The sequence below is a fragment of the Candidatus Desulfosporosinus nitrosoreducens genome (assembly GCF_030954495.1).
GTDB lineage: Bacteria > Bacillota > Desulfitobacteriia > Desulfitobacteriales > Desulfitobacteriaceae > Desulfosporosinus > Desulfosporosinus nitrosoreducens.
This window is the reverse complement of the sequence record NZ_JAVHUW010000024.1, coordinates 1-57,671: the sequence shown is the minus strand read 5'-3', so window position 1 is coordinate 57,671 and position 57,671 is coordinate 1. Positions and strand designations below refer to the sequence as shown.

Here is a 57,671-nt window from a genome sequence, read left to right as displayed (position 1 = left end):
GGCTGATAACCAATATAGGCGCTCATGCTCTCTGCCGTACCTAAGCCCGGCCGCTCGCCGATAAGGATGACGGCAACCTCCGGTTTCAGTTCTTCGCCAATTACATCCATCACAGCGACACGGCCACTGCGCACAAATATAGTGGTTCCAAGCTTGACCCCCATGCCTTCAAGCCCTTGGATCAAAGCGGGAAGTAAATTGGGGATGTTGGCTTCCAGCGCTTTGCTGGAGAGGCCATCAGAAACAATAATCTGAACCGTAGCACCCCTAGGACATTCCCGGCGAAGAACTTCCAGGCTTTTAACATCCAGCTTCCTGCCTAAATCCGGCCGGGTTAAAAATTCATCTTTAGATTGGCAAAGACTCTGAACAGTGACCATATGGTACTTAGCCGGAAAATCGTCTGCAACTTCTCCCATGACAGAGTCCTGAGCTACCGCATGATCTGCCCGAAAGCGAAGCAGTGTATCCGTTAAAGGCCGAGGCCCGCAGCGCCAGACCCCAATACGCGCTGGTGTAGAGAGTTTCATACTTTCATAAAATGAAGCATTGTTAGGATCAGGAACTTGTAAATAGCGCTGTAAATCAACTTGGGCTAAATCCGTCGGCTGATGCTCTTCAAAGTCCGGATTGCTTCCTTGAGGAGCAGTGTTTAAAGAATGTCGTTTCTCTTGAGCTAATTCTTGAAGCAGCTCCTCGACAATTAAGCGAATATTGTCTTCCAAACTCATAGCTTCTCCCTCCTCACTTCGTGAAAATTGAAGCATCTCCGGCACGGGCTGTCAACTTGCCCTGGGAAAGGATTCCTATAGACTCTGCCCAAGCTTCAAAATCAGGCAGTGGGCGGAGGTTGAATAACTCTCTGAGTGTGGCAATGTCATGATAACTGGTCGTTTGATAGTTCAACATGACATCATCCCCCATGGGAATGCCCATAAAATAAGTACAACCGGCGGCGGTTAGCAGCGTTGCCAGATTTTCTATGTCATTCTGATCCGCTTTCATGTGATTGGTATAACAAGCGTCAACGCCCATGGGCAAGCCCATTAATTTTCCCATAAAGTGATCTTCCAAACCTGCCCGGGTTACTTGACGCGTATCATAAAGGTATTCCGGGCCAATAAACCCAACTACGGTATTCACTAAAAAAGGATGAAAATGTCGGGCAAAGCCATAGCAACGTGCCTCCAGAGTCACCTGGTCGGCACCGTGGTGAGCCTCAGACGAAAGCTCCGAACCCTGTCCTGTTTCAAAGTACATTATGTTGGGACCTGTTGCTTGGCCTTCTTTCAATCCAAGGGCATAGGCTTCATCGAGCAGCTCAAGATCAATCCCGAAAGCCTTATTCCCCAGTTCAGAACCGGCTATGGATTGGAACAGTAAATGAACGGGCGCCCCCTTGCGCAGAGCTTTTATCTGGGTGGAGATGTGTGCTAAAACACATATTTGGGTGGGAATATTCCACTCCTGAACAAACTGATAGAGACTTTCCAGACTGCGTATCGTAGCCGGCAAAGAATCGTCAACAGGATTAAGCCCTATCACGGCATCCCCAACACCGTAAGATAGTCCTTCACATACACTTGCTAAAATGCCTTCAACGCCATCTGTCGGATGATTGGGTTGAAGTCGGGAGGCTAAACAGCCATCATGGCCGATTGTCGTATTACAATGCGCAAGGTTGTTGATTTTTCGAGCTCCGAGCAACAAGTCCAGATTACTCATCAATTTAGCAGCGGCGGCAACCATTTCCGAGCTCAGGCCGCGGCTGATTCGCTTCAGGTCGGAACCTTTCGTTTCAGTTTGCAAAATAAATTCCCGCAATTCGGCAACGCTCCAATTCTTGATGGAGCGATAAACCGGCTCATTGATTTCAGAATCGATAATCCGTGAAACTTCGTCAATCTCTAAAGGTATGACCGGGTTTGTTCTTAGATCCTCTAAAGTTAGCTCCGACAAAACCCTTTTGGCTGCGATTCGCTCCGCAGCGTCAGCTGCTGCAATCCCGGCAAGGACATCTCCTGATTTAATCTCATTCGCTTTAGCCAAAACTTCTTTGATGTCTCGGAAAGCAAACGTCTGACCAAAAAGGCGTGTCTTGAGATTCATAAATTCACATCCCTTCTCTAATACAATTCGAATGAATAAATTAAATAGAACCCTTCATCTTTCACGGCTAACCGGAGGAGATGAAGGGCCTTATTGCCCGCTATTACTTTGTAAACAACCTAACGCGAATTTTTAAATCCTGGTTATAACTATATTGATGAACTATTTCGGCATAAATTTGATTATTCCTTTAATTTAAAATTATTTTTGCGAGAGTTTGTTATAAAGAAACCTGGCTGCCAACTTTAACAGTATCGGCATCAAGATCCCCTAAATCATCAAATGCTGATTTTGGTCCTCTAAACCAATGGCGTACGCTGAGTAAATACCAAGGGATAAGTAAAACCCAGACGATTAACAAAACCACACCCGTGAAATTAAAATTACTGACGGTTATCGGGAAGGACACAGGCAGCATAAAAAGGATTCCGCCAAAAACTGTCCAGAGGATTGCCGTCCAGCCAATAATTGGGCTCCAGGCCCCGAGAGTCCAGGGGCCGCTTGTAAAGCGTTCCTTATGGATATTTTTCAGGAATACCGGAGTGACGTAAGCAATATAGAGCCCAATAACAGCAATAGACGTCACGGCTGAATAAACTACTGTGCTGAATAAAGCGGGCAAGGCGAGGATAAAGGCGGAAGAAATAGATAAATATAAAGCGTTTAAGGGAACATGACGATCGCTTAGTTTGTACCAGCGTTTAGAATAAGGCATGCCGCCATCCCGGGCAAAGGCAAAAATCATCCTGGAATTAGAGGTTATTGAAGCCGTGCCACAGAAAAACTGAGCTACTATAGCAATTAAAAACATTAATGTTCCGAGGGTCCCTCCCAGGCGTGTAGTCAGAATATAAAGTACGGCATTTGTAGAACCGAGAGTATCCTGGAGATCGGGCATGGCAACTAAAAAGCCAATAATGAGCAGGTAACCGGCTATCGCCGATACCACCACAGACATCAAAATTCCACGGGGTGCGCTAAGTTCCGAACCCTCGGTCTCTTCCGAAACGTGAGCGGAAGCGTCATAACCGGTAAAGGTATAGGAAGCTACCAATAGCCCCAGCAAAAAGCCATACCAATAAGGAAAACCGGTAGCAGTAAATTGAGTATTGTACATAAAGCTTAATGGATTTGCGTGATGCGGGGCAAAGAATAATAAAACCCCCACAATAAGTATAACTCCGCAGATATGCCACCAGGCGCTAATATTATTCAGGGCGGACACTAAATTAATTCCTCTGGAATTGATAAAAGCCTGAGCTATCAGAATGACGGCGTAAATTATTAAAGTGGCAACGGAACCTGCCTGGCCTTCAGCAGGGATGACAGGAACATATTGATTTAACAAAGCATCCACAAACATGGCCAAGCCATAATCAATTCCCGCAGTCACGGCAATTTGTCCTATAAGATTAAACCAGGCCGTGAACCAGCCCCAGCCCGCTCCTCCTAATTTGGAAGCCCAATAATAAAGTCCGCCCGCAGTAGGGTAAGCCGAAGCAATCTCCGCCATGGAAGCAGCTACGGCAATTGCAAAAATACTCACGATTGGCCAGCCATAAGTAAGCGCTGAGGGCCCGGCTACGCTAAGGCCAAAACCGAATAAAGTCAAAGTTCCTGCCAATACTGAAATAATTGTAAATGAAATGGCAAAATTGGTAAAACCACTCATGGAACGAGCCAATTCTTGTTTATAGCCCAGTTCTTTCAGGCGGGCAGCGTCTCGCTTCATGATCTCCTCACGTGACGATTTAGTGGCCAAATAACTCACTCCTTAGTCCGTAATTTATGAATTCAGCAAAAAGTAATGCTCTTTTTCTACAAAATAACCAATAACGCAAAGTAACTAATGTAAATCTGCTTCACTCCTCTCTTTTTAAATCTTTAATAAAACAAATCACCCCCCGCTTAACTCTGATAATTTTTAGTATTTTAAAATTGAACAGCGCTGTAAATTTGTAAGCATACCTGTTGTTTCCCCAAAAACGCAAGCCCTTTATCCCAACCGGTTAATCCCGTTTGAGATAAAGGGCGCTCTTGCCATTATTACTTTGTAAATAATACTTCACCATTAACCTAAAAATTCCTGCTTATTTATCCGAATATTATGTCTATTGATATTATTCAGTCAATACTGCTTGCTCTTCTGTCCGCTTGCGGGCAGATTCCTTCCTTGCCAAATCAATAAGGCCCTACATTCAAACCGGTATACCCGGTTCAATGTAGGGCCTCTATGCCCAAGTTCCCTTCATCGTGAAGAAATATTGTTTAGATGCTCAAATATTAGTAGTAGTATATACTATAATTCACGACATTACAATAGTTTTCTTATAAGCCTTCATTGACAATTTTAGCCGCAAGCTTTACGACGGAGATGCGCTGATTCATGGCTTCGCGAATCAACAATTGATGAGCTTCATAGACATTTACCCCTTCTCGTGCAGAGAGAATCGCTCGTGCCCGGGCAATGAGCTTTTGACTCTGCAATTCATGCTGGGTATTTTGCAATTTGAGACGCACGTCCTGCATTTCACGCCAGCGGGCATAAGCAATTTGAACGGCAGGCAGCAAAGTATGCTCAGCGATGGGCTTGACCAAATAACCATAGACACTGACTTTTTCCGCTCTTTTGATAAACTTGGGCTGACTGTAAGCAGTGAGCAGCAATACAGGTATATTCATACTGTGTAAAGCCATAGCCGTATCGAGGCCATCCAGCCCCGGCATCATAACATCGAGAATCGCTAAATCAGGAGTCATGGATTTGGCAAGTTCAATGGCCTGCAAACCGGTGCTGGCCTCGCCGCAAACCACATGTCCCGCCCCCTGGAGCATTTCTTTGAGATCAAGGCGGATTAAGGCTTCATCATCGGCTATTAAAATGGAAAGACAGCTCATGATGATCTCCCCAAATAAACGCTTGGAAAACATACGGTGACGCGGGTCATCCCTTCAACACGCTCCATACTGTACTTCCCTCCTAATTGTCCTTGAACCAGAGATTCTACGATTTGCAAACCTAAGCGCCGACGGCTTTGCTTTAAGGAAACGCGGGGTTCTGGTCCGTTGTCTTGGACAGAAAGATAAACCCAGTCATCGGCTTGACTAATTGTCAGCGCCAGCAAGCCTTGGGGAGAAAATTGAACGCCATGCTTCAAACTATTGGTGAGTAGTTCATTAATTACTAGAGCCAACGGTACCGCCTGAGAGCTCGGCAACAGTATGGCAGGCCCTTCAATTCGGGTTGCCACGTTTTGTTCCGGCAGCGTGGCGGCATCCAGCAAGCCTTTTAATATTCTTTGGCAGAGTTCTTTTAAATCAATGGAATCGGTATCCTGATAAGCAAAAACATCGTGTACCGCGGCAATAGAACTGATACGATTAATACTTGCGGAAAACTCAGCTTTAACAATCTCCAGATCTGAACGCCGCATTTGAAGGCGAAGCAAGGCGGCAACCGTCTGGAGATTATTTTTAACCCGATGGTGAATTTCTCGAATAATAGTACTTTGGGCGTGAAGTTCCTGCTCTTTTTTTCGCAGGTCGGTAATATCGCGAAAGGAAATTACACACCCGCTCAATTCCCCGAAAGTAACTAAAGGATAAGCCTGAAAGTAAAAACTCTTATTTAAAATCCGGAATTCAACCGGCTTTTTAAGGGAACTTAAAAGTTCCCCGCAGGAAGAGCACTGAAGCATAGTAAGCGGAAAATCATGGCCAAAAGCTTCAAAACCCTGATAATCCTTGTAGACTTGAGCCGCTCTTTTATTGGCATATGTAATCTTGCAGTATTTATTTAAAATAAAGATCCCGTTTTCAACCCAGTCTTCAAATTGGGAACCCGTAGCTGAAAGCTGCATCAAAGTGTTGCTTAAGCGTTCAGCCGTTTGAGTTAAAAACTCTACTTGTTCCTCTTGGCGCAATTCCTCGGAAATATCCCGTTCCATGATCAACGTGCCGATGATATCATCCGTTAGATTGCGAATGGCGACAACGGTCTGGGCTATGGGCACTCCTTCCTGGCTGACTCCGCGAACATTACGGCTGGTTATACCTGTGCGAAATGTTCGGTAAACAGCGGGTTCACTTGTGGCAAAGGCTAATTCGCCGACAACGCTGCGTTCATAAAGAGAGCGGCCTTTAGGGCGGGCCCAGGCCAGTACTACACCATCGGCTCCGTCTTTTAACATAGCGTCAATAAAAACATCCGTTCCGGTCAGTTCGGCCATGTAGGGGATTTGCGAAGCCAATGTTTCCAGGATCTGAACATCCGCTTCGGTTAAATTCGTGTACCCGGAGCATAACCTTTTAATGATTTCACCGCTCATTCAACCCCTCCAAGCGCTGACGCAAAGGCTCAATCCCTTCTCCGGTGATAATCGATATAGGATAAAAAGGCTCTTTAATTCCTGCGTAAGTCAAATAAGACATTGCCTGCTCCAGACTGGATTTAGGTAAGTCTGTCTTGGTAATCACACCGATGACCGGTTTATTAAACACCTTGGAAAACTTTGGCGGATAAAACGTTCTCTGTTTCGTGGCATCTTGAAGAGCCCATATTTCCGTTACTTGATGACTGGCGTCAATCAATACATGATAATAGCGGGGGATCTCCAGATATTCTCCCGGACAATCAATAAAGGTTTGGGAAAAATTAAGCATTTGCGTTTTTCGATAGTTGACCGCTTCGTTCATAAGCATTTGTTTTAAGGAAGTCTTCCCCGCTCCAACGCCGCCGATAAGCAAGATTCTCCCCATCAGCTTCTGGTCACTTCGGTCGCTGAAAATCCAAGAATAGTCACAAGGGTATTAACGGCAGCATGCAGAGCCGCTTCAACACTGGCGACATCCCCGGTAATAACTAAGGAGCCGGTAAAACGATCTAAAAAACCCACTTCAATATCCCCAGCTTTACTTGCGGCATCGGCCGCAATAATAGCGGCCTCGCTGGGAGTAATCGTCATAATCCCAATCGCACCTGCCGCTGAGATCCCCAAACGTTCGTGAATGTCACCCTGAGGATTGGGAATAATGTGGGCCATCGTGACCTGTTTTCCAGGAACGTATTCTTGAATCACACGTTGCTTTTCTGCCAAGTGAATCACCATTCCTTATCTTAATCCGGTTACTTCATGTCATTTCGTCGAAAATTCACAAAGTCCTGCTCATTTGTACCCTTGATCCTTGAAGTAATTTCTTTCAATGACAAGATTGGCTAAATCGATCCCCATAATTTCACGGTCTTTCTCGCTTTGACCGGCAGCTTGCCCGATGTACTGCTTGTTAGCCAAAACCGCAAAATCCTTTTTGGTATTGAGAAGATTTCGTCCAAAAGCGGTATTGGCATAGGTGCTTTCATCTATTCCCATCAGGTAAGCTAACGTAGGCAAGGTATCAATTTGTCCCCCGGTGAGCGTAAAGTGCTGCCCTGTCATTCCTTTGTGAAAAATGATCAAAGGGATACGCTTACTGTCATCCAGCCACCATTTTTCTTGAGGCTGGACCTGCTTAACTTCGTCATTATAATATTTGTGGACGCCTGTGTGATCACCGTAAATAACCACAACGGAATTGTTCAACACTCCGTTCTGATCAAGAGTATTAAAAAAATAGCCGAGTTGTTCGTCCGTATAGTGAATGCTTTGAAAGTAGCCGCCCAGTTTTGATTGGTTCATTTCTTCACTTAAGTTGAGTTTACGATATTGCAGCGGTAAGTCGAAAGGGTTATGGCTCGTCAAGGTGACGATAAAATTATAGAAAGGCTGCTTTGCTTTTTCTTCCTGTTCGATCATCGGCCCGATTTGTTTCAAATAACTCCCATCACTGATCCCCAGGCCAATTTTCTCATCCTGGTTAAAATGGGTAACATCAATTGTCTGTTGAAAGCCTATGGCTTTCAAGGCAGGCATCCAATTCCAATAGGCCCCTTTATCGGGATGAATGGCCATTGTCGTATACTTTTTCTCCGCCAACATTTTTGGCAGGGAATTATAGGTGTTGTTGGGAAACCGGAAAAAAGTAGCGCCTGTTCGGATGGGATAAACGGAGGTGTTCGTCATGAGATCGGCATCCGAGCTCGTACCATTATTAACTTGTTCGTAGAAATTAGAAAAATAGAGACTGTTGGCTAAAAGTTTGTTGATGTTGGGCGTAATCACTTGACCGTTGATTTTCTGGTTAAGTACAAAATTCTCCAGCGATTCCACTTGGATTACAATTAGATTCTGGCCCTTAAATAGCCCGGCAAACTGATTGGGCGGCAGATTTTCTTGTTTTTGCTGAAACCACTCTTTTATTTCCGCACTTTGCTCCGGGCTGACCTTCTTAACCTGTTGGTTTTCATAATAATTGTAAAGATCAAAGACATGATATCCTAAAGGGGAAAGATTAGACATCGTCTGATTGGGGGACCAGGAAACTCTGAATAGCATTTGTTCGCCTTTTCCGTGGAGATCAAGCCGGACGTGTTGATAATAAATATAAGATATTGCAAGCACTACAGTCATTAAAAAGATAGCTGGGCTGCGGAAAGCTTGGCGGGAATAAGATTTCCCAATCAGCCCCAGGATTAAAAACACTGTCAGGTCAGAGATCATTAATAAATCAATGGGGCGCAACATGGAAATAATACTGCTTGACAAATTATCCAAATTTGTGGTTTGGCTTAAAACATAGGGAGAGATAAAACTGTTAAAGCCGCGATAATACATTAAATCGGCGATCAGCAGCAGAGTTATCAAAAGATTGCAGAGCAGCAGAAACCAGAAGCGCCTGCGTCCTTGACATAAGAAGCCCAGGCTGACGGGAACCAGAATCATAGCAGCATAAACCAGGAGCGGCGGGGGTGAGCTAAAACTGAAGAAGGCCTTGGTAAAGTCGAAGGTTGCGGCATTGTCATTATTGACAAGCCCCAGGAACAAAATAAATTTCCCTAAAAGCGTCAGAGTTGTTAAGACGGATAAAAGGATGTTTTCTTTAAGCCAAATTAATCCGGCTTTCCAGTGAGTCCATGGTTTGGGGGCTAAATAGCGGTTTGAAGTCCCTAAGCCTGACGGATTGAAAGCTAAGTCCTCGTTATCTTGCGTCAAAAAGCACCAATCCTCTACTTGAATTTAGAAAACTTAAGTTTATTCGCCAACTATCCGCAAAATCCTTTTATTTAAACTTCACAAATTAAACTTCACAAACCGATAGCGATGATTTAATGTTCCTATAGCGCTTAAAGGAGACCTCGCTTGACCTTGAACCTTAAAGAATTGTAAAGCTAAACAGCAAAAATGGGAGACCAACAGAAAAGTATCCGAATCCATACTCCCTCTGTTGGTACTCCCTTTTAATTCTCCTGCTTACCCCATTAAAGTGCTGGCTTGTTCTGCAAAGACGGTTTTAAAATTCTCATTGCGAATAATTTGAGCAATTAACTCCTTCTTTTCTTCTTCGGAATACTCATAGAAAATAGGATTGAGATCCCATTCACGGCTTGAGGGATAATACCTTAAATTGGCTCTTACAACCTTTTCATTGCCGCTGTTATGGAAGACGAGAGTTAAAGCGTAGTTATTAAAATTATACTCCCGATCATAGCCTGAGCCGTCAACTGTAACATCGGAAATTTCCATTTGTTTTATCCCCCCGTTATCCGAGATTTTGTCCATAGTATGTTGCTCCTGCAACTTAGTTATTCAATGTTCTTTGGCCAGAAAAGTTAAAAGCTGTTAGCTAATAAACTCCTATCGTGTAATTGTTCTGCAAAACCGGTACCCATTGAGTCCCGGCTTTAGTTCGGGGCTCGGTTTTGAGATTTTTCATCTCCACTTTTGTAACGTTCCCGTCTGCTTGAAGAACGCAGAGTACATCTTCTTCCTTGGCTTGAACGATACTAACCAGGAAACCGATCTCCTCTGCATTTACTTTAGCAATCATTATCCCCTTACCGGCCCGGCCTTGGGGCTTAAATTCTTCAAAAGACGTCCGCTTCAGAAACCCTCGTTCGCTAAGCGTAACCAAATCACCTTGAGGAACTTCCGCTGACGTTGTCAATACTAAGGCAGCGACGACCCGGTCATCCTCATTGAGAGCGATCCCTTTAATGCCGCGCGCTTTACGGCCCATAGGATTAATATCTGTCAGCGGGTAACGAATCGCCTGACCTTTATAAGTTGCCAGAAACAGCTCCTCTTGATCGCTATTTAAAATTACTTTTACTAAAGCATCTCCTGCTTTGATGCCCATACCTTCATTATTGCGCGCGTTGACAAAATCGCTGACCGGGCTCCTCATCACTAATCCGTCTTTAGTCACAAAAACAAAGTAATTCTGATCTGTCGTCTCTTTTAGAGCCACAATAGAAATAACGGTTTCCTGTGCGGGCAGTTGAAGTAAATTATTCAGAGGTCCGCCTTTCTCTTTAGGGCCTGCTTCAGGAACTGTTTTAACTTTTATGCTGTAAAAATTGCCGGACTGAGTAAAGAAATAGAGGGTTTCCCGATCCGTGGCCGGGATTCTGGCCGCTATACTGTCACCATCTTTAAAAGCGAGGGAAGGAATTGTTTTGCTTCTCTTAAGTGCTAAGGGAATGCGTTTAATATACCCTTGTTTGGTCAGCAGAATTTCAAAGGGGTGCTCGGCTTCCTCAAAAGAACTTAAGTCAAGCTCCTCCCGCATCTCTTCGGGTAAGATATGGGTACGGCGTTCGTCTCCATACTTCTCGGCAATCTCTTTCAGTTCGTTTTTAATAATTTGATAGACCTTAGACACGTCGGCCAGGATGCTTTCTAATTCCGCAATAAGTTGCAAGGTCGCCGCATGCTCGGAGCGTATTCCTGCAAGCTCATAATTTGTCAGGGTCTGAAGCTTCATATCGAGGATAGCTTGGGCCTGAACTTCTGAGAATTCAAACCGGGTAATCAGCGCTGCTTTGGCCAGTGCCGGTGTTTTACTGGAACGGATCAGCGCAATCACTTCATCGAGATGATTTATGGCAATCACCAAGCCCTCCAACAAATGGATCTTATGGCGAGCCTTTTCCAAATCAAACTCTGTCCGTTTGGTGACCACTATTTTGCGATGTTCGATAAACGCCGCGTTAATTTCTTTGAGACCCAAAACCTTGGGCGTTCCGTCAGCCGTTATCACAAGGTTGATGATGCCAAAGGTCTCTTCCATCTGAGTGTACTTATAAAGAAGACGCAAGACATCCAGAGGATTTACTTCTTTGCGGCATTCAACCACAAGTCTGATTCCTTCGCGGTCTGATTCATCGCGAACTTCACTGATGCCGCCGATCTTCCCGGAATCAGCAAGAGCCTCGATTTTCGCCGCCAAGGTTGACTTATTGACTTGATAAGGAATTTCGGTAATTAGGATTAAATTTTTGCCGTTTTTACCTTGCTCAATCACCGCTTTGCCACGCATTGTCACTTTTCCGCGGCCTGTTTTATAGGCGCTGACAATTCCCTCACTGCCGATAATCAAACCGCCTGTGGGAAAGTCGGGTCCTTTAACTTTTCCCATCAGGTCTGCAAGCGTTGTTTCAGGATGGTCGATTTGCAGGATAACTCCGGCAACAACTTCGCGCAAGTTATGCGGCGGAATGTTCGACATCATGCCAACGGCAATCCCTGAGCCTCCATTGATTAAAAGGTTGGGGAAAGGGCTGGGCAGAACGACAGGTTCTTTCAGCCGTTGATCGTAGTTGGCTTTGAAAAGAACTGTGTTTTTATCCAGGTCCTGAGTCATCAGCTGGGCTAAGGGAGTCATTTTCATTTCTGTATAACGCATGGCGGCCGCGTTGTCGCCATCAATTGAACCAAAATTTCCTTGCCCGTCGACCAAGGGATAGCGTGTGGCCCAGGGCTGCGCCATGCGCACTGCGGAATCATAGATTGACGAGTCGCCGTGAGGGTGATATTTCCCCATGCAATCTCCGACCAAACGGGCTGATTTACTGTAGGGCTTGTCCGGCGACATTCCTATTTCATCCATCGAATAGAGAATTCTGCGGTGCACCGGTTTAAGCCCGTCGCGAACATCCGGCACAGCTCTCTGTAAAATTACATGTTTGGAATAGCCTAAATAGGACTCAGGCAGAACTTCTTCCAATGGGCGCTGACTAATTGTTTCGTCCAGGGTATTCATTAGGCGTTACTCCCCTTTTCACTCACATATCATCATCGGTAAAGACAATATTGTCCATTAAAAAATCACGTCGCGGCTCAACCTGGTCGCCCATCAAAATTCTGAGCTTGCGTTCCGCCTCTAATGTATCGTCTATAGTTACCTGGATCATGCGCCGATTGGCAGGATTCAGGGTTGTTTCCCAAAGTTGTTCCGGGTTCATTTCTCCAAGCCCTTTATAGCGTGAAACCTTGGCCGTTTTTCCCAATTCTTTAAGCTGCTGCTTCAACTCGCCATCGTCAAAGGCGTAGCGGGTAATCTTGCCGCGTTCTTTTTCAACTTTGTAAAGAGGGGATTGGGCGATAAATACCCGGCCGTTTAAAATCAGCGGCTTCATATATCTATAGAAAAATGTCAGCAGCAAACAGCGAATATGGGCTCCGTCAATATCAGCGTCCGTCATGATGCAGACGCGGGCATAGTTGCCTTTCTCTAAATCAAACTCTTTGCCAATGCCCGAACCAACCGCTGTAATAATACTTCGGATTTCCTCGTTTTCTAAAATCTTATCAAGTTTCGCCCGGTAGGTATTGATAACTTTCCCGCGCAAAGGAAGAATTGCCTGAAAACGCCGGTCCCTCCCCATTTTGGCTGAACCGCCGGCGCTGTCCCCTTCCACGAGAAAAAGTTCATTGCGGTTTTTGTCCTTACCGCTGCAGGCCGCTAATTTGCCGCTTAACGCTTTAACTTCGGCGTCCCGGGCTTTCTTTTTCAACTCCTTGGCCTTTTTGGCGGCAAGTCTCAGCAAACAGGTTGTCAAGGTGCGGTTAATGACTTGTTTCGCCAGAGCGGGGTTTTGCTCCAAAAACTGACTTATCCCTTCGTTGGTCAGTGATTGGACAATTCCCTCAACCTCCAGATTGGAAAGTTTCGTTTTCGTCTGCCCTTCAAATTGAGGGTCTTTAATCTTCAGAGACAAAATACAGGTCAAGCCATCACGAAGGTCGTCCCCGATGAGGCTTTCTTCTTTTTTAAAGAGATTATTTTTGCGGCCATAATTGTTAAAGGCTTTTGTCAAAGCCGTACGAAACCCAGACTCGTGAGTTCCGCCTTCATCGGTGGGAATATTGTTGACATAAGAGTGCAATGCTTCATCCTCTCCATCGCTGTACTGAAGAGCACACTCCATAATGACATCTTCTTTCTGGCCCGTAAAATAAATTATTTTCTTGTGGACGGCCGACACTCCGGCCTCTTTCATTAAATGTTCAACAAAACCAATAATCCCTTGCTGTTGAGAAAAGGTTTCGGACTTCATCTCCCCCCGCAGGTCGGTTAGAATAATTGTCAATCCTTTGTTCAGAAATGACAGCTCCAGCAAGCGGCTGCGCAAGGTGTCATATTTAAAGGTCGTTGTTTCTTTGAAAATTGAAGGGTCAGGCTTGAAAATTACCGTCGTTCCTGTCCCTTTTATTTTTTTCCCAACTGCTTTCAGATCGGACTTTAATTCCCCGCCATGAAGGTATTCCACTCGATAAAGCTTGCCGTCGCGTTTGATTTCCACAGTCAAAGACTCGGACAAGGCATTGACGACACTGGCTCCGACTCCGTGCAGCCCACCGGACGTCTTATAAGTATCCCCGCCAAACTTGCCGCCTGCGTGAAGCGTTTCAAAAGCTAAACGCACTGCCGAAATCTTTTTTCCGGCATGAATATCCACCGGAATTCCCCGGCCATTGTCTTCAATGGCGATTGATCCGTCTTGGTTTAAGGTAACAGAGATGTGATCACAAAAGCCTGCTCCTGCCTCATCAATAGCATTGTCAATTATCTCATAGGCCAGGTGATGCAGCCCCCTGCTGCCGGTAGATCCTATGTACATTCCCGGACGGCGGCGCACCGCCTCCAGGCCCTCTAATACTTGTATCGATTCAGCGTTATACTGATTTGCCGACAAACAATTCACCTCCGATGTGATTTTACTCTACATTTGACATTATGTACAATACCACCTGTTTCTCTACTTTGTCTAGCCGCAAGATAAAAAATCCCCTCCAAGTCAGGTACAGAATTCTGCTTACCCACTTGGGGAGGATTTAAAAAGGTTGGCTCTGGGCGGAAACTTGGCTATTTGACAATCATGACGGGACAGTTTGCCTTAGAAAGAACTTTTTGACTGACACTTCCGAGCAATGACCCTGAAATAGGGCCATAGCCACGGCTTCCCATAACAACAAGATCATAACTTCCGCTCTCAAGCTCTTTGAGAATCATGGCCGCAGGGTGTCCCGGCAGATGCTTTACCTCTACTTCTATGTTTTTAGTGTCTATCCCCGCCAGAGTCGCCGCCAGGGCCTCCTTGCCGTAGATGTTTATTTCATCTTGCGGTACGGCGATGCCGCTTCCTAAAGTGTAGCCTAAGGCCTCCGGAGTGAAAACCACATGCAAAAGAACAATGCGGGAACCAAGTTCCCGGGCAACTTCCAGGGCAGTGCTTAAAGCATGCCGTGCTGAGTCGGAGGCGTCAGTCGGAACCAAAATAGTCTTGAACATACGTTCTCCTTTCTTGCTCTCTGATTAGAACATCAGAACCAATATCTGGGATAATGCCGATTGGGAGAGAGATTATTGACAAGTAAACCAATCAGAACCATGGTAACCGCCCCCACGGCAATCGGGTTCAAGATGTAACTGGGCTGGGCTTTACTTAATACGGCAAATAAAGCGGTGGCCCCACCGGGCGGATGGGTCGTTTTCGTAAGCATAATGGCAACCAGGGCCAAAGCCGTGCCTAAAGCCGGGGACCACCAGGTTAAGCCAAAGAGCATATAAGTGGCAACTCCTATTGAGGCGGAAATTATATGACCCAAAATAACATTTCTCGGCTGGGACAAGGGCGCATCAGGAACCCCGTAAATCAGCACCGCAGAGGCCCCAAAAGAAGCGACAATCGGTAAGTCAAATTTATGACATAATAAGACAATGGCAATTATCCCCGCAAAAGCGCCCAGCCAAGTAACTATGATATCCAAAGGTGGCGGAGATTCCAAAGGCGTTGTTCTTTTATAGCCTTTCATTTTGGATATGTAGCGAATCAATAGTTCCAATATCACACCCCCTGCTCATTTCTTGATACCTATTATAAGAATTTTAGAAATGAGTTGGCGTGAAATGTGTCACACTTTTACCAAAAAATCCAAAGCTGAATACTGAGGCTTGACTTACCCGGCTAAAGCTGGATAAGGCTTCTTCTTGAGTTCAATCAAGTGTCCCTTAGTCCCCCCCTCTTTTCAAGACTTATTGCCGGATAGCTTCGGCATAAGCATTATGAATGGCATCCAGGGCTTTTCTCGGGTTGAGAGCATCCCCAATGACGCTTAAATTTTTCACTTTTCCCTCCAGGGCAGAATACAATTCATTCCGGGAGCGCGAACCTACGGCAAAAATCACCGTGTCGGCAGGAAGCAAACCTTTGGACCCTGAGCTTTCCACTGAGACACCCTCCGGCAATACCTCCAGGACTGTTGTCTCGTCCAGACATTTAACTCCGTAACGCTTCAGATCAGTTAACATCGACCAGCGGGTACTGGGGCCGATATCCCGCCCAATTCCCTTGGCCATCTCTAAAATCGTTATTTTCTTATGACTTTGGGTCAAGAGGCGATAAAGCTCTTTCTCTGCTTCCGCATGTTCCAGCATGAGGAAGCGAAGGGTTTCATTATCCAAGGTGCCCGCTTCTGCCAAATAGAGAGCAGTCTCCACCCCGACAGCCCCGCCGCCTACGATTAGGATAGTTTCCCCTGTTTGTTCACAGCCTTTAAGGACATCCCAAGCCTGGAGAACTTTTATCCCACCCTGCCGGGAAATTGAGGGGCTGACAGGGAGAGACCCTGTGGCAAGAACAACTCCGGCAAAACCTTCTTCCTGAACCGCGGTCAAAATGCTTTCCGGAGTAGCCGTGATTCCATAGCTAATGTTTACTCCCAGTTGCTGACAAGCTTTCAGCAAATACTCTCTAAGGCGGAGGAAATCTTTTCGTCCGGGAGGAGCTGCGGCCAAAGTCAACTGCCCGCCAGGCTCCTGGCCTTCTTCCCATACTGTCACACTGTGCCCGCGGAGGGCGGCAACCCGGGCATACTCTAATCCGGAAGCCCCGGCGCCAATCACAAGGAATTTCTGAGGATTTGAAGTTGGTTGAAGCGGTTCTAACTCAGCTTCCCGTCCCGCTTCAGCATTGACTAAACAGGTCACTGGTTTCATGCGAAAGACATTGTCGAGACAGCCTTGATTACAGCCGATGCAAGGACGGATAGCCGCGGAATTTCCTTGCAGGGCTTTCTGGGGAAATTCTGGGTCCGCCAGGAGTTGCCGGGCCATGCCAATGAAATCGGCTTTTCCCTCTTGAAGAATCCTTTCGGCAAGTTCGGGGGTATTGATGCGATTGCAGGCGATGACCGGAATAGAAACAGCTTGTTTAATTCCATAAGCCAAATAAGTATAAGCTCCGGGGGGAACGTTCATGGTCAACTGAGGCACGGGAGTTTCATGCCAGCCCCCTGTCACATTAAGCGCATTCACTCCGGCTTTCTCCAGGGCCTGACAAAACAGGCGTGACTCTGCGTTCGTATGACTGCCGGGCATAAAGTCATTTCCGGCCACCCGCACAATGATGGGATAGTCCGGACCAACAGTACGGCGAACCGTTTCAACCACTTCCAAACCGAACGTCATGCGAGCCTGAAGGTCTCCGCCATAGCGGTCCGTGCGATGGTTTGTCAAAGGCGAGAGGAATTGAGAGATTAAGTAGCCTGCGCTGGCTAAAATTTCAACCCCGTCAAAGCCCGCTGCTTGAGCTCTTCTGGCGGCATTTTCATAAGCAACCATAATTTCGGATATCTTTTCCTCTGTCAATTCCACAGGCATTTGTCCCGTCAGCCGGGAGGGAATCGCCGAAGGAGCTACAGAGGGCTGACCGGTGTGAGCCGAATGGGCATAGCGGCCGGCCTGATAGAGCTGAGGAACAATTTTCGCACCTTCGGCGTGAACGGCGTCTACCAATTTACGCAGACCGGGCAAGCAGGAATCGTCGTCCAATTGAGTCATAGCAAAGGCATTGCCAATCTTGTCAATACCACATCCGCCTACAATAATCAGTCCCACACCGCCGCGGGCCCGGGCTCGATAAAACTCGACCAGCCGGTCGGTAACCTCTCCTTTAGGGCTATACCCCAGGTGCATCGGAGTCATAATCAAACGATTGCGTACTTGAAGAGTGCCTATCTGGGCGGGGGAAAACAACAGCGACATCAAAATACCCTCCTCTTTATTTCTTGGCCTTGTCCTTTTTCATGCCCTATTCCCTATGCTGCTTCTGCGAAGATTGAGAATAATAGTTTGATCTTTAGCGGAATGAGTTCATTTGCCTTCTTAATCTTGGAAAAGTTTGTCCAGAACATTTTCAAAGGTTTCATACTCTTCCTTCGAGAAGCGCCCTTTTATTTCTTGGTCCATCTTCTCGGCAAGATAAGTAATTTCAGATATGTTCTCAAGAGCTTTCTGTTTAAGAAACACTAAGAGCGAACGTCTGTCTTCGGGATCGTCCCTCCTCTCTGCCAAATCCTGCCGCTCCAGGCGATCCAAGATGGAGGTAAGCGTTGAGCCATCCATCTCTAAACGTTTCGCAAGATCTTTAAACTTAAGTCCGTCGTGTTCCCAAACTACACTTAAAACGTAGAATTGCGACGGAGTAAGTCCATAATGGGAAAGGTTGCTTTCATAATAACGGTTAATTTTTCTCATCACACGACTGAGTTTATAACAGATATATTTTGAAGGGCTGCACCTATCGTCCTTAGCCATCCTTCAGTCACCTCATAAATTTTTATTTGTATTCGGATTAATTGTATACAAACGTTTATGGCAAAAGTATATCTTAAATTTTTCTCGGCTTCAATATCTTCTATTGCCAATTTATAAAATTTTCTAAACTTTTCCCCTTCTCAGTTTAAAGAGAAAAAACAGGCTCGATTAAAAAACCGGCCTGTTTTTCTCTTTAATTTCAGCGAATAATCCCCCGATTGACAAACTCCTGTTTGAGGACTTCCAATCTCTTAGTTCCATCAAGACGTTTTTGCCGCATTTCATCCTGAATCGCTTTCGTCTCTTCTATCCCTTTTACGATAGTTTGCCATGATTTTTCCAAGGTCTCAATGCTGACGGAACTTCCCGTGGCCAGTTTGGCAACCATTTTGGACTGTAAAGCTGTATTTTCCGCGTTGCGCAGCAGCAGCTCATTGGTTTTCTCATCTAAAGCACTCATAGCTTTGGCCTGTACGGATTGGCGTTTTAACATGATGGCTTGAACTAAGCATTGTTTGAAAATCGGCATGGTGATCACAAACGCCGAATTAATTTTACGGACTAAATTGTAATTTCCGTATTCAATTGACTTAATAGTCGGCATACTTTGTACGGCGACATTTTCTGCCAACTGTAAATCATAGATTCTTTGCTCCATGATCTCTTGCACTTGCAGCAAGTTATTGACACTTATTTGGTCAAGCTGGTTGCCTGTCTGGTTCGCTTTGTCCTGGGCTGCGGGAATGATATTGTTCTTTAGTTCGGCCAGCACCACTTGACCGGCATAAATATATTGACCTAACTGCTCGTAGTATTCGGTGTTTTTGCCAAACATGTCTTCTAAATGTTTATTGGCGGTATTGATCTCCGCCTCATATTGTTTTAAAGTCACAAAGACTTTATCGACTTCATCCCCCATAGAATTATATTTGTGAAAGAGGGCTTCCACAGAATTTTTGGCCTTAGAAAACATTTTGCCGAGAAAACCCGGCTGCTTTTCTTCAAAGTCCTTGATATCGAACTTGTCCATTATTTTATTAAGCTGAAGCAGCAGTTCCCCCGAATCCTCTACTTTGGTTGTTTGCATGGAATGCAGAATGGCATCGGAAAATCGGGAGACCTCTTCCGCTGTGTTTTTGCCAAAGGACATAATTGAGCTTACATCTTCGATGTTGATTTGCCGCACAATACTGCGCACCTCAGGACTTTCTTTTACTTTGGTCATAATTTCATTTTTAGTCTGTTCCACGTTAAACTCCGGAATCGGTGCGGCGACTAAGCTCTTATCCTCAGTTGATGTTGTAAAACCTTGAATTTCCATGGTTTATACTCCTTTCTCTGTCCTAAATTGAAGCTTTTTTACGGATACAACCTCATATTCCCTGCTTGCCCCATTAGCGACCGCCAAAGAGTCGCGCCAGCAGACCCGTTTTTTTAGCGGAAGAGGAAATAAGGCTATATAAAGGGGAAAGATCAAGCTCATATTTGACCAAAGGCAACTGATGAACATCGAATAGACTGGGCTTCAGCCATTGTTCAAGGGTATTATACTTTGTTGGGGTGAAAATGAGAATATCAAGTCCGACAAGATTAAAATAAGCCAACAAAATAGCGTCTATGTCGGAAAAACTTTCCTTATTGCGATCATAAACAATAATCTTGGGAATCTCTTGCGGAAAATCAAAATTTTCGATGAGTTTGATCAGCGAATCTTCCATAGTTAAAATGGTCATTAAAATTGTAAGTTTCATTTTTTCATCAATTTCAAAAAGGAACATCTTAGATGCTATAAGCTCATTAAGTTTGGTTAGCAAAAAGTGCTGCAAAGGCGTGCGCAGATAGCCGAATTTATAATATTGGCTTTTCATTACTTTCAGTTCATCGACATAGCCTTGCCCGTTCAACAAATAATCTGCTTGATAAAGTTCCTGTCGCGTATAGCTTACCCTGCTGAAAGGCACAAATTCGATTAACCGGGTGTTCGGAGCCGTAGAAAAAGCTTTTAGATCCTGCCAATAGGCACCGAGATCCTCATTAACACCATTAATTTTCGCAAAAAGATTAGGAATATATACTGTTTTATTTTGTACTTTAAATTCAGGCCTGATTTTTGAGGGTTCTTGCCAGAGAATTTTGAGTTCATCATAGGTCGTCTTTAGAGTAATAGGCTGGGTCAGGTAACTCTCGAATTGCCAGGGTTTATATAATCCGACGTCTTCGCTGTAGATGACTTCTTCTATTTCTTTGGAGGCATTATAGGCAACCGTACTTTTACGGATTAATCGTTCACTAACGGGAAAAGGAGCTAAAGGTAAACTACGCGGGTTCCTGAGCACTTGAGTAAGGATATTGTCCTCGTCAAAACTGCGAAAAGGCAGGTCTCCCTCCAATTCCGAATGAATAAAAAGCACATCGGAGCCAATTTTATAAAAAAAGTTCAGCAGGTAAATTTCATGGGGTTTAATAGAGCCATAAAATAGGACCCTAAACTGACAATCCTGGTTTAATTCCTTTTCCCTGGAGTCCTTATTCTCCAGAAGCTTCGGCAGATAGCGATTTATCCAAATCACAAGCTTTAAAGAAAAGTTTAAAAGAATGGTAAAGGAGAGATTGCTTTGTTTTTGACTGAACAGATTCACAGTGTCAATAAACGACTGTTTGATCGTGTTGTCCAAGAGCAAATTCTTTGTCTGCGGCAGAAGATTGGCCCGAAGAATATGGACTAAAATTTCTTCTCGATTTTGAAAAACCTGCTGATTAAACTGTTGCGGAATTGAGGCAATTTCTATAGGGCTGGGGACTGGGATTCCTTCCTGAAACTTTAGATAATGACCCGAGATTTGCAATGTCCGATCCAGGTTATAAAGGGTATTATAGTATTCCGCCTCCCAATCATCTGTAGAAACAGGTACTCCGAGACAGCGTACAAACAGAGCGGGTATGATGGGAAATGAACCGGAAATATAGCCGCTGCGTTTGTGCATTGGAACAAGCAGCTCCTCAAAAGGAGCCTCCGTTTGTTTTAATTTAACGACGATTGAAGGATCGCTGTTCTCCAGAGAGCTCAAGTTTAAGGATTCCTTAACCACCGGTGTCGGGGCGTGAAAAGAAGGTTTGTCTGCGGGGCGGGGTTCCTTATCTGCTTTTTTAGCGGGAAAAGCGGAAAGAGGGCGTTCTTTAGCCATTGTCATAGGAAGAGAGAATTTATTTTGCTGATCTACCTTTTTAAAACGATCGTCAAAGGTGGTATTTACCACTAAGACATCGCAGTCTAAAAGGGACAAAAGGATAAGGAAGTATATTTCATGGGTCTTAGGGCTTCCCCAGTAAAAAATCTTAGGATTATAGAGGTTTCTTTCCAGGCTTTGCCGGCCATAAACTGAAAACCAGAGCAAAATTTTCGTGACAAAATTAAGGGATATACTGATATTGCCCGGCGGATCATTAAGCATATATAAATTTAAGACAATGCCAAAAGCCTCTCGAATGTTTTGTTGAACAGAAGGATCTGGGGTCAGGGAGAAATACCCTTTTTCTTCAAGTATGCTTAAAAGAACGCCGTTGTTATAATCTTTCAGGGCAACGGATTCCAGAATCTTTTTGGTTTTCTCGATTAAGATGGGATCATTTGCCAAAGGGATAGCCATATCAAAAAAAATATAATTATTCAAAGACCGAAGTTTTTCCTGAAACCCTATGATCTCAGTCAGAAACTTGTTCTGATCCTCATAACAGCCTAAAATGCGGTAAAAATAATGGGCAGACTCCTTCCCCCGTTCATTCAGAGGAGACAACAGTTCTTTAAATATCGTTGCAGTTTGTTGTAATTGCCTTCCATCATTGCGGTTTGTCTCCACACTTTCTCACTCCTCAAGCTAAAACGCCTTTAGCCTCTACTCCCAAGACGACCAGACCTCAGGTTTATACCCTACTGTCGCGAGTTTTCCGTTGCGTACGATAGGAGTTTTGTAAAGACTGGGATTATTAAACAGTACTTCTTCTCTGCCGCTTGACGTTATCAGGCGATCCATATTTAAGGACTTGTAGTCTTTAGCCTCACAATTAATCAGGTTGATCAAGCCGACGGCAGACTTGACACTTTGCAATTCTCCCTTACTCAAGCCAACTTGGGTTAAATCAATAAATTGGTATTTGACTCGTCTTTCTTTAAAATAACGCTCGGCTTTTTTAGTGTCAAAGCATTTTTTTACTCCAAATATTTGAATATTCATTGCGCTGATTCCCCTTACCTTTTTCGCCGAATCCTTGCTTAACTAAGAGCATTATTTCTCTGTCAATATTTTAACCAGATCCATGACAAATTTTATAGCCGCAGCATTGCCCAGCAATTTAAACTGCTTGATCTTTTGTCTCCGCCGAGCTGAAACTGTGCAATATCATTCCTAATATCACAAGCCCTATTCCGGCAAAAGATAAAGGCGTAGGACTTTTACCGTTTAAAACAAAAATTTCTCCTAAAAGTGAAAAAATAATCTCACCGGATTGAGTCGATTCCACTGCCGCCAGTTTATGCAGATCTCCTTTAGTAAGATCAGTAGCTGTAAAAAAAAGGACGGTAGCAATAACTCCGGAAGACAGGGCCACAATCAGCGACTGATTCACTTGCTGGCAGCTGGGAAGTCCAACCCTCACCAAGCCATAAATCCCCAGCACAAACCAAAAAGGCAAGCTTGCTAAGGTCATTCCCAGGACTCTCTGGTAGGTATCAAATTCCCCCCCGCAAACTTCCATCATTTTTCGGTTTCCTAAAGGATAGGCGAAGGCTGCCACTACGACGGGGAGTACCCCAAGCATTACTTGCCTGATGGTCAGCTGCTGTGTTTGCTGTAGTTGAATAACGGCAACTCCGGCCAGGATAATTAAGGAAATCCGCAAACCTTTCAGAGGAACTTTGGCCCGGACTTTTTGCAGTCCCCTATCAGAAGGCACTATCTTTAAAAAAAGCGGGGACAATAAAGAACCCGCGATAATGGTAATCTGCCACATACTTGCCACCAGCCAGGCCGGTCCGTAAGCCGCAGCAAAACACAGGGGAGCGTAAAACAAGCCGAAACCGACGGTACTCCAACCGAGCCATAGCCTGGGCCTCTTTATCAGATCACTAAGCAGTTTTTTTAAATTACCGCGCAGGAGAACAATTACTAAAAGAGGAGGCACCATAAAGCCATAGCGCAGAACTGCGCTCCAAATCCAACTGCCGCCTGAAAGATTCATTGCCCGATTAAGCACAAAGGTAACAGCAAAAAAGAACGACGCCAAAATACCTAAAATAATTGCTTTCAACTTTCTCCTCCTTTATAACTATCGGACCTTATATCAGGCAAGCGTTAATTGAAAACCTTTACATTATTGTATAATAATATTTAATGAACAACAAGGATCAGTCTTCAGACCTTTTAAAAGCTAAAGAAGACTTGATTCAGGTGGAGTTTTAACTCCATCTGAATTTTAGTCGCACTTATCCAGGGACTTAACCGCTCTTAACTCACCGCTTGCCAAAGCGGGAGTCTTAGCGCGGCTTAGTCATTGGATAAATTCTCTGGGATCTAAATGAACTTCATGGCAGATTTCATCGACAACATTCTTTTCCACCGGAGCAAATTCTCCATCGGCAAAGCCGATGGCACAGCAGAGACGCACTACCAGGCGGGCCGCCTCCGGTTTGCTGGCTATTTTGCCGACCGCCCTCAAAGCTTCTGCCTTCCCTATAAGCCGGTCACTTCTAATTCCCTGGACATAGTAACTGAAGCGGCTGTCAACTTCATGGATATTAATTCCCCGCATTTCCTGACTGGTCCGAAAATATTCTATAAGCTTCTCCCGTTCCGAAGGATCGATGACTCCATCCGCCATAGCTACCAGAGCACTGCCGGCTACCAGAGCCTCTGTAAGATCCTTCCCCATATATTTGGTTACAATGTTTCGGGCGTTTTCCGTTTGTTGCTGCAGCCATTGTGCCGTATTCCTGTTGCTGGCGGCATTCCAGCGCCCCCGGCAGGTCAGGCAGACAAATTCCAGGTTTCTGCTGCCGATAAAACCGGCCAATAAGCCCACGGGACCTAACATCATCCCTCCGATGGCAGCCTTGCCGATGCCAAATCCCTTTCTGCCGGCTGTCACGCGCGTTGAATTGCAGCGGGGGCAAACTATGCCTGGGTCTCGGGAATAACCAGGGCCTGAAGGGGATTCATAAGCCGGATCTGCCGGATAATTTGCCGGGCCGAAGGATGAAGTATATCGAGGCGGATTTGAACTTTCATAGCCGCCATAGCCATAATTTTGCTGACGATGACCAGAATATTCTGCACCGCCGTAATTGGCAGCTCTATTGTCGCTATTGGTGATTATCGGACGGTCTTCTTCCACTTCCAGGCCAAAATTACGGCAGAGAGCTGCCAAACCGCCCTCGAAACCGCTGGCAATGGCATGAAACTTCCACTCACCCGCATGGCGATAGATTTCAGCAGCTACGATAGCTGTTTCAACGGAGAAATCTTGACCAAGATCGTAGTTGAGAAGCAGCTCATTCGTGCCGGCATTAACAATGCGCACATAGGAACTTCTAATATCTCCAAAGCTTTGTCCTTTCAAGCGGGCATCATTAATAGTAATGGTAAAGGCAATTCTCTCGATATAAGAAGGTACGGCCGGAAGATTGATTCGTATCTGCTCATCATCGCCGCCGCCTGAACCTTTTTTATTGTCTCCGCTATGTCTCACGGAACCTCGACCACCTGAGGGATTATTATAAAAGACAAGATCCTCTTCATCATTTACCATTCCGTTTGAACCCAACAAGAAAGCCGAAGCGTCTAAATCGAAATTATAGCTATGGGCAGAATTATTGGGAGTCCACCCTAGACCGACTATGATCTCCCGCAATTGAGGGTTACTTTTGGTCAGATCAACTTTTTGACCTTTGCTAAGTCTCACGGCCATTTTTTCTCCTACCTTTCTATGTCCTGTGAAAAATCTATGCCTATTAAAGAAAACTTGGCTGGCGCAGGCGGCCGCCTAGTTGCCCTGATATTTTCTGACAGGTGAAAAAGCTCCGAGGAATAGAATTAAATGAAGTTTACCATATTAAATCAAAGATAAGCAAACCATAAACGTCTTGCGCCGGGAAAATCCCAAAGAGCGAAGCTCCTTTAGACAAGAGTGGAGAGGCCTTCATAAGGGTTGATGCCAAACAACTCGCTAGGAGATTATTCCTGCGAGTTGTTTCAAGGAAATCAGTCATATAAATGAGTTGATTATAAGGTGCTGATACAATAACTTAGTCAAATAAGATTAAAGCCAGAAACTCCAAGTTTGCCGATCCTGTGTTTTCAATAGAGTGCTTTTCTCCGTTAGGGGTAACAATCACATCCCCCGCTTTAACCGTCTTTAGCTCTCCGTTATCATTAAGCAAACCTTCCCCGCTTAGTATCACATACGTTTCAAAATCTCCATTGTGTTGATGCAAACCAAGGGATGCCCCGGGAAGTAAAACATTTTTGGCAAATAATCTACCCTTAGCCTTGAATTCATCCCCCTCTAAGAAGTGGGTAATCTGAAGTTCGCCTTTTCCTCCGAAGCGTTCAAAAACCGTTTCTTTTCTCAGTGTATCTGCCTGTTTCAACATTTGCTTGACCCTCCTTTATGTTCTTTTAAATTATATCATATTCTGTGTTCTTAAGCCGAAAGTTTAGTTGTTATAGCTAACTCTGCCGACATGACAGCACCCGTTTTATTTGTTAAACTCTTATTGGAATATCTTGAAAAGAAAGGATCGATCCTCATGAATAGCCATGATCTTGAAAAATATGCTCTTCTTATCGTTAAAACCGGCTTAAACCTTCAGCCCCAGCAAACCCTGGTTATAAATGCCCCGCTTGAAGGAGCTCCCTTTACCCGCCTGGTTGCTCAAGCAGCCTATCAGGCCGGAGCCAGGGATGTTGTCATCAATTGGCGGGATGAACTATTTTCGAAAATTCGTTTTCTGCATGCCCCAGAAGAAATATTTGAGGAATTTCCGGACTGGCAGAAAGAGTTTTATCTCTCCTATGTTCGTCAGGGAGCTGCTTTTTTGAGCATCTCGGCTTCAGATCCCGAACTGATGCAGGATGTCGATCCCGCGAGAATGATGAAAGCGCAAAAAGCCGGCAATACCGCTCTCAAAGAATATCGAGACCGGCTCATGAGCAATAAAAATGTCTGGAGTGTCGTCTCAATTCCTACTTCGGCCTGGGCCCGCAAGGTTTTCCCTGACCTTCAGGAAAACGAAGCGATGGAGAAGTTATGGGAAACTATAATCATGACCGTGCGGGTTAATACGGCCGACCCGCTGAAAGCCTGGCAAGAACACCAGGCGAACCTCAAGGGGAGAATCCATTATTTGAACGCTCGCGCCTTCAAAACCCTGCATTATAAGAACTCCATAGGAACCGATTTGCTTATAGAACTCCCTGAAAACCACCAGTGGCTGGGCGCCTCCGACAGCACACCCGAGGGGATAGAATTTTTCCCCAATATGCCTACTGAAGAAGTATTTACTTTGCCACTGCGAAATGGTGTCAACGGCAAAGCTGTCAGTTCAAGACCCTTAAATTACAACGGAAACCTTATCGATCAATTTTCCTTGACCTTTAAGGACGGAAAAATCGTTGACTTCAGCGCTGAGAAAGGCTATGAAACTCTGAAAAACCTCATTGAAACTGACGAAGGTTCTCATTTTCTTGGTGAAGTCGCCTTAGTACCCTATGATTCCCCCATCTCTACATCTAAGATATTATTTTTTAATACCCTCTTTGATGAAAATGCTTCCTGTCATTTAGCCATAGGCAAAGCCTACCCCGTGTGTATTAAGAACAGTGAAGCCATGAGTCCGGAAGAATTAGCGAAATCAGGAGTTAATGATTCTCTTACCCATGTTGACTTTATGATCGGAACCAGAGATTTGGAGATTAGCGGCGAAACAGCGGCAGGGGAAAAAATCCCTGTCTTCCGCAACGGTAACTTCGCATTTTAAAAGACTAACATTATGTACAGACCTTAAAAGACTTTAAAAGATCTTAAAAATCTCTCAAGCCGAAGGTCTCTTGTCCACAATGGCCATAGTACAGCGTGAGACACAAATCAATTTTCCCTCTTCATCCGATATCTTGATATCCCATACCATCGTCGTCCGACCCTTGTGCAGAGGAACGGCAACCGCAGTCACGATCCCATCCCTTTTTCCGCGAATATGGTTAGCGTTAATCTCCAACCCTACCGTAACTTGGTTTTTTTGATCGATTAAGTTGTAAGTTCCCACACTCGCCACCGTTTCGGCTAAAGCCACGGAAGCCCCGCCGTGCAGCATGCCCGCCGGCTGCCTGGTCGCCCCGTTCACAGCCATAGTGGCTACAACTTTTTCCGGGCTGATTTCCACTAGTTTAATTCCTAAAGCTCCGATTAATGTGTCTTTGGCTAACGTCTCTTCTAAACTTATTCTCTCCGTCACTTTGATTGCCCCTCCTAATAAAAGTTCCTATATTGGAATATTATAGGTTAAGTGTTAAGAACCTTCAAGTTCTTGACAACTAAAAGGGACTGTCCTGAAAACTGTCTATGTGAAAACTCAGTCTCAGTCCCTAAAATTCAAAGTGGTTGCAACACTCAAAAAGCGTCCTCCTTTCACTGTCAAAGTGGAGTGAGGACGCTTTCTCATTGCTGACTAGAGAGGCAAAAGTGGGGATGTGAAAAACAACATAAACAAGTTTTAGCACAACCCCTCACCAATTAATTATAGACATAAGTTATTTATTATTTTTCTTCCGATAGAGCATGGAGCGGTGAATTCCTAAGCGCTGGGCGGCTTCACCCACTCGGCCGCCGCAGTCGGCCAATACTTGATTTACATACTCTTCTTCCACCGACTTGAGAACTTTTTTTAAAGTCCCCTGATACACTCTAGCGCTTGGCGCCGGCGATTTTTCGGCTGAAGTCTCACTACGGGCTATGCTGTTCATAAAAAAATCATCTTCAAAATTCAATACCTCTCCCGCTGAGGTAATAAACAGCCTTTCGATGACGTTGCGGAGTTCGCGTACATTTCCCGGCCAACTATAGTTATAGAGCGCCCGAGTGGCTTTAGGGGAAAGAGTTTTTTTCAGAGCATATTTTTTGTTTAAAGTGTCTAAGAATTTATAGGCCAACGCAAGGATGTCCTCGGGCCTCTCCTTGAGAGGGGGTAAATTTATGGGTATGACATTCATCCGGTAATAGAGGTCGCTTCGAAACAACTTTTGGCTGATCATCGCTTTTAAATCCCGATTTGTGGCGGCAATAAAGCGAACATTAGACTGGTAAGCAGCCGTATCTCCCAACCGCTTTGCTTCACCGGATTCCAGAACCCGCAGTAGTTTGGACTGCATAGCCAAAGGCAATTCCGCAATTTCGTCCAGAAACAGGGTGCCTTTATTGGCAATTTCGAACAGGCCCGGCTTGCCTTGGGGATTAGCGCCGGTAAAGGCTCCGCGCACATAGCCGAAAAACTCAGATTCCAGCAATTCATGAGGTATTGCGGCGCAATTTACAGGAATAAAGGGTTCTTTAGAGCGGAGACTGTTTCTGTGGATATGTCTTGCCATAACTTCTTTACCGGTCCCGGTTTCGCCGATAAGCATAACGGTACTGTCGGTTTTAGCGATAAAATTACTGGTTTTGATGACTTGACGCATTTGCTTACTCTCGGCGACAATTTCTTTATTCTCCATATCGCTATCACTCAAATACTTAACCGCAGTTTTATAGAGACGAACGGAGGTTCTTTCTTTTTCCAAGGCTTCGAAATATTGATTGACAACATCAGTATCACGTGCATTGGTAATAACCATGAGGATGTCATTCACTTCATCCAGCAGGGGCTTGCTGGTGACCATCTGCTGATTACCCCGGTTGTTTCTGACAATTCCGGATACTACGGAACGGGTTTCAATGGCTTTGATAGTCGGAGACCAGTCATATACACCATGTTTTACAAAATCTTTAACATTCCTGCCAACCAGTTCCCCGATACTCAGCCCCATGAATTTCCCCGTACCTTCATTAGCCAGCAGCACGTTGCCAAATTTATCGGTAACAAACATCGAGTCGTAGGAATTATCGATAATCTGTTGTAAAAAGTTTTGTCCAAAGGTTTTTCTTATTTCCTCTTGAATAGCTTCCTGCTGTGTAGGATTGGGCTTTTGATTTTCACAGACCACATTATCACCTTCTCCTTAAGGGTTGCTAACGAAAAGATAATCTTGGTCAGATGGAGCGTCTTACCTTTGTTGTACTTTTAAATATTTGTTAAACTATTTATAATATTTTGTTATTTTCGGTATTAATTATTCGCCATTTGCCTTAAATTAACCTTTATTACTTAATTCAAATAATTGAAGTTGACGCATGCAAAATAAAGAAGACTTGATTCAGGTGGAATTTTAACTCCATCTGAATCTTAGTCGCACTTATCCAGGGACTTAGCCGCTCTTGACTCACCGCTTGCCAAAGCGGGAGTCTTAGAGCGGATTAGTCAGCGGATAAAACCGCTTGGAGGTCTGAAAATATTTATGAGAAAACTAGAACCAAGCATAATTGGCTTACGTTCGGTCCTAGTTCTAAAAGTTAGCTCTTATCCTTAAAAGGGCTTATAAACTAACGTTAAACGTTGTCACATCTTAGATCAATTTTCCTAGCTCATGTTGGGGATGAACCAGTCAATCCTGTATCTAACTTTAGGAAACTTTGACCACAAGAGCCGCGGCGGTATCTCCGGCCGCACATCCGGCGAATAAACCATAGCCCCCGCCCAGAATAGTCAGCTCTTCAATCATTTCGATAATTGCCCGGGCGGCGGTAGGTCCTTGCGGATGCCCGTAAATAAGGGAGCAGCCGTAATTGTTGATGGTCATAACATCAATGCCCATTTCCCTCGCCATATAAAGATCATTGGCGGTAAAGGGACTGTGGGTTTTGACCGCCTTTACATCCTTGACAGCAATTCCTGCTTTAGCCAGGGCCATTCTGGCCGCGGGAACCGGAGCCATAGCCATATGCGCTTTTTCAGCCCGGGCAAAACCATAAGATAGGATTTGAATTTCAATCCCTTTATCAGTACTCAAAGCCTGGGCTTTATCCCGGGTTGTAACAATCACTCCGCAGTTGCCGTCGGCAGGATAAGTTTGAGCTCCGTAGGAAAGAACTCCATCGGGAATAACGGGCTTTAACTTGCTCAACCCTTCCAGGGTTGTGGGAGTCACGCCTTCATCTTCTGCCAGGACTCCCCTTTTCTTTTTGCTTACTTTATATTCCACGGGGACCATGTAACGTTTCTGGAAACTGCGCTCATCGGCTAAAGCAGCCTGATACTGCTCATAGCGCCGGAAGGTTACCCTGTCGACCTCTTCCTTGCTGATCCCGCCGGCTTTTTTGACGACATTTTCCGCTGTCTGAATCATAGCTACCCCGCCCCAAGGATCTTTGGCGAAGTTATCCATCATCCAGCTTTCCGCAACAACCTCCCCACCCGCTCCCATTGGATTGGGCCAGACGGTAAACGGCCCATTGGAGCAGCGGTCCGTGAGCAGGCAGAAGGCAGTCTCATAAAGACCTGTTTCGACAGACGCCGCCGCATGGTTAAGGGACGTGGTAGAAGTCGAGCAGGCCTGCGGAATATGCACTCCGGGAATATCCGGAGCTCCCATAAGAGCTGCCGCCCAGGGAGCGGCGTAAAAGGTGTGCAGTTGCCCGACGGTTTTGCCGAAGACAAGGTATTCAAACAGTTTGGCATCAATTTCCCTGGTTTGAAGCCATTTTTTAGCGGTTGCCGCCGCCAGCTCAATGGAATTTTCATTCTGAAGGCTCCCCTGCCAACGGGCAAAAGGGGTACTGTAGTAACCACCGTAAGGAATAAAGGCTTTGGAATACATTAAATAACCTCCTTCATAGTCTGCCGCTCAATTACCTGCTTTCATGGTTCCTGCCCGGCCTGTCGTTGTAATCAGCGATTCTTAAAGACGGCAGGACGTTTATTAATAAAGGCTTCGAGGCCTTCCTGAAGATCTTCAGTCCGGAAGATTTTTTCAACCTGCTGCATTTCCATTTCCAGAGCATCCCGCAAAGGAAGCTCCGTACCCCGGTTTACCAGATATTTAGCGCAGGCGATAGCTACTCCTGCTCCTTGAGCCAGCTTCCGGGCCAGTTTAAGAGCCTCCTCCAAGGCTGTACCCTGGGCCGCAATTTGATTAATCAAACCCAGGCGCAAAGCTTCTTCGGCAGTGATAATTGTGCCGGTAAACAACAATTCTTTCGCTTTGGCTTGCCCCACCAACCTGGCCAAGCGCTGAGTGCCGCCCAAGCCGGGGATTAAACCTAAGGTCACTTCCGGCAAGCCAATTTTGGCCTTTTCATCGGCTATACGCAGATCACAGGCTAGGGCCAATTCACAGCCCCCGCCTAATGCTAAGCCATTTAGAGCGGCAATAACCGGTCTGGGGGTTTCCTCCAAGTAGGTAAACATCTCTTTATAAATTGTGGCGTTTTCCCGCGGACCGCTTGCCATCTGCTTAGGAAAGTCTTTGATGTCCGCTCCTGCGACAAAGCACTTCGGCCCGGCTCCGGTAATGACCAAAACCCTGACATCCTCATTTTCCTCGACTTCCTGAAGAACTTGTTTCAATTGTGCTCTGACTTCTAAGGTAAGAGCGTTGACAGGAGGATTGTTAATGGTTATAACAGCCACCCCCCCTGTATACGTAAGTTCGACGGCCTTATTCTCGGGCATTTGCAGTTCCTCCCCTCACTCAATCATGGGTGTAAAATCCTTTTCCTGCTTTGCGGCCAAGGTGTCCGGCTTGTACCAGGCGTTTGAGGTTATTGATCGTAATTAAACCAGCCGCCGCCGGTCTTTTTGCCGAGCCGTCCGGCACGAACTAAAGCCTTGACGGTCTGAGGGGGATTCCATTTCATGTCTTTAGATTCATTAAATAAGTAATCCGCCACATGAACCGAGATTTCCACTCCGGTAAAGTCCATAAGCTCAAAAGGACCCATTGGATAGTTCAAGCCCAGTTTGACGGCCGTATCCACGTCTGCGGGAGTGGCGATGCCTTCTTCGACAATACGAATGGCTTCCAGGAATTGCGGCATCATAATCCGGTTTACGATAAATCCGGGGGTATCTTTCTTTACCACCACAGGAGTTTTACCCATGGCCTGAGCAGCTTCCGCTACCAACATGACCGTCTCATCGCTGGTATAATAGCCCCGGATGACTTCGACCAGGCGCATAATCAGGGGAGGGTTGAAGAAATGCATGCCGACAACCTTGTCGGGACGTGAGGTGGCGGAAGCCAGAGTAGTAATCGACATGGAGGATGTATTCGAGCCAAAGATCGTCCCGGGTGCGCAGATTTTGTCCAATTTTGCAAAGGCACTCTTCTTTATTTCTAAATCCTCAAAAATAGCTTCGATGACCAGATCCACTGAAGCCAAATCTTCCAGATTAAGCGTTGTGCTTATTCGTTGCAAAGCCGATTCCTTTTCTTCAAGAGTCATCTTTTGTTTGGCGACGCTTTTATCCATAAAACCGGCTATACGTTTAACAGCACCTGCCACAAAACGTTCTTCCACATCACAAAGTACAACTTCAAAACCTTTCACCGCTGCCAAGTGAGCAATCCCGCCTCCCATGGAACCCGCTCCTAAAACCCCTATTTTCTTAATTGACATCATCAAACCCCCTCGTCTTTTTAGATAGGCCAAAAGTAGCCAAGGTTTTATTCCTTCCTATATAAATGCCTTTGAATCTAAATACCTTTAACTCTGTGCTAAAGCTTTCTTTTAATCCCCCTTTCACTGCTCACCGGCTCCCAAGAATTTGTCTGCAAACTGCCGCCTATTGGGAAAAATGTTATCTTTTGCTCATGATAAATTGTATACTATGCAATTCCTATGCCAGACAGTTTAGTGAGCCGGCGCCCTTTCTTTACAGTAAAAAGGAGACCACAGCGGCCGCTTGGCAGCCTTTTTTGTCAAAAATCTTTCCTGAGCTTGTAAAGAATTTTGACAAAATGTTGTCACAATGCTGTTACACGACATACCTGCCGTTTTCTGAAATTGCGGCGGCAATCTCCCGCCTCAAAGCCACTGTGTTCTGAGGGGTATAACGGGTTAACCTGTGCAGGTTTTCCAGGTTGTCGGCCAATTCTTTACCCTCGGCAAGGGCGGCCAAAATTTCTTGGGCGGAATATTCCAAGCGGCCAATAGTGGCATAAATATAGGCTTTGGCCAAAGTGAGTTTAAGCTTTGCCTGGGCCTCGCCCTCCTTAGCCAAGGCCTTTTTAGCTCTAAGCCAGGCGCTTTCCATGGCAAAGGCTTGAATCGCCAAATCCGCCTGTTTGCCCAGAATTTCCTGGTGTTTCGGCAATTCTTTTCCGTACTTTTGCAGGGCGATATCCAGGGTCAGCAGGAAAATATCCTTTGCGGCCTGCACTAACCCGTCTTCTCCGTCTCTGCTTAGGCTGCCTGAAGCCATAGTTTCCTTCAGTCTTGCAAAGGCTTCCTGCAGGGGAAAATCTCCTTTAGCTGCGCGGCGCAGCATTGTCGTGGGAATCAGGACACGGTTTATCTCATTGGTACCCTCAAAAATCCGATAAATCCTGGCGTCTCTGTAGAGTCTTTCGATGGTATATTCCGCGCTGAAACCGTATCCGCCGTGGATTTGAACCCCTTCATCCACCGTATAAGCCAGGGCTTCTGTGGCGAAAACTTTGTTCATCGAACATTCCAAGGCATATTCCTCAATACCTTGGGCAGCGACCTGACCGCCGTCTTCCCCGGAGGTGTCCAAACTGTTCATCATGTTTTCCAGCAGCCCCCCTGTTCGGTAGACCATGCTCTCCATCACGTAGATTTTCATAGCCATTTCGGCTAATTTTTCTTTGATAAGGCCAAAGCCGGCAATGGGGCTGCCAAATTGTTTGCGTTCATTGGCATAAGTGGCGGCAAGCTCCAGGGCAAACTTAGCATTGCCTAACGAATTGGCGGCCAGCTTATAACGGCCTAAATTTAGAATGTTAAAAGCGACGATATGACCCCGCCCAGTAGTAAAGAGCAGGTTTTCAACGGGAACTTTGACATCTTCGAAGCTTACAGACCTGGTCGATGAGCCTTTTATGCCCATTTTCTTTTCTTCCGCTCCCGTTGACAGCCCTTCGGAAGCTGCCTCAACGATAAAGGCTGAAAACTTATCCCCGTCTATTTTGGCGTAAACGATGAATATATCGGCCATGGCGGAATTGGTAATAAACTGTTTTGTCCCGTTCAGGAGGTAATACTTGCCGTCAGAGCTTAAAACCGCGCTGGTTTTGGCGGACAGAGCATCCGATCCCGCTCCGGGTTCCGTCAAAGCATAGGCTCCGATGATCTCGCCGGTGGCTATCCCGGGGAGATATTTTTGCTTTTGTTCATGAGTGCCAAACATGACAATGGGCATACTGCCGATCCCGGTTTGACCTCCCTGGGTCATGGCAAAGGAGCCGGAGCGGCCCATACACTCCGCAATGATCGTGGTGCTGATTTTGTCCATTTCCGTGCCGCCATACTCCTCCGCAATATCGGCGCCGTTAAGTCCTAATTCCCCGGCAGCTTGAAGAAGTTCCCTGTTTAAGCCTTCTTGCTTGGCCTCTAATTCATCCATTCTCGTCAGAACACTGTCCGTCACAAAACCGGCGGCAGTTCGATAGATCATTTTATGCTCTAAGCTGAAATCTTCGGGCGTAAAAATATCCTGGGGCAGGGTTTGCTGAAAAAGGAAGCTTCCTCCTTTAGGTAAGCCGTTCATTGTTTCACTCTCACTTTCTTTGCGAATTTAACGAAGAGATTGTCGAAACCCAGGCTGTTAAGCCTTAACTCCGGTAACATTTTCCATACTTTTTCCCTTGGTTTCAGCGACAAAGGCCAAGGTGATCAAAGCGGCGATGACTGCCGGAATCGCGAAAAAGATAAATATGCCCGTAAAGCCAACCCCTAGCTGTTGGACATAGCCGGCAGCGATAGGTCCCAAGAACCCGCCGACGCGGCCAAAGGCTTGCGCCCAGGATACGCCGGTAGTTCTGAATTCTGTCGGGTATCCTTCTGTCAGAAGCGGCTGGGTACCGCTCAACCCCCAATTCATGGCCAGGCCTACCAGCATTCCGCAAACAACTACCTGCCATTGATTGGTGGCGATTCCCAGCAGGAGAATGGCCACGGCCGTAAATATCCAGCCAAAAATCACGTTGATTCTGCGCCCTATAATATCCGCCACATATCCCGTGCAGAGACCGCCAAGCATACCGAAGACATTCTGCAAGACGGCGAAGGAATAGCCTTTGACCAGGCCATATCCTTTGCCAACCAGGAGAGTGGGCAGCCAGCCGTTGATACCATAAATGACGACTGAGCCCATGAAGTAAATAAGCCAAAGAGCCATGGTCGTTCTGCGAAATTCCTGGGAAAAGATAGCACTTACTCCAACCTTGACGGGAGACGGCGGCGCCATTAAGCTGCCGGGAGTGTATTCGCCCGCTTTTCCTTTAGCTACGATCTCCATTTGTTTGATTTCCCGGATCGCTTCCGCTTCCCGTCCCTTGCCCAAAAGCCAGCGCGAAGATTCAGGAAGCAAGGCCAGCAAAATGAAAGCGTATACAACCGGGATACCGCCTATGAGATAGCAAACCCTCCAGCCATAAGTAGGAACCACGTAAATCGCGACGACACCGGCCACTACCCAGCCGAAAACATAAAAAGACATGATCGACGAGGTGAAATAACCTCTATTTTTCGTAGGGGAACTCTCCGACAGCATGGTTACGGCAACAGGTATAATCGCTCCAAAACCAACGCCGCCTAAGATCCTGAGCAAAGCAAAGGCTTGAAAGCTTTGCACAAAATAAATGGGGAATGTTAAAACGGAAAAGACTAAGCAAAATAAGACCAGCGTCTTCTTACGGCCAATGCGGTCGGAAATAACCCCGGCGATTATCCCGCCGATCATTAAGCCGATAAGACTCCAGGAAGCAAGGCTCCCTGTTTGAACTTTGCTCAGGGTCCACTCCTTGGTCATCTGCGGCATTGTATAGGAAACGATCATATAATCAAAGCCACAAAAAAGCAGAGCCAGGCCGATCAAAAAATAAATCTTAAAAGTATACTTGGACAGTCCGATTTTATCAATAATCTCGGAAATTGATTGTTTAGCCATTGACATTTCCTCCTCTACGCCTATGGGCTGGTTGGGAAAATCAGACGATGCCTTTCTCTCGAAAAGCTGAAACTTCACGGGAACTATAACCGAGAAGAGTGTTCAGAATCTTTTCCGTGTCTTGCCCCAGGGACGGCGCTCCCCGCCATACCTGGGCCGGAGTTTCACTCATCTTAGGACAGAAGCCAAAGGCTTTCACCCTTTCGCCGAGAGTCTCGTCTTCATACTGGATGAAGTTTCCTCTCTTTTGATAATGTTCGCTGGCTGCAAGATCAGCCGAGTTCCTGACAATTCCACAAGGCACTTTTAAACCCAGCAAGTACTTCATACCCTCTTCAGCCTCACGGGCTGCCACCCATTCCGTTGCAATCTGATTGAGTTCAAGCCCCAGTTCGGAGTTGATCGCTTCGACGGAGCCGCCTGCCGCCTCGTGGGAATACTTATTCAGATCGAGACCGAGAGCTTTGACAAACCGTCCGTAAACAGCCGAGCCATAGGCGCCGATGTATAAATACTTGCCGTCCTTGGTTTTAAATAAATTGCCCGGCTGGAAGATAGCCACCTTGTTCCCCTTTCTTTCCCGGATCTTGCCGAGCAGGAAATATTGTACGAAGGTGTCATTGAGAACCTTGCTCATGGCTTCGATTTGAGCAACGTCAACCGCTTGGCCCTTCCCTGTTTTTTGGGCGTGAAGATACGCCATGAGAATTCCGTTGACGGCAAACATTGCCGTCATATAATCATTAATAAATGTCGCGGCATGAGATGGAGGAGACGGCTCGGGAAAACCATTGACAAACATATATCCCCCCTCCGCCTGCCCGATAGGATCATAGGATGGCCGATCACACTCTGTGGCAACACCGCCGAACTGAGGCCTGCCAAAACCGCTGATATGGGCGATCACTAACTTAGGGTTAACTTCCAACAGCATTTTTTCGGTTATTCCCAGCTTCTCGGTCCAAACCATATTCTCGACCCAGACATCGCAGTTTTTAATGAGGGAGAGAAAAATCTCTTGGCTCTCCGGGACTTTAAGGTTAATTTCCAGGGTTAAACTCAGTTTATTTCTCGCTTCCTGAACCCAACCGGCACTAACCCGCTTATCCCCCCGTTCGATCACCGGAGCTTGTTCGCGGTAGGGGTCACCTATGTTGGGCCGTTCCACATGAATGACCTCGGCGCCGTATTCGGCAAGCAAGGATGCGCAAAACGGCGCCGCGACAATGCTTCCTGTCATCAGGACTCTCATGCCTGTGAGCGGCCCATAGGCCGGAATTAAAGCCGGGGCAGGAATCCGTTCAATTTTTTCCCATTTTTCCATGTCTCTCATTTCCCCTTTCCTTTTAATAATGGTTGCTCTGCATTTGACCTAACACTGAATAAGATTGTCATCCCGACCCTGATTCCGTGAATTTAAAATATTCAGTATATTCTTGTGAATATGCAATAGTCATGCCAGGCTGGTTTTCCTGTCAACAGCCGCTGACAGTAAGGAAAGGAAAACTAAGGGCTGGTTAAAACTAAGATCACCTGGAAAAATTCTTTTCCCCTCTGTAAAGAATTTTTCCATTGCTTCACCGGGCTGCACCTTCGTAACCGATAATAAAATTTGGCTGGCACCCGAAGACACTGTTTGGGTACGGGTTAGCACAGCGGAGAAGCCTTAGCGGCCAATGATCCGGCAGCTAAGGCTTCATAGTTCGGAACATATCAGGTTTGTTGGGCCACCGTCCTTAAATAATATCTCCTGCGGAGAGTAAATCTTCAGCCAGCTTGGATATTTCTCCAATAGACTTTGTCAGATTAATCACATCCAGAGCTTGATTCTCACTGACAAAAGCTAATTGCTTTATGTAGTCAATCAGGCTGCTCACCGAGTCGGTGACCTCTCTGATATCCGTGGAAATGGCTAATGAGGATTGCTTAGCCCCTTCTGACAACTTTCTCACTTCCTCGGCAACGACAGCGAATCCCTTACCCATAGTTCCTGCTCTTGCCGCTTCAATCGAGGCGTTAAGTCCCAGGATACTGGTTTGAGTGGAGATCTTGCGGATATCATGAGAGATGCCGCTTATTTTTTCAAGCTTGATCTTGGCAACAGAAGTCGTCAGCTCCATGTTTTTGGCTGTAGCCGCCAGCTCTTCGCTGGAAGCAGAGAGTTCTTCAGATGCAGTATAATTCCTTTTTACCAGCCCGGATAATTCTATCCCAACTTTTTTTAAGGCTTCATAGCGTTTATCGGATACTATTATGGACATTGCACCTTCTAATTCACCGTTATTCCAGAGGGGGTTGGCGATTGCCATATAGGAAATTCCAAACTGTGATTTTTCCAGCGGCACTCGTTTTACGAGTCTCTTTTTCTCCCTTAAACACCTGAAAGTAACGGTTTTCTCATTTGTAATTTCCCCCTTCCGGACGCCCAGGTTTAAATTCTCATGGTTGATGGCGAGAACAACATTTTGGAGATCGGAAATATACACGGAAATATCCTCATCATAAAAACCTTGCATCATTGGCGCAATCGTTATAGCCTGTGCTAAATTCATTACTTCGTCCTCCTTGCCAAAGAGTAAAGACTAAAGCTTAATTCTTTATTCCCTTCTGTTTACCCATAGGATTACCCTAAAATGCCCTGGCGGATCACTATCTAATTGTAGTTCAGCATTTTCAACAATGTCGGTCTGCTGATACCGAGCTTCAAGGCTAATTCACTGTTGCTGAGTTTGCCGCTTGCTCTCATTCTCCGCACAATTTCACTATTCATTTCAGCTAATGTGCTAACATACACGCTGATTTTATTTCTGGAGTCTTCTTCCGCCCCAATTCCCCAGGCGTTTTCGGCGAATTCCTCTTCCAAAAGCTCGCTTAAGACAGACGGCGCATCCTTCTCGTCACTGGCTAACACGACACACCGTTCCAGTAAATGTTCCAGTTGCCTGCTGTTGCCGGGCCAATCCATACTGGCGAGCTTTTTAAGCACAAAGGCCGGAAAATTGTAGATCGCTTTACCATACTTAAGGGAAAACTTTTTCAAGAAAAAAACTACTTGATAGGGGATGTCTTCCCTTCGTTCGCGCAGGGGCGGTAAAACAATTTTTAAGACACCCAAACGAAAATATAGATCTTCACGGAAAGTTCCCCTGCGTACCAGATCGCTTAAATCTTCATTAGAGGCGGCAATAACCCGAACATCCACCGGAATTAGGCGATCACTTCCTATGCGCCTTACTTCTTTTTCCTGTAACACCCGCAACAGGTTGCCTTGCTGGTCTAATTTCATTTTCCCAATCTCATCCAAAAATATAGTCCCGCCATTGGCCAATTCAAATAAACCTTGCTTGCCGCCTTTAACGGCGCCTGTAAAAGACCCCTCCGTGTAACCGAAAAGTTCACTTTTAAATAAGCTGTCATCTAAAGAAGCACAATTCAAGGCAATAAAAGGCCCTTTGGATCTAAAGAGATGTTCGTTATGCATACTTTGGGCCAGCAACTCTTTTCCCGTACCACTTTCCCCTTTGATTAAAACCGTACAATCAGTGTTTGAGTATTTTTTGGCCTTCTCAATAATAGACGACATTTTACTGTTGGCATAAATAATATCGTTGAAAGAATATTTAGCCCAAAACCCTCTGGCCAATAACTCCTTTTTATTTTTAGGTGCGATCCCTTCATGAGCATCGACCAATATTGCTTTCATCTGGTCAAGGTTATTTTTTTCACGAATCTCAGCTTCTAAAATATCTTTGGCCCTGATGAGGGCATTCCTTATGGTTTTTTCACCTGCGGATACAGAAATATATCTCAATCCCGCTTGCCTGACTAAAGCGGAGAGTCTGTCCCCTACTCCTAAAATCACTTCAGTTCCCTTTTGACGTGCTTCAATGACTTGAATCTCAAGCTCCCGCCAATTGTGATAAACATAAATTTTTACATCAAGACCAAGTACGCAACAAAGGGTTTGGATAATTCGGGGATCTTCCGTACCGGCAATAAACAGTCCGATACTTTTTCCCAGCATTCTTGCCCTGTCCAAGGCCAGAACTATCTCATACTCCGTGGGATGGATGCTGACCATCCTTATGGCAGGCAGTTCTTTGCGCAAAAGCTCCAGAGTGGCCCCACCGCTTACGATTACTTTAAGGCGATAAGGATCTTGGTGTATAATATCCTTCACTAAATTTACTGCTTCTTCGAAAGAGATTTCCATTACAGAGACATAGAGATTAAGTTCCTCCCGGATTCTTTCAACGATTTGGGTCACTTCTTTATCCGGCGACGTAACGAATATCTCGGCAAGCACTTATATCCCTCCCAAGTACGAATCACATAATTCAGTTGAACCAGGCCTTAAGGCCCAGGAATCCTTTCCATGCTTTTCCTTTTGGTTTCTGTTGCAAAGAACATAACAATTACGGCGGGCAATCAACTATTAATCCCCTCCTTTTTTCCTACCTGGACGATCTGATTCAATATTATTGCAAAATTTATACCAAGTCCTTATAGTTAGCACAATAATTCAGATTAACCACAATAGTTAGAATTTACATAATAGTTGGGCGATACTTTTTGGGTTCATTAATTTTATAAACTTATCTCCCCTCAGAAGAGGTTGCATAAATACAACAATTTGGTTTTATTTGAGCAACATCGTCTCGGATATGCAACCATAGCTGGAATTGTGCCGGACAAACATCTTACAAATGACAGGCATCAATTTTGAGATAACCAAGCCGCCGAATTATTCGAACAAACCGAGAGTTAGATTTGAACTGCCAAAAATAAAGGGTTGTGATACCTCTCTTCCCTAAACCTTGAAACAGCTTGAGGACGTCAGATGTAAACCTTTAGTTTTTCAATAGATAAAAATAATTTTGAAATGAGGTAATATTCTATCTATTTGTTTAAATAAGATGTTATAATAGTACTAAAATTTATTTTCAGTAAAGGGGGTGATGAAAGGGCTGTTTTGTAACTTAAATTTAGTTTTAGGAGCACACTATCTAAAAAGGCTAAAGGGGGGATAACTCAGCATTTAGTTAAAACTTCTTAAAATCAAAAAAATATCAATCCTTTTGCCAAGGGCAAATTGAGTTCCAGCACAGTTTAGATCCAAGTTTACATTCCGGAAACTTAATAAAACCGCAATTATATTTTAAGAATAACCATAGTGAGATCTGATAAATGAATAATTTAATCTAATATGAAGGAGATGTTTGCATGAGCACTAATACTTATTCGAATCCTGGCCCCTGGGCGGTCACCGCCTTTTCTACCACTTCTTTTATGTTGGGGATAATCAATGCCGGTATTATTTCAGGCGGCTGTACACCTGTAGTGTTGGACGTGGCTATATTTTTCGGTGGAATAATGCAGATAATAGTCGCTATTCTGGAGTTTATGAAAGGCAATACTCTGACTACTACGGTATTTGGAACTTATGGTCCGTTTTGGCTCATGTTTGCCATGTTTGAATTATTTTTTGCTAAAAGCATTCCACCCTCTAGTATCGGATCAGCAGTGAGTCTTTTCTTGGCAATGTTTGCGGTCATTACGTTCTACTTTTTTATCGCTTCTCTTAAAACCGATAAAGTTCTGGTTGTCATATTCGCCCTAGTGTTCATCGCCCTTGTGTTATTAAGTGTTGGAGCAGCGACCGGTAACAAATCACTTGATGTAGTGGCTGGTTGGCTTATTATGATTTTTGCCGTTTTAGGATGGTATCATGCTGCCGCAGCAATCATCAATTCAACTTGGGGCAGAGAAGTTTTAGGGGTTGGCTCTTTAAAACCCAAGCAATCTTCCATCTCTGCTAAATAAATTTCCGGAAATAATTATGGTAGAATTTATTTAAGGAATGTGGTCAAACCAGTCTTTAAACCCAGAAACAGTAAAGGCTTCATGATGGTTCATGAAGCCTTTACTGTTTCTGGGTTTTTCCTATTTCAGCTATTTTTTAGCTTATTCAATCCAAATTTTTAGACTATCCTTATGCTCAATGATCTTTTCAGCGATGCGGGTTCCAACATAATGGAAGTAATTCTCTCCAAAAAAGTTTTGGTTTTCAATGAATTTCCCGCCGGAATTAACTCGATGCAGTAAGGGAATCCGATTGATTTTAGCTATATCAAAATTTTGAATCGCTTTGCCAAATTCATCTCCTAAGATAGCGTTCCCCCAATATACAGGTCCCTTCTCCGGCTTGATCTTAAAAACGCGACGCAAGAATTCATAAGGAAACGCCCCAAAGGTAATAATAATTTTCGGTTTATATTCCAAGACAATTTCTCGGAACATCTCAATCTCTTCCCCTACTTCGATGCCCCACCAGTTAAGTGTATTAGGAACTATTCCGCTATCAACTACGGCATTTCTAATATAGAGATTCGTTGTATCAATCCTTGTTTGAATTTCTCGGTATACCTTATCTTGAATTTCCGCAAGTACCGGCGTCCAAATTTGATGGCGAACAGCAGGATATTTGGGGTTAACCAACAGCCAGATAGGATAACTTTTATCTCCAGTTTCTCGTTTTGCTTTTTCAGTTTGTGATATATAATTATGGCGCATCAGGCTAGACAATTCGGATCCCACCCTTCAGTAATCTTAAAATATCGAACAACGCACCACTGCTATGTCAGACTTCGCCTAAAATTGTTGGGGCCTGATAGTTCCTAAAGTGTGCTAGCTTTCTTATTAGAACTATTCCCACCGTTGAAATTTGTGACCGATTGTAACAAGTGATAAGAGAAAGTATTCTCCGTGTTATCGTTTTCACAAGAAATAACTCGGGCCTTTTCAAGATCAATCGGATTATTTGTGAAAACCTCTTCCTCAGTCAAGGTGAATTTACTATTCATCCCAATCTCCGTATCAAAATTCGATTTTAAGAGTATAGAGTCAATATCTGGCCTTACTCCGCAAATAATTACCTTTCCGCCGGATCTCTTGACTGATTTAATGAATATCTTCAGAGCATTGAGTGATGTGACATCTATTGAAATAACATTCTCCATTTCCAGGATAAATAGCTTAGATTTCTCAACAAGGCCATCGAGCTGCTGTTCGAGGTCATAAGCTGAACCGAAATATAAATGCCCTTCTAATTGAATTATCAAAGAATCAACTTTATTGTCGATCACACTAAGTTCTTGGCGAATGATTTTAGAATCGCGACCTTGTAAAGGAACAAACAATCTAACGGGCGTTTTGTTCGTGTCTTTGAGATAGAGGATGATCGACAATACGATTCCCGTATAGATCGCATAATCAAGGTCCGGCATCAAGATTGTTGCTAAAAAAGTCACCGCCATGGCTATGGAATCGGAGTTTGATTTGCCTAATTTTAATACTTTTTTAATTTCCTCTTGGTCAATCAAACTATAGGCTGTAACTAATATCACCCCGGCCAAGCATGGGTTCGGAATATATTGAGCATACGGTGCAAAGAACAAGAGAACTATTGCAATAACAAGGCCGGACATAATTCCGGAAAATCTGCTGACAGCACCGTTGTGATAGTTAATTGCCGAGCGTGTAAAAGACCCTGATGAAGGAAAACATTGAAAGAATGAGGACACCAAATTGGAGATCCCCTGTCCGATAAATTCCTGATTAGCGTCAATTCTCTGGCGTGAGGTGCTGGAAATTGATTTGGAGATTGAGATTGCTTCAACCAGTCCTATGACAGAAACTGCGATTGCCCCGCTAAACACCTTACTGGCTGAATCAAAGCTGAATTGAACCATTTTAAACGGCGGCAGTGACGAAGGAATGTGGCCCGTAAGCGTAACACCTTTCTTATCCAAAGCAAACAGGATGATTATCACGATGGGAACGACGATACCGATTAAGGCTCCAGGCAGGTTTTTATTGATCTTCTTGCAGCCTAAAATGATGAGAATCGTTAAAATTCCAAGCCCAAGTGCATAAAGGTTTGTTTGGTTAATATGCTTGAAAACATAGTATACTTTTTCCATCGTCGGCATTTGCGCAGAATTCTTGATTGAGATGCTGAGAACAGTGTTTAATTGTCCCAGAGCGATTAAAACACCGGCGCCGGCAGTAAAGCCTACGATAACACTATGAGAGACAAAATTTATGACTTTGCCTAGTTTTACAACCCCATAAAACATCTGCAAAGCGCCTACAATAAACGTCATGAGAAAGAGCATCTGATAAGCATTATTAAGCCCCATGTAGTTTCTCATACTGCCAGCCACAAGCAAACAGATGGCATTCGTTGGACCGGTAACTAAATGTTTGGAACTGCCAAATGCTGAACCGAGAATTGAGGAAATTATCGCGGTATAGAGTCCATAAACAGGATTAACGCCTGCGATCAAGGCATAAGCCATAGATTGAGGAATCGCAACAACGGCAACTGTCAAAGCGGCAATCAAGTCTTTAGTGAAATATTCCTTTTTATAATTTTTAACCGTTCCGATGAGAGGGATATATTTAAATCGTGTGAGGTACAACGTAAATCCCACCTTTCTTTGAACTTGCAAAGACTATAAGCGCCTTCCCCCAATTTTGGCAATAGAAAATTAAAGCTGAAACTATGCAAATCTAAATGACTTTCTGTCACCCTAGACTTTCACAACCTACAGCGAAGCTTTGCCGATGCTAACCTCGTTTGGGGTTTGGTTGCAGTTAACGCTACAGCTTAACTGCAACCAAACTACTTGCTTATATCTTTACTTATCAGCATTTTAATCAAGCGCTGATTTGTTTCGTGTGGCTAAATCCAAGAGATTCTGCTATAATAATTGTAGTCACATTTTTTAGCGGCCTTCGAGGCTGCTTTTTTTATCTGTTTGTTTCCTGAACGATTGCCCGAGAAAACGTTTCTTGTAATAAAGCTCTCCATTTAGACATGCTCTCTCCCTCCAGTTTGTCGGCTAAAATGATCAACTAAAACGATCCCAAAAGAGGCTATCATGACGATAATTGCCATTATACCGCTCACCATTCATCTCTCACCTCCAAATTAAATTTTTCACTATCTCTGCTTAAAGGGTAACATTATGTTTCTATTCTGTCTATAGCAAATCAATATGTTCATCATCGATTAAAGCTATGGTAAAAATGTTATAAACTGTATATCGATATGCCTTATCCTAACCTGGAAACCATAATTTTGCGCACATAAAAACTTATTGACCAGATTAAATCAACTCATCGCCCTTAAAAAAGCTTTTAAATCAACGATTTTCTACATGAAAAGATTAAATTTGCAGATATATTGACGATATTAGCTAGGACCAGATCTAGGGGTGACAGTAACTAGCCAATAATTATTAACGATGCCGAATGAATGATTCAAAAAAAAATCCTAAAGAGATCTTATTCTCTTTAGGATTAATTAATTTGGTTCAGTTATTTAACGTTAATGGACATTGCGAATTACTGAGTTGAATAATTCAACTTCAGAAAGATGTTAAATCATTGCTCAAAGCATGACAATGATTGTCGATAAACTCTTGGGGTAGTTTTTTTACTAAAAGTACGGGTATCGGAGACTTATTCAGTAAATTGTGGGCCAAACATCCAAAAATCAGCCCTTTCAGGGTCGTAAGTCCCCTCGTCCCCATAATGATCAGCTCAAAGGATCTTTGAGTAGCATAATCAATAAGCGCCTCGACGGTTTCAGAAATACTGGGATTGCAATAAATCACTTGAAAACTAATGTCTTCCTCTCTCTTTTTGAAGAATCCTTTGGTTTGAGAAAGTATTTGTTCGTATTGACTTTTAGTAGCTTGATCAGCTTCATCGCTAACTCGCTTTTTCCACTCAGATGCCAGATTAATCGGCCAATTGTCCGACCCGTTGATTTCCGGATTTAACGTATCAGTGTCGCTTTCTTGAACTTGCACAACAGTTAAATGCATGGTAGGCATTTTATTTAACAGGATAGCCGTATAAACCGCTGCTGAAAAAGCTTGCTGTGAACCGTCAGAGTATAACAGTACTTTAAACGTTTTATCCGTCATATCAAAACCTCTTTTCTTATTTCTTCCGGAAGGTTATAACTCCCTTTGAATACCTTCTATAGGTCCTTCTTCTCATTCCTCGGCTTCAGGGGACGCCTGGCCATCCCTGGCCGGGCAGATAACGCAATTTGATGTCAAAGTCCGCAACGCCTACAGCCTCGAATAGAAATTAGGTTGTTTCTCTCCGAGGCTGTATTAGCTGTTCTTCTAATCAGACAAATAACTATCTATGAATTTTTGAGGAAGCTTTTTAATCAGCATTACGGGAATTATAGACTTGTTAAGTAAATTGTGAGCTAAACTGCCAAATATTAAACCCTTTAACGTTGATAATCCCCGGGTTCCAATGATAATTAAATCGAAAGAATTCTCCTTAGCATAATCAAGAATGACATCCTCAAGATGTGAAGTGTCAGAAGCATCTTCTTTATTCTTTTTTGCATATAGTTCCTGGAAAACGACATGGTAGCCCTGATTAAAGAAAATTCCGTTTGTCTTATTCAGAATTCTATGATACTCAGTCTCTGTCTTGCCATCGGAATCTGACAAAACATGTTTCATCCACTCCGCTGTGGGGCTTATCGGCCAACTATCTGTCCAACTATGTTGCTCGATAGATGAAGCTTGATTGTTTTCTAAGATTCTTAAAACAGTTAAATGCATATCAGGCATGTTTTCAAGAAGAGTTGCTGTATAAACAGCGGCGGAAAAAGCCTGTTGTGAGCCATCAGAGTAAAGTAACACTTTAAACTGAGAATTGTTCATAACATCACCCTCTCTTAAAATATAATATTTTATTATACATTTTAGCATAATACAGGCATTTAGTCTCAGGGGCGACCTGCCGGTGATTAATTATTTCCAAAGAAGGGGTTGGGACATCTGAGAATAGAAAAAAGCTGAATCAACGCCACAGGGATTCAGCTTTCTAAGCCTATAGATAAGATTAATCATCAACCGGCAACATGGAAAATACCGGAAGCTGCTGAAACAATAATAATAATTTCCAAACCAACCATAATTGCATAAGGGAAATCTTTTTTCGCCGTATAATTTACAAATAACGAAATATAACCCAGTACTGAAACTAACCCCAAAAAAGCTAACCCAATCAAATTCATATAGTCCGCATGATTTATCATAGCAAACCAACCCCAGCCGGACGGAGCGTGAGTTATTTTCGCATATTCGTGAACAGAAAGTCCCCAATATTGCGGCATCATCGAAGGGGCAACAACAGGATTAAACATTCCTGCCATATAGAGAACAAATGTGATCGCCATAACAACTATACCGATCCAGGAACAAACTAATAAAATACTGGCATAACGATTCTGTTCGGGACTGACTTTAGAACTGCTTTGAGCTTCATTTGACGGACCAACGACACTCTTCGGTTCACTGCCGGAAACAGACACTTGACTATTCATAATTTTTTACCCCCATCCTAATCCATCTAATAAAGATTTCAACCCAGCAAACAATAACATAAGGATTACAATATAACGGATTGATTTTGGTTTGGTAATGTTAAGGATTCTTACTCCTACCCGCGAACCTATCATGATGCCAAGAACCGAAGGAATCGTGATAATTGCGAGCACAGCACCCTGGTTCAAATAAATCCATGCCGCCGAAGTATCTGTAATTGCTAAGAGAGACATGCTGGTACCAACTGCAATTTTCAGAGGTGCTCCAAGGAGAAGATTTAATACTGGCACGTTAGCCCAACCTGCACCAATTCCAAACATCCCGGCAATAATGCCAATTCCGCAAAAAAGTATTAGACCTTGTGGCAGTCTCCAAACTGACCAATTAACATCTTTACCGCTAGAAGACTCATAATAGGAACCGCCAATATTAAAATAACGGGCTAGGGAATCAGGACGGCCGATCTTGGGAATCTCGCTATTTTTAGAAAAAACAAACACAAAAGCAATTGCTGTTATTAAAACTCCCAGTAATATTTTTAGAATATTTTGGGGTAAGGAGAGCCCTAGATAAGCACCTACAATACTTGAGGATGAAGCAAGTAAGGCCAGCGGAATCACCAGGCGTAAACTAGCCATATTGGCCTTTAAAAGTTTAGGGCCAGCCGATAGTGAACAAGCCAGAGCTACAAATAAACCGGTACCGCGGATAAAATCAAAATTAAAAGGAAAGAAACTGCTGATTATAGGAACGAAGAGCGTACTTCCTCCAATTCCAGCCAATGCCGATACAATTCCGATTAAAAAAGTTGTTGCCATTAGGGCCAGAGGCCACACCCACCAGGGTACACCTGGTGTGCTAGCTGCCTTCGCCACAGCAAGACTGGTTGAAGCGAATATTGAACTAGTATGGGCGAAAAATTGTCCTATCATGTTCTGGGCCTCCTATGTTTAGATTATAATTTCCAGACGCTTACAGTCGTTAATCGTTAAAAGTGTTAATAACAGCTAAATAATTTGTATTCTTAAAAAACCTCCTTATTAAGTATGTGAGTCTTCTCACAAATAGATTATCATTTGTCTTAGCTTTCTGTCTATAGCACAACAATATGTTCATAATCAATTTTATATATGTCAAAAATTTACAATATAAAAATGCAAAAAATAAAGACCTGTAGAACTACTCAATCTCCAGGCCTTAAGTGGTTTTTTTCTAAGGTTTTTCGGGTAATTTAACTGATTTGTCCCAAAATAATTTTATTGGAACTTTACAGAATTTCAACAAAGTTTTGCCACAGGGTAAAAACGCTTTGAGATATGAAACAAATCCTTTAAAAGGAACTAGCCAATAGGTCACAAGCAATTGATTGGCCCGCCTGATTTGTTGCCTCACAGTTTAATACTGCTTTAGCTCTTTCTAAATCTTTGGAGGAAAAAGCAAAGGTTTCATTCTCCAATATAAATTTGTTATCGGTACCGATGTCAGTATCAAAATGTGATTTAACAAGAATTGCATCGATGTTTGTTCTAACACCGCAAATAATTACACTTCCTCCTTTTTCTTTCACATACCTGGTAAATCCCCTTAAGACATTCAGCGCTGTTATATCCAGACTTGCTACATGATTCATTCTTAATATGAATACTTTGGACTTATTGACAAGGTTGTTAAGTTTGGCTTGAAGATTCTCTGCAGACCCGAAATAAAGATTTCCTTCTAATTCAATAATTAAAATATCCACGTTTTCCTTCACAACATCAGTTTCTTTTTCAACAATTTTAGAGTCCTCCCCTTGCGAAGGAATAAGTATTTTAATGGGCACTTTATTCGTCTCTTTTAAGTACAACATAATAGTCAAAGCGATACCGGTATAGATGGCATAAGAAAGATTAGGCAGTAAAATAGTTGCCAGACAAGTTACCCACATAGCGATTGAATCAGATTTTAATTTGCCTAAATTGACAACTTTCTTAATCTCTTCTTTGTTTACCAAGTTATAGGCCGTTACCATCATAACCCCTGCAAGACAAGCAGTAGGAATGTATTTGGCATAAGGGGCAAAGAACAGCAGTACCAGAGCCATAATTATTCCCTGCAGAACTCCTGCAAGCCTGGAAACGGCGCCGCTGTGATAATTAATTGCCGTCCTGGTGAAGGAACCAGACCCCGGGAATCCCTGAAAAAATGAGGATGCAATATTGGCAATTCCCTGACCAATAAATTCTTGGTTGGGGTCAATTTCTTGCCGTGACAGCGTAGCAATAGATTTTGCACTGGAAATCGCTTCCACACACCCAATGATAGCGATAGATAAGGCTCCGCTGAAAACATTCTGGATAAAGTTCAAATCAAAGTTGATCATCTTAAAAGGAGGCAGCGAAGTTGGAATGTTGCCTGTTAGTTGGACACCATATTTATCTAAGGAGAAACAAACAATAAAGATAATAGGAACAATAATTCCAATCAAGGCCCCAGGCAAATTCTTGTTAATTTTTTTACAAATAATGATCAAAGCTATTGTCATTAAGCCCATACACAAGGCATAGATATTAGTTTGTCGGAGATGTGTCAGCACGTAATATAATTTCTCTGTCGTTGCCATTTGGGCGGAGTTTTTAATGGGAATACTCAATAAAGTACTCAATTGTCCAAGAGCGATTAAACAACCGGCTCCCGTTGTGAAACCTACAATAACCGTATGAGAAACATAAGTTATCAATTTACCGAGTTTTAGAATTCCAAAGAGCAGTTTGATGGAACCAACAAGAAATGTTAAAAGGAAAACCATTTGATAAGCGTTGTCAAGATGCATATAGTTCTTCATAACACTAGCTACCAGCAAGGCAGAAGAATTGGTAGGTCCCGTTATCAAATGTTTTGAACTCCCGAAAGATGCACCGAAAATCGCCGATACTATCGCCGTATAGAGTCCGTAAACCGGATTAAGACCTGCAATAAGAGCATAAGCCATACATTGTGGAATGGCAACGACAACCCCGGTTAAGGCTGCCATAAAATCTTTACTAAGGTAATCCAATTTATAGCTCTTGATTGAATCGATAAAAGATAGATCTTTAAAGCGCGTAAACTGCAAAAAAAACCCCACCTTAATAATCAGTAGATTTTTCAACAAACAGCCAAGAAAAGAAAACTGCTTGTTGAAACTTGATTAATTATGGTTTGATGACGTCCCCGTCTTAAATCCAGATATCAAGACTATCCTTGTGTTCGATAATCTTATCTGCAATCTTCGTTCCGACATAATGAAAATATGATTCGCCATCTTGCCGACCGGAATAATTCGGATCAACCGTAAACTTTGCAGTTTCGATAACTCTGCGCAGCAAGGGAATCCGGTTCGTCTTGGTGATATCAAAATTATCGATTGCTTTGCCGAATTCGTTGCCTAAATTGGAGGTGCTCCAAAATTTAGGACCTTTTTCAGGTTTAACTTGAAATGCTCTCCTTAAAAACTCAAAGGGAAATGCTCCGAAAGAGATAATCAGCTTTGGCCTGTGTTCTGTAACAATTTCTCTAAATAACTCTATCTCTTCAGCCGCTTCGACGCCCCACCAGTTTAAAGTATTAGGAACAAGTTCACTGCTTTTAACAGCATTCCGAATATAGATGTTTGAGGTATCAATCCTTGAATGCAGCTCGCGAAAAACTTTATCTTGCATCTCGGCTAATACCGGAGTCCAAATATTGTGCCGCACGGCCGGGTGTTTGGGATTCACAAGCAGCCAAATAGGATAACCTCTTTCACCTGTCTCTTGCTTAGTTTTTTCCACTACAGGAACATATCTGTTAAGTGTTAAGTTAGCCATAGAAATCCCTCCTTTCAAAATCAAAAGATGACACCATATTTAACTTACATGAGCATAATTCCTGTGTTACGGCGGTTATACGCATGACAATAAGCTCATTTACCCAAGATCAAATTTCTTAACACCCTTTATCTGGGGAAACTGTCTCTTGCTTTAGTCTTTTGGCAGGGTGTTGATTGACGGGGCATCTCAAACCTCCCTTAAATGAATATGTACTTATCCTCACAATTAAAGATTATCATTGTGTTGAGATAATGTCTATAACAAGACAATATGATCGTAATCAGAATAACCTATGGGAAAAACTGTGGATAAATGAGTCCGGCTTAAAAGCTTATTTTTATATGGCGGTCTTTTACCACACTATTATCTGTAACCAAGAAACGAGAAAACTATTAGATTCCGGAGCTATAATCTTGATTGCAAAAATTCCTTTAAAATCGCGCAAAATCCGGATTTTAGAAGTGCTTTGCTTAACTCTTAACTCTTGTCTATCGAAAAGGATTTTTATTACTTGCTTATAAGCCTTTCTTAAGCACTTAGAGTTCACAAAAGAGGGCTAAATTTATTATTATTTTTTTTTATGATCTTAGCTTAAAAGCTAGATTTTTCAAAATAAATTTTGCTTAAAAACAAATTTCTGTGAATAGGAACTCTTATATTTCTTAATTATTAAAACATGACCTCTCAGGAATGATTAGCCAAGCTCTCTCCTTGAAGCAAAAAACCCGAAGAAATTGACTCTTCGGGAAAATGATGCCGTGCTTCAAATTGTGCGCTATATTATTCTATCCAGATCTTGAGGTTATCCTTGTTTTCGATAATCTTTTCAGCAATTTTTTTGCCTACATATTGAAAATAATTCTCGCCATAATAGTTATGGTCCTCGATAAATCTGCCGCTTTTGACGACTCTGCGCAATAGCGGGATACGGTTTGTTTTTGTAATATCAAAGTTTTCAATCGCCTTGCCAAATTCGTCTCCCAGATTGGAGGTCCCCCAGAATTTAGGCCCTTTTTCAGGGTAAATCTCATAAACTCTGCGCACAAATTCGAAGGGAAAAGAACCAAAGGAAATTAAAATCTTAGGCTGATATTCCACGACAATTTCCCTAAAAAGCTCAATTTCCTTAGCTAATTCGGTCCCCCACCAATTTAAAGTGTTAGGAATGATCCGGCTGTCAGAAACAACCTTTCTAGTGTAGAGATTTGCCGTATCAATTCTAGTATGCAAGTCCCGGTAAACTTTATCCTGTATCTCAGAAAGAACAGGCGCCCAAATATTATGCCGCACGGCCGGATGCTTGGGATTCACTAATAGCCAAATAGGATATGATTTATCTCCCGTTTCTCTCTGTATTTCTTCAACTGGCAGCTCAGATTCTTTTTCCTCAATGGAAGACAAGTTGATCCCTTCTTTCAGTAAATAAGATTTTGATTTTATCTTTATTGCCTTATCAGATGATTAAAACAAGACATTAACTGAACGGCCGTTTACTACTTGTGGTATATCATAAGGGATTTCAAGCATGGCATCGGACAAGTAAGCATCAATAAATTCCTGAGGGAGTTTTTTGATTAGTAAGACTGGAATTGCTGACTTATTAAGGACTTTATGGGCTAAACCTCCGAAGATTAAACCTTTTAGCGCCGATAAGCCCTGGGTGCCCATAATTATTAGATTAAAGGAATTTTTTCTGGAATAATCAAGAATCATATCCGCAGTATCTGCTATATCTGTTTTGCTGACGTTAGAAAACAGGACTTGATGTTTAATATTCGAGGCGTTTTCCGCGAAAATTTGATTTGTCTTGGCAAGTATTTGAGCATATTGATCCTTGGAGTCAGATTCCTGAGAAAGCAGCCTCTTGAACCACTCTACTTTCGGTTCAGAAGGGTAAGTATCCGACCAGCGAGCAGTTGATTCCGTCCCCCAGTAATATCGTTTATACTTTGGCCTCAATTCAATCCAACTATATTCCGTCCCCATGAAACCTTCCTGACTTTCTTCTATTTGCAGAACGGTTAAATCCATGTTAGGGATATTTTTTAACAAAGTAGCTGTATAAACTGCCGCGGAAAATGCCTGATGTGATCCATCGGAATAGAGCAACACTTTAAATTTAGAATTATTCATCCTAAATAGCCCCTTTCTCAAATTAACCTGTGGATGAGCTAGTGATATTATGCACTTACCAACCCCCTATTAGCTCAACCAACTAAGTTATAAGACTATTTTCCAAGTTATTTTACTATTAATTTCTCATCAAAACGAAGCATTTCCTATTTCTTTATGGTATAATAAACATGTCAAATTTCTTAACGGCCTTTTAAGGCTGTTTTTTTACTGTCAGAAAGTATGACTTTATTAATCCTTTCTGCAGTCCTTTCTCACCACCGGTGTTGGACCATCTTAAGCCGATACGCCCAATTAGGTTGCCACCTATGGTCCATGACTCTGTCATAGAGCTCTTTTTAAATTGCTCCATTTATAGTTAAAGAATTAAAGTTTAGAAATTAAGAAAAATAGTTAACGATCCCGGGAATCTTTTTATTCAAGTTCACCCCCCATTTTCTTGTGACTTTCCTAACAAGTACAGATTAGCATTGTATTAGCGCGGTGTCTATATCTAATCAATATGTTCATAATCAATATAACTAATAATGAAACATTGGCTTCAAAATTTATCCCTCTCAAATATAACTTTTACTAGGGATATCGCTCTGAATTATTGAGCATAAATAGACCTTAAGAACATTCATTTGTTTTTAAGGCCTATAGTTATGCGCGTAATAAAAAAAATAAGCATAAATACCGTTTATGCTTAATCAAGATTTTAAATCTCTATTTAAAACTTTCTGTAATTATTTCTCTAATTATTTGGGATAACCTCATTTTTAGCTAACCGAAATTGTTAAATAACTGTCGATAAAGTCCTGAGGCAGCTTTTTAATTAATAATACGGGCAGCTTGGATTTATCAAGAACTGTATGTGCCAAGCTGCCAAATATCAATCCTTTTATCGCTGAAAGGCCTCTCGTACCCATAATAATCAATTCAAAGGAGTTTTCCGCAGCATAATCAAGAATCATTTTAGCAGTTTCAGAAATGCTTGTTGTTTCATTGAGACTGGTGTTTAGGTACAATAGTTGATGCTTCACATTGTGGGAACGTCTGCAATAGATCTCATTGGTCTTTTTCAAAATCCTGGCATATTGCGTTTGAATCTCCACACTGGATTCAGATTCCTTAAGCACGCCATTCATCCACTCAGGGCTTGGGTTAGCCGGCCAGGAATCAATCCAGCTATATTCATTGTCTGACGTACGCCCCCAATGGTAACGTTTGTATTTAGGCCGCAATTCCAACCAACTATATTCCATTTCTTCTGATCCATCGTCACTCTCTTGAGCTTGCAGGATTGTTAAATCCATGTTGGGAATTTTCCTCAAAAGCGTGGCTGTATATACTGCCGCTGAAAAGGCTTGATGTGATCCGTCGGAATAGAGCAATACCTTAAATTTAGAATCTTTCATGTCTTCAATACCTCTTTCATTGTCCAATCTAATAAGACCCAATGGACATTGAATCTCAATGTCCACATCTTTAAAAATATCTATTATCTACTTATCTATTATCTACTATATGAGGTCTATTATCTACTATGAGGCACTGCAGTTTTAAGCATAAAGGACAATCCCCACGGCTTATTACGATTTATTTTAGAATAAAAGTACTCCGATTATTCCTGAAGCTAAAATTAAATACGCTGGATGAATTTTAGTTTTAATTAATAAGACAAAGGCAACTACTAATAATATAGCACTTTTAATGTCAAGATAGTGACTCCCGCCAATGATGCCGTTGCTTACGGCAAATTTTATTGCCGCATAAGCAATAACTCCGATTATTGTGGGGCGAAGTCCATAGAAAGCCGCTTTGACGATAGGATGTTCTTGAAATTTAAAAAATAGTTTTCCTACTAAGAGAATAAGTAACAGTGAAGGCAATGTAACCCCAACACAAGCAACCACAGCGCCCAATAAACCTGCTAATTTATCCCCCACTATCGTAGCCGTATTACTCGCAATAGGTCCGGGAGCCATCGCTGATATAGCAATCATGTCTGTGAATTGACTAATATCAAGCCAATGGTGATTCTGCATCTCAGTTTGAATCAGCGGGATCATAGCATATCCCCCGCCAAAGCTCACCAGTCCAAGTTTAAAGAAGGTTATCAGCATTTCCAAATACAAACTCATAACGTTTCACCACTTGCTTTCTTTTGATCTAGCTTGTGATCCAATTTTTGATCTAAATGCTTATCTTGTAACCCCTTCACCTTCATTATAACTATACCTATAAAAGCACCCAAAAAAATTACTAAAATTAAATTAAGATTTTTGAAAATCAGCAATGCTAAAATACAAACGGCACAAATTGCCACGCAAATCTTGTCTACTAAGGAAACGCGGCCCATCTTGAAAGCAGCGGAGGCTATTAAAGCCACGACAATAGGTCTGATTCCCGCTAAAGCAGCCTGGACATGTATATTATGTTGAAATGAACCAAGCAACGCTCCCAGAATAACAATAATGATAAACGTGGGGATTACTATGCCGAATAAGGCTGCCAGAGCTCCTGGGACACCTCCTATCTGGTATCCTACAAAAGTTGCGGAATTGACGGCGATGGCCCCCGGTAACGATTGAGAGACTGCAAAAATATCAACCAAATTCTCTTTGGCCATCCACTTCTTCTTATGAACTATTTCTTCTTCCATAATTGGTATCATGGCAAAGCCACCACCAAAAGTAATTGGAGAAATCTTAAAAAAAATAATAAATATATCAAATAAAAATTTGAAAGTATTCTTACTCTTCTCCATGTTTGACGCCTCCTATTGCAATTAGCAATTTGACAAAATTATAGAAATTTTATTTTGAATAAATAAACTTCTCCAAACAAACTTAATTACCTAACCTCCTTCTAAAATTAATATTTAAGCTTGTGCACTATTTAATAAGAGATTGTAATAGAGATAATTTTCACTTAATCACTAAGGCTACAACTACTAAGTCTAGCTCAAAGAGGGTTAATTTAATTAATGGGTGAGGTTCAAGTTTACCGGAGGTCATTCATTGTAAATGCTGATTACGAATAAACCGACTTGAAAATTTAGCAGCAATTTCTGATTTCTAAATTCATGAATCATCAGCCTGAAGAGCCCTTTAAAATCCCGTGATCAGAGGATTTATGATCTAACACCCAGTTAATTTATGACTTAAGATTATCACCGAGATTATTTCTAGTCAATATGGTCGTAATCAATATATATTATGGATGATTAAATTTATGTGAATTTTTTGTTAATTATTTTTGGATTAATATTGTAAATTATTAGTTATTTTCCAAGCCAAATTTCTATTAATCTCTTAGCCATACATTTTAAACATATTAATACTCTTTCTCATAGATCAAAACCAAGGATTTTTAGGATATTCAATAAAAATTGACTTCTCAAACTCTTCTTTACGAAAAACTTTTATATATTTAACGATGCACAAATATTATGGCATAGTAAAAATTATTGACTTACTGACGAATTGCCTTTTATACTTTCCTTATAACTTTTATCACCCAAAAAAGGAAAGGACGAATATAACTTTTCAATACAAAAAGTTATATTCGCCCCTTATACTTATCCTTTTATAGATAATATCAATACTATCTAAAAACGTTTCTTAGAATTTAACATCAAACATATCAATGACCGGACGTTTGAAGACGGACCATTCATTGGTTTCCGGATTCCACTTCATATTGACAAAACAATGCCAGTTCTCTTCGTCAATGGCCGGTATGTCTGTTCTGATGTAATATCCGGGCCAACGGGTTTCTTCACGGAAGGTTACAGCACGAAGATGCGATTCGGCTTGCCACATTCTGTGTTTGTTTTCCCATACTCTCAACAGTTCATAAATGTCTTTCGCTGCCAGTTTTTCCGAGTCTTCTTTCAGGAACACGAAGAGCTCGGCTGCTCTTTCCAGGGAGGCT

The 57,671-nt window shown here is 43.2% G+C and carries 46 protein-coding genes and 1 pseudogene (1 of these 47 running past the window's edge); 2 read left to right on the top strand and 45 right to left on the bottom strand.

What is annotated here, in order from left to right:
* The 21 genes from eutC to REC12_RS02230 all read right to left on the bottom strand — a co-directional run.
* Positions 1-731, bottom strand: partial view of an ethanolamine ammonia-lyase subunit EutC gene (gene eutC, locus REC12_RS02330; protein ID WP_308892089.1) — the 5' portion only. 160 nt of this gene lie to the left of the window's left edge; the window shows 731 of its 891 coding nt (coding positions 1-731); it begins with the start codon at positions 729-731; its stop codon lies off the left edge, out of view.
* 13 nt (positions 732-744) lie between these two features.
* Complete coding sequence (locus REC12_RS02325) at positions 745-2,109, bottom strand: ethanolamine ammonia-lyase subunit EutB (RefSeq protein WP_308892088.1); 1,365 nt, start codon at positions 2,107-2,109, stop codon at positions 745-747.
* Between the two features lie 220 nt (positions 2,110-2,329).
* On the bottom strand, positions 2,330-3,871 hold the full coding sequence (locus REC12_RS02320) for an amino acid permease (protein ID WP_308892086.1): 1,542 nt from the start codon (positions 3,869-3,871) through the stop codon (positions 2,330-2,332).
* 566 nt (positions 3,872-4,437) lie between these two features.
* The gene (locus REC12_RS02315) at positions 4,438-5,007 is read right to left on the bottom strand and encodes an ANTAR domain-containing response regulator (protein WP_308892084.1); all 570 of its coding nucleotides are present in this window, start codon (positions 5,005-5,007) and stop codon (positions 4,438-4,440) included.
* On the bottom strand, positions 5,004-6,437 hold the full coding sequence (locus tag REC12_RS02310) for a sensor histidine kinase (protein ID WP_308892082.1): 1,434 nt from the start codon (positions 6,435-6,437) through the stop codon (positions 5,004-5,006). Before REC12_RS02310 ends, REC12_RS02315 begins: the two co-directional genes overlap by 4 nt.
* A complete protein-coding gene (locus REC12_RS02305; RefSeq protein WP_308892081.1) occupies positions 6,427-6,867 on the bottom strand; it encodes a EutP/PduV family microcompartment system protein in 441 nt (146 codons plus the stop codon). Before REC12_RS02305 ends, REC12_RS02310 begins: the two co-directional genes overlap by 11 nt.
* Complete coding sequence (eutS, locus tag REC12_RS02300; RefSeq protein ID WP_308892079.1) at positions 6,867-7,217, bottom strand: ethanolamine utilization microcompartment protein EutS; 351 nt, start codon at positions 7,215-7,217, stop codon at positions 6,867-6,869. The genes REC12_RS02305 and eutS overlap by 1 nt, the downstream gene beginning before the upstream one ends.
* A 57-nt stretch (positions 7,218-7,274) precedes the next feature.
* The gene (locus REC12_RS02295) at positions 7,275-9,197 is read right to left on the bottom strand and encodes an LTA synthase family protein (RefSeq protein ID WP_308892077.1); all 1,923 of its coding nucleotides are present in this window, start codon (positions 9,195-9,197) and stop codon (positions 7,275-7,277) included.
* A 258-nt stretch (positions 9,198-9,455) separates the two neighbouring features.
* The gene (locus REC12_RS02290) at positions 9,456-9,764 is read right to left on the bottom strand and encodes a hypothetical protein (protein ID WP_308892075.1); all 309 of its coding nucleotides are present in this window, start codon (positions 9,762-9,764) and stop codon (positions 9,456-9,458) included.
* 64 nt (positions 9,765-9,828) lie between these two features.
* Complete coding sequence (gyrA, locus tag REC12_RS02285) at positions 9,829-12,246, bottom strand: DNA gyrase subunit A (RefSeq protein ID WP_308892074.1); 2,418 nt, start codon at positions 12,244-12,246, stop codon at positions 9,829-9,831.
* 22 nt (positions 12,247-12,268) lie between these two features.
* Positions 12,269-14,182 (bottom strand): DNA gyrase/topoisomerase IV subunit B, encoded by a 1,914-nt coding sequence (locus tag REC12_RS02280; protein WP_308892073.1) that lies wholly within the window; start codon positions 14,180-14,182, stop codon positions 12,269-12,271.
* 170 nt (positions 14,183-14,352) lie between these two features.
* Complete coding sequence (locus REC12_RS02275) at positions 14,353-14,778, bottom strand: universal stress protein (RefSeq protein WP_308892072.1); 426 nt, start codon at positions 14,776-14,778, stop codon at positions 14,353-14,355.
* 32 nt (positions 14,779-14,810) lie between these two features.
* Positions 14,811-15,302 carry an HPP family protein gene (locus tag REC12_RS02270; RefSeq protein WP_374214155.1) on the bottom strand — a complete coding sequence of 164 codons (492 nt, stop codon included), beginning with the start codon at positions 15,300-15,302 and terminating at the stop codon, positions 14,811-14,813.
* A 220-nt stretch (positions 15,303-15,522) separates the two neighbouring features.
* Complete coding sequence (locus REC12_RS02265; RefSeq protein ID WP_308892069.1) at positions 15,523-17,532, bottom strand: oxidoreductase; 2,010 nt, start codon at positions 17,530-17,532, stop codon at positions 15,523-15,525.
* A gap of 120 nt (positions 17,533-17,652) precedes the next feature.
* On the bottom strand, positions 17,653-18,084 hold the full coding sequence (locus tag REC12_RS02260; protein WP_308892068.1) for a MarR family winged helix-turn-helix transcriptional regulator: 432 nt from the start codon (positions 18,082-18,084) through the stop codon (positions 17,653-17,655).
* Positions 18,085-18,283: 199 nt separating this feature from the next.
* Positions 18,284-19,405 (bottom strand): toxic anion resistance protein, encoded by a 1,122-nt coding sequence (locus REC12_RS02255; RefSeq protein ID WP_308892067.1) that lies wholly within the window; start codon positions 19,403-19,405, stop codon positions 18,284-18,286.
* A 73-nt stretch (positions 19,406-19,478) separates the two neighbouring features.
* Entirely contained in the window at positions 19,479-21,941 is a 2,463-nt protein-coding gene (locus REC12_RS02250; protein ID WP_308892066.1) for a YceG family protein, read from the bottom strand.
* Between the two features lie 36 nt (positions 21,942-21,977).
* A complete protein-coding gene (locus REC12_RS02245) occupies positions 21,978-22,316 on the bottom strand; it encodes an arsenate reductase family protein (protein WP_308892064.1) in 339 nt (112 codons plus the stop codon).
* Positions 22,317-22,434: 118 nt separating this feature from the next.
* On the bottom strand, positions 22,435-23,388 hold the full coding sequence (locus REC12_RS02240; protein WP_308892063.1) for a DMT family transporter: 954 nt from the start codon (positions 23,386-23,388) through the stop codon (positions 22,435-22,437).
* Between the two features lie 240 nt (positions 23,389-23,628).
* Positions 23,629-25,044: a TerD family protein gene (locus tag REC12_RS02235; protein WP_308892062.1), complete on the bottom strand. Its 1,416-nt coding sequence runs from the start codon at positions 25,042-25,044 to the stop codon at positions 23,629-23,631.
* A gap of 337 nt (positions 25,045-25,381) precedes the next feature.
* Positions 25,382-25,729, bottom strand: a complete 348-nt coding sequence (locus REC12_RS02230) for a cupin domain-containing protein (protein ID WP_308892060.1) — start codon at positions 25,727-25,729, stop codon at positions 25,382-25,384.
* Positions 25,730-25,885: 156 nt separating this feature from the next.
* Here REC12_RS02230 and REC12_RS02225 point away from each other — a divergent pair, with 156 nt between their 5' ends.
* Positions 25,886-27,115 (top strand): aminopeptidase, encoded by a 1,230-nt coding sequence (locus tag REC12_RS02225; protein WP_308892059.1) that lies wholly within the window; start codon positions 25,886-25,888, stop codon positions 27,113-27,115.
* A 54-nt stretch (positions 27,116-27,169) separates the two neighbouring features.
* Here the strand turns inward: REC12_RS02225 and REC12_RS02220 are convergent, their stop codons facing one another.
* The 10 genes from REC12_RS02220 to REC12_RS02175 all read right to left on the bottom strand — a co-directional run bounded on the left by REC12_RS02220 (position 27,170) and on the right by REC12_RS02175 (position 40,664).
* Complete coding sequence (locus tag REC12_RS02220) at positions 27,170-27,589, bottom strand: PaaI family thioesterase (RefSeq protein ID WP_308892058.1); 420 nt, start codon at positions 27,587-27,589, stop codon at positions 27,170-27,172.
* Positions 27,590-27,884: 295 nt separating this feature from the next.
* The gene (locus REC12_RS02215; protein ID WP_308892057.1) at positions 27,885-29,333 is read right to left on the bottom strand and encodes a sigma-54 interaction domain-containing protein; all 1,449 of its coding nucleotides are present in this window, start codon (positions 29,331-29,333) and stop codon (positions 27,885-27,887) included.
* Positions 29,334-29,849: 516 nt separating this feature from the next.
* Complete coding sequence (locus REC12_RS02210; protein WP_308892056.1) at positions 29,850-31,043, bottom strand: thiolase family protein; 1,194 nt, start codon at positions 31,041-31,043, stop codon at positions 29,850-29,852.
* A 71-nt stretch (positions 31,044-31,114) separates the two neighbouring features.
* Positions 31,115-31,897 carry an enoyl-CoA hydratase/isomerase family protein gene (locus tag REC12_RS02205; protein ID WP_308892054.1) on the bottom strand — a complete coding sequence of 261 codons (783 nt, stop codon included), beginning with the start codon at positions 31,895-31,897 and terminating at the stop codon, positions 31,115-31,117.
* Between the two features lie 89 nt (positions 31,898-31,986).
* The gene (locus tag REC12_RS02200; RefSeq protein ID WP_308892093.1) at positions 31,987-32,844 is read right to left on the bottom strand and encodes a 3-hydroxyacyl-CoA dehydrogenase family protein; all 858 of its coding nucleotides are present in this window, start codon (positions 32,842-32,844) and stop codon (positions 31,987-31,989) included.
* A 358-nt stretch (positions 32,845-33,202) separates the two neighbouring features.
* Positions 33,203-34,957 carry an acyl-CoA dehydrogenase FadE gene (locus tag REC12_RS02195; RefSeq protein WP_308892053.1) on the bottom strand — a complete coding sequence of 585 codons (1,755 nt, stop codon included), beginning with the start codon at positions 34,955-34,957 and terminating at the stop codon, positions 33,203-33,205.
* Positions 34,958-35,014: 57 nt separating this feature from the next.
* Positions 35,015-36,358 (bottom strand): MFS transporter, encoded by a 1,344-nt coding sequence (locus tag REC12_RS02190; RefSeq protein WP_308892051.1) that lies wholly within the window; start codon positions 36,356-36,358, stop codon positions 35,015-35,017.
* Between the two features lie 40 nt (positions 36,359-36,398).
* Complete coding sequence (locus REC12_RS02185; RefSeq protein WP_308892050.1) at positions 36,399-37,682, bottom strand: CaiB/BaiF CoA transferase family protein; 1,284 nt, start codon at positions 37,680-37,682, stop codon at positions 36,399-36,401.
* A 412-nt stretch (positions 37,683-38,094) separates the two neighbouring features.
* Positions 38,095-38,910, bottom strand: a complete 816-nt coding sequence (locus tag REC12_RS02180; RefSeq protein ID WP_308892048.1) for a methyl-accepting chemotaxis protein — start codon at positions 38,908-38,910, stop codon at positions 38,095-38,097.
* A gap of 101 nt (positions 38,911-39,011) precedes the next feature.
* On the bottom strand, positions 39,012-40,664 hold the full coding sequence (locus tag REC12_RS02175; RefSeq protein WP_308892046.1) for a sigma 54-interacting transcriptional regulator: 1,653 nt from the start codon (positions 40,662-40,664) through the stop codon (positions 39,012-39,014).
* Between the two features lie 917 nt (positions 40,665-41,581).
* Here REC12_RS02175 and REC12_RS02170 point away from each other — a divergent pair.
* On the top strand, positions 41,582-42,181 hold the full coding sequence (locus tag REC12_RS02170) for an acetate uptake transporter (protein ID WP_308892045.1): 600 nt from the start codon (positions 41,582-41,584) through the stop codon (positions 42,179-42,181).
* Positions 42,182-42,322: 141 nt separating this feature from the next.
* Here the strand turns inward: REC12_RS02170 and REC12_RS02165 are convergent, their stop codons facing one another.
* The 14 genes and pseudogenes from REC12_RS02165 to REC12_RS02100 all read right to left on the bottom strand — a co-directional run.
* On the bottom strand, positions 42,323-42,943 hold the full coding sequence (locus tag REC12_RS02165) for a hypothetical protein (protein ID WP_308892044.1): 621 nt from the start codon (positions 42,941-42,943) through the stop codon (positions 42,323-42,325).
* A 92-nt stretch (positions 42,944-43,035) separates the two neighbouring features.
* Positions 43,036-44,841: a SulP family inorganic anion transporter gene (locus REC12_RS02160; RefSeq protein WP_308892042.1), complete on the bottom strand. Its 1,806-nt coding sequence runs from the start codon at positions 44,839-44,841 to the stop codon at positions 43,036-43,038.
* A gap of 951 nt (positions 44,842-45,792) precedes the next feature.
* Positions 45,793-46,356, bottom strand: a complete 564-nt coding sequence (locus REC12_RS02155) for a universal stress protein (RefSeq protein ID WP_308892041.1) — start codon at positions 46,354-46,356, stop codon at positions 45,793-45,795.
* A gap of 207 nt (positions 46,357-46,563) precedes the next feature.
* Positions 46,564-47,121, bottom strand: a complete 558-nt coding sequence (locus REC12_RS02150; protein ID WP_308892040.1) for a universal stress protein — start codon at positions 47,119-47,121, stop codon at positions 46,564-46,566.
* 188 nt (positions 47,122-47,309) lie between these two features.
* A complete protein-coding gene (locus REC12_RS02145; RefSeq protein ID WP_308892038.1) occupies positions 47,310-47,786 on the bottom strand; it encodes a DUF1634 domain-containing protein in 477 nt (158 codons plus the stop codon).
* Positions 47,787-47,792: 6 nt separating this feature from the next.
* The gene (locus REC12_RS02140) at positions 47,793-48,719 is read right to left on the bottom strand and encodes a sulfite exporter TauE/SafE family protein (RefSeq protein WP_308892037.1); all 927 of its coding nucleotides are present in this window, start codon (positions 48,717-48,719) and stop codon (positions 47,793-47,795) included.
* A 398-nt stretch (positions 48,720-49,117) separates the two neighbouring features.
* Positions 49,118-50,881 carry a SulP family inorganic anion transporter gene (locus REC12_RS02135; RefSeq protein WP_308892036.1) on the bottom strand — a complete coding sequence of 588 codons (1,764 nt, stop codon included), beginning with the start codon at positions 50,879-50,881 and terminating at the stop codon, positions 49,118-49,120.
* Between the two features lie 103 nt (positions 50,882-50,984).
* Positions 50,985-51,614, bottom strand: coding sequence for a hypothetical protein (locus tag REC12_RS02130; protein WP_308892034.1), 630 nt, complete (start codon positions 51,612-51,614; stop codon positions 50,985-50,987).
* Positions 51,615-52,397: 783 nt separating this feature from the next.
* Positions 52,398-53,018 (bottom strand): hypothetical protein, encoded by a 621-nt coding sequence (locus REC12_RS02125; RefSeq protein WP_374214154.1) that lies wholly within the window; start codon positions 53,016-53,018, stop codon positions 52,398-52,400.
* Positions 53,019-53,078: 60 nt separating this feature from the next.
* Positions 53,079-53,750: a universal stress protein gene (locus REC12_RS02120; RefSeq protein WP_308892032.1), complete on the bottom strand. Its 672-nt coding sequence runs from the start codon at positions 53,748-53,750 to the stop codon at positions 53,079-53,081.
* Between the two features lie 761 nt (positions 53,751-54,511).
* Positions 54,512-55,150, bottom strand: a complete 639-nt coding sequence (locus REC12_RS02115; protein ID WP_308892030.1) for a universal stress protein — start codon at positions 55,148-55,150, stop codon at positions 54,512-54,514.
* Between the two features lie 186 nt (positions 55,151-55,336).
* The gene (locus REC12_RS02110) at positions 55,337-55,876 is read right to left on the bottom strand and encodes a chromate transporter (RefSeq protein ID WP_308892029.1); all 540 of its coding nucleotides are present in this window, start codon (positions 55,874-55,876) and stop codon (positions 55,337-55,339) included.
* Positions 55,873-56,502 (bottom strand): chromate transporter, encoded by a 630-nt coding sequence (locus tag REC12_RS02105; RefSeq protein ID WP_308892028.1) that lies wholly within the window; start codon positions 56,500-56,502, stop codon positions 55,873-55,875. The genes REC12_RS02110 and REC12_RS02105 overlap by 4 nt, the downstream gene beginning before the upstream one ends.
* Positions 56,503-57,358: 856 nt before the next feature.
* Positions 57,359-57,671, bottom strand: a pseudogene (locus REC12_RS02100) (adenylyl-sulfate reductase subunit alpha); the annotation flags it as partial.

What these genes read in the sequence shown, in the direction of transcription:
- REC12_RS02325 (WP_308892088.1), bottom strand. Translation starts at nt 2,109, where the DNA reads ATGAATCTCAAGACACGCCTTTTTGGTCAGACGTTTGCTTTCCGAGAC.
- REC12_RS02315 (WP_308892084.1), bottom strand. Translation starts at nt 5,007, where the DNA reads ATGAGCTGTCTTTCCATTTTAATAGCCGATGATGAAGCCTTAATCCGC.
- REC12_RS02310 (WP_308892082.1), bottom strand. Translation starts at nt 6,437, where the DNA reads ATGAGCGGTGAAATCATTAAAAGGTTATGCTCCGGGTACACGAATTTA.
- REC12_RS02305 (WP_308892081.1), bottom strand. Translation starts at nt 6,867, where the DNA reads ATGGGGAGAATCTTGCTTATCGGCGGCGTTGGAGCGGGGAAGACTTCC.
- eutS (WP_308892079.1), bottom strand. Translation starts at nt 7,217, where the DNA reads ATGGTGATTCACTTGGCAGAAAAGCAACGTGTGATTCAAGAATACGTT.
- REC12_RS02290 (WP_308892075.1), bottom strand. Translation starts at nt 9,764, where the DNA reads ATGGACAAAATCTCGGATAACGGGGGGATAAAACAAATGGAAATTTCC.
- gyrA (WP_308892074.1), bottom strand. Translation starts at nt 12,246, where the DNA reads ATGAATACCCTGGACGAAACAATTAGTCAGCGCCCATTGGAAGAAGTT.
- REC12_RS02275 (WP_308892072.1), bottom strand. Translation starts at nt 14,778, where the DNA reads ATGTTCAAGACTATTTTGGTTCCGACTGACGCCTCCGACTCAGCACGG.
- REC12_RS02270 (WP_374214155.1), bottom strand. Translation starts at nt 15,302, where the DNA reads ATGAAAGGCTATAAAAGAACAACGCCTTTGGAATCTCCGCCACCTTTG.
- REC12_RS02265 (WP_308892069.1), bottom strand. Translation starts at nt 17,532, where the DNA reads ATGTCGCTGTTGTTTTCCCCCGCCCAGATAGGCACTCTTCAAGTACGC.
- REC12_RS02260 (WP_308892068.1), bottom strand. Translation starts at nt 18,084, where the DNA reads ATGGCTAAGGACGATAGGTGCAGCCCTTCAAAATATATCTGTTATAAA.
- REC12_RS02255 (WP_308892067.1), bottom strand. Translation starts at nt 19,405, where the DNA reads ATGGAAATTCAAGGTTTTACAACATCAACTGAGGATAAGAGCTTAGTC.
- REC12_RS02245 (WP_308892064.1), bottom strand. Translation starts at nt 22,316, where the DNA reads ATGAATATTCAAATATTTGGAGTAAAAAAATGCTTTGACACTAAAAAA.
- REC12_RS02235 (WP_308892062.1), bottom strand. Translation starts at nt 25,044, where the DNA reads ATGGCCGTGAGACTTAGCAAAGGTCAAAAAGTTGATCTGACCAAAAGT.
- REC12_RS02230 (WP_308892060.1), bottom strand. Translation starts at nt 25,729, where the DNA reads ATGTTGAAACAGGCAGATACACTGAGAAAAGAAACGGTTTTTGAACGC.
- REC12_RS02225 (WP_308892059.1), top strand. Translation starts at nt 25,886, where the DNA reads ATGAATAGCCATGATCTTGAAAAATATGCTCTTCTTATCGTTAAAACC.
- REC12_RS02210 (WP_308892056.1), bottom strand. Translation starts at nt 31,043, where the DNA reads ATGTATTCCAAAGCCTTTATTCCTTACGGTGGTTACTACAGTACCCCT.
- REC12_RS02205 (WP_308892054.1), bottom strand. Translation starts at nt 31,897, where the DNA reads ATGCCCGAGAATAAGGCCGTCGAACTTACGTATACAGGGGGGGTGGCT.
- REC12_RS02200 (WP_308892093.1), bottom strand. Translation starts at nt 32,844, where the DNA reads ATGTCAATTAAGAAAATAGGGGTTTTAGGAGCGGGTTCCATGGGAGGC.
- REC12_RS02195 (WP_308892053.1), bottom strand. Translation starts at nt 34,957, where the DNA reads ATGAACGGCTTACCTAAAGGAGGAAGCTTCCTTTTTCAGCAAACCCTG.
- REC12_RS02190 (WP_308892051.1), bottom strand. Translation starts at nt 36,358, where the DNA reads ATGGCTAAACAATCAATTTCCGAGATTATTGATAAAATCGGACTGTCC.
- REC12_RS02185 (WP_308892050.1), bottom strand. Translation starts at nt 37,682, where the DNA reads ATGGAAAAATGGGAAAAAATTGAACGGATTCCTGCCCCGGCTTTAATT.
- REC12_RS02180 (WP_308892048.1), bottom strand. Translation starts at nt 38,910, where the DNA reads ATGAATTTAGCACAGGCTATAACGATTGCGCCAATGATGCAAGGTTTT.
- REC12_RS02170 (WP_308892045.1), top strand. Translation starts at nt 41,582, where the DNA reads ATGAGCACTAATACTTATTCGAATCCTGGCCCCTGGGCGGTCACCGCC.
- REC12_RS02155 (WP_308892041.1), bottom strand. Translation starts at nt 46,356, where the DNA reads ATGACGGATAAAACGTTTAAAGTACTGTTATACTCTGACGGTTCACAG.
- REC12_RS02150 (WP_308892040.1), bottom strand. Translation starts at nt 47,121, where the DNA reads ATGAACAATTCTCAGTTTAAAGTGTTACTTTACTCTGATGGCTCACAA.
- REC12_RS02145 (WP_308892038.1), bottom strand. Translation starts at nt 47,786, where the DNA reads ATGAATAGTCAAGTGTCTGTTTCCGGCAGTGAACCGAAGAGTGTCGTT.
- REC12_RS02140 (WP_308892037.1), bottom strand. Translation starts at nt 48,719, where the DNA reads ATGATAGGACAATTTTTCGCCCATACTAGTTCAATATTCGCTTCAACC.
- REC12_RS02130 (WP_308892034.1), bottom strand. Translation starts at nt 51,614, where the DNA reads ATGGCTAACTTAACACTTAACAGATATGTTCCTGTAGTGGAAAAAACT.
- REC12_RS02120 (WP_308892032.1), bottom strand. Translation starts at nt 53,750, where the DNA reads ATGAATAATTCTAAATTTAAAGTGTTGCTCTATTCCGATGGATCACAT.
- REC12_RS02115 (WP_308892030.1), bottom strand. Translation starts at nt 55,150, where the DNA reads ATGAAAGATTCTAAATTTAAGGTATTGCTCTATTCCGACGGATCACAT.
- REC12_RS02110 (WP_308892029.1), bottom strand. Translation starts at nt 55,876, where the DNA reads ATGAGTTTGTATTTGGAAATGCTGATAACCTTCTTTAAACTTGGACTG.
- REC12_RS02105 (WP_308892028.1), bottom strand. Translation starts at nt 56,502, where the DNA reads ATGGAGAAGAGTAAGAATACTTTCAAATTTTTATTTGATATATTTATT.